Origin of the sequence: Halarcobacter mediterraneus (assembly GCF_004116625.1) — a bacterium.
Classification (GTDB): domain Bacteria; phylum Campylobacterota; class Campylobacteria; order Campylobacterales; family Arcobacteraceae; genus Halarcobacter; species Halarcobacter mediterraneus.
Genome location: NZ_NXIE01000008.1, coordinates 1 through 43380 on the forward strand (window position 1 = coordinate 1; position 43380 = coordinate 43380).

40 protein-coding genes and 8 tRNA genes are annotated in these 43380 nt (G+C 28.0%); 12 read left to right on the forward strand and 36 right to left on the reverse strand.

Annotated features, from left to right (window positions below):
• From CP965_RS13585 to CP965_RS13700, 24 genes are all read right to left on the reverse strand, one after another.
• Positions 1–113: phosphate acyltransferase (locus CP965_RS13585; RefSeq protein ID WP_267285286.1), on the reverse strand; the 113-nt coding region annotated here is incomplete at its 3' end.
• A gap of 240 nt (positions 114–353) precedes the next feature.
• Positions 354–1547 (reverse strand): acetate/propionate family kinase, encoded by a 1194-nt coding sequence (locus tag CP965_RS13590; RefSeq protein ID WP_129062661.1) that lies wholly within the window; start codon positions 1545–1547, stop codon positions 354–356.
• A gap of 63 nt (positions 1548–1610) precedes the next feature.
• The gene (locus tag CP965_RS13595; protein ID WP_129062662.1) at positions 1611–2231 is read right to left on the reverse strand and encodes a 3'-5' exonuclease; all 621 of its coding nucleotides are present in this window, start codon (positions 2229–2231) and stop codon (positions 1611–1613) included.
• Positions 2224–4068: a putative nucleotidyltransferase substrate binding domain-containing protein gene (locus CP965_RS13600; RefSeq protein WP_129062663.1), complete on the reverse strand. Its 1845-nt coding sequence runs from the start codon at positions 4066–4068 to the stop codon at positions 2224–2226. Before CP965_RS13600 ends, CP965_RS13595 begins: the two co-directional genes overlap by 8 nt.
• 95 nt (positions 4069–4163) lie before the next feature.
• Positions 4164–5813, reverse strand: a complete 1650-nt coding sequence (locus CP965_RS13605) for a cation acetate symporter (RefSeq protein ID WP_129062664.1) — start codon at positions 5811–5813, stop codon at positions 4164–4166.
• A complete protein-coding gene (locus CP965_RS13610; protein ID WP_129062665.1) occupies positions 5813–6130 on the reverse strand; it encodes a DUF485 domain-containing protein in 318 nt (105 codons plus the stop codon). Before CP965_RS13610 ends, CP965_RS13605 begins: the two co-directional genes overlap by 1 nt.
• Positions 6131–6432: 302 nt before the next feature.
• The gene (locus CP965_RS13615) at positions 6433–8082 is read right to left on the reverse strand and encodes a cation acetate symporter (RefSeq protein WP_129062666.1); all 1650 of its coding nucleotides are present in this window, start codon (positions 8080–8082) and stop codon (positions 6433–6435) included.
• Positions 8082–8396, reverse strand: a complete 315-nt coding sequence (locus tag CP965_RS13620) for a DUF485 domain-containing protein (protein WP_129062667.1) — start codon at positions 8394–8396, stop codon at positions 8082–8084. The genes CP965_RS13615 and CP965_RS13620 overlap by 1 nt, the downstream gene beginning before the upstream one ends.
• Before the next feature lie 257 nt (positions 8397–8653).
• Positions 8654–9286, reverse strand: a complete 633-nt coding sequence (locus CP965_RS13625) for a 3'-5' exonuclease (RefSeq protein WP_129062668.1) — start codon at positions 9284–9286, stop codon at positions 8654–8656.
• Entirely contained in the window at positions 9286–11103 is a 1818-nt protein-coding gene (locus CP965_RS13630) for a DUF294 nucleotidyltransferase-like domain-containing protein (RefSeq protein ID WP_129062669.1), read from the reverse strand. Before CP965_RS13630 ends, CP965_RS13625 begins: the two co-directional genes overlap by 1 nt.
• Positions 11104–11205: 102 nt before the next feature.
• Positions 11206–13083 carry a sodium:solute symporter family protein gene (locus CP965_RS13635; RefSeq protein ID WP_129062670.1) on the reverse strand — a complete coding sequence of 626 codons (1878 nt, stop codon included), beginning with the start codon at positions 13081–13083 and terminating at the stop codon, positions 11206–11208.
• 11 nt (positions 13084–13094) lie between these two features.
• The gene (locus CP965_RS13640; RefSeq protein WP_129062671.1) at positions 13095–13349 is read right to left on the reverse strand and encodes a DUF4212 domain-containing protein; all 255 of its coding nucleotides are present in this window, start codon (positions 13347–13349) and stop codon (positions 13095–13097) included.
• A 176-nt stretch (positions 13350–13525) separates the two neighbouring features.
• Positions 13526–14188 (reverse strand): response regulator transcription factor, encoded by a 663-nt coding sequence (locus CP965_RS13645; RefSeq protein ID WP_129062672.1) that lies wholly within the window; start codon positions 14186–14188, stop codon positions 13526–13528.
• A complete protein-coding gene (locus CP965_RS13650; protein ID WP_129062673.1) occupies positions 14169–15752 on the reverse strand; it encodes a sensor histidine kinase in 1584 nt (527 codons plus the stop codon). Before CP965_RS13650 ends, CP965_RS13645 begins: the two co-directional genes overlap by 20 nt.
• An 89-nt stretch (positions 15753–15841) precedes the next feature.
• A tRNA-Asp gene (locus CP965_RS13655) sits at positions 15842–15918 on the reverse strand.
• Between the two features lie 11 nt (positions 15919–15929).
• Positions 15930–16005 (reverse strand) — tRNA-Val (locus tag CP965_RS13660).
• 7 nt (positions 16006–16012) lie between these two features.
• A tRNA-Glu gene (locus tag CP965_RS13665) sits at positions 16013–16087 on the reverse strand.
• A gap of 17 nt (positions 16088–16104) precedes the next feature.
• Positions 16105–16180 (reverse strand) — tRNA-Lys (locus CP965_RS13670).
• 16 nt (positions 16181–16196) lie between these two features.
• Positions 16197–16273, reverse strand: a tRNA-Asp gene (locus CP965_RS13675).
• Between the two features lie 11 nt (positions 16274–16284).
• Positions 16285–16360 (reverse strand) — tRNA-Val (locus CP965_RS13680).
• Positions 16361–16367: 7 nt separating this feature from the next.
• Positions 16368–16442 (reverse strand) — tRNA-Glu (locus CP965_RS13685).
• Positions 16443–16459: 17 nt separating this feature from the next.
• Positions 16460–16535 (reverse strand) — tRNA-Lys (locus tag CP965_RS13690).
• 58 nt (positions 16536–16593) lie between these two features.
• Positions 16594–17085: a CinA family protein gene (locus CP965_RS13695; RefSeq protein ID WP_129062674.1), complete on the reverse strand. Its 492-nt coding sequence runs from the start codon at positions 17083–17085 to the stop codon at positions 16594–16596.
• Positions 17086–17143: 58 nt separating this feature from the next.
• On the reverse strand, positions 17144–18502 hold the full coding sequence (locus CP965_RS13700) for an FAD-dependent oxidoreductase (protein ID WP_129062675.1): 1359 nt from the start codon (positions 18500–18502) through the stop codon (positions 17144–17146).
• 385 nt (positions 18503–18887) lie between these two features.
• Here CP965_RS13700 and ileS point away from each other — a divergent pair, with 385 nt between their 5' ends.
• The 4 genes from ileS (at position 18888) to CP965_RS13720 (ending at position 23867) form a co-directional block, all read left to right on the forward strand.
• Positions 18888–21617, forward strand: coding sequence for an isoleucine--tRNA ligase (gene ileS, locus CP965_RS13705; RefSeq protein ID WP_129062676.1), 2730 nt, complete (start codon positions 18888–18890; stop codon positions 21615–21617).
• Between the two features lie 111 nt (positions 21618–21728).
• Positions 21729–22007 (forward strand): NifU family protein, encoded by a 279-nt coding sequence (locus CP965_RS13710; protein WP_129062677.1) that lies wholly within the window; start codon positions 21729–21731, stop codon positions 22005–22007.
• Complete coding sequence (locus CP965_RS13715) at positions 22007–22600, forward strand: hypothetical protein (RefSeq protein WP_129062678.1); 594 nt, start codon at positions 22007–22009, stop codon at positions 22598–22600. The genes CP965_RS13710 and CP965_RS13715 overlap by 1 nt, the downstream gene beginning before the upstream one ends.
• Positions 22581–23867 (forward strand): UDP-N-acetylmuramoyl-L-alanyl-D-glutamate--2,6-diaminopimelate ligase, encoded by a 1287-nt coding sequence (locus CP965_RS13720; protein WP_129062679.1) that lies wholly within the window; start codon positions 22581–22583, stop codon positions 23865–23867. The genes CP965_RS13715 and CP965_RS13720 overlap by 20 nt, the downstream gene beginning before the upstream one ends.
• 17 nt (positions 23868–23884) lie before the next feature.
• Here the strand turns inward: CP965_RS13720 and CP965_RS13725 are convergent, their stop codons facing one another.
• The 10 genes from CP965_RS13725 to CP965_RS13770 form a co-directional block, all read right to left on the reverse strand.
• A complete protein-coding gene (locus tag CP965_RS13725) occupies positions 23885–24385 on the reverse strand; it encodes a hypothetical protein (protein ID WP_129062680.1) in 501 nt (166 codons plus the stop codon).
• A complete protein-coding gene (locus tag CP965_RS13730; protein WP_129062681.1) occupies positions 24382–25956 on the reverse strand; it encodes a PepSY-associated TM helix domain-containing protein in 1575 nt (524 codons plus the stop codon). The genes CP965_RS13725 and CP965_RS13730 overlap by 4 nt, the downstream gene beginning before the upstream one ends.
• Before the next feature lie 12 nt (positions 25957–25968).
• On the reverse strand, positions 25969–26271 hold the full coding sequence (locus CP965_RS13735) for a hypothetical protein (RefSeq protein WP_129062682.1): 303 nt from the start codon (positions 26269–26271) through the stop codon (positions 25969–25971).
• 58 nt (positions 26272–26329) lie between these two features.
• A complete protein-coding gene (locus CP965_RS13740) occupies positions 26330–28414 on the reverse strand; it encodes a TonB-dependent siderophore receptor (protein WP_129062683.1) in 2085 nt (694 codons plus the stop codon).
• 112 nt (positions 28415–28526) lie between these two features.
• The gene (locus CP965_RS13745) at positions 28527–29495 is read right to left on the reverse strand and encodes a helix-turn-helix domain-containing protein (RefSeq protein ID WP_129062684.1); all 969 of its coding nucleotides are present in this window, start codon (positions 29493–29495) and stop codon (positions 28527–28529) included.
• Positions 29492–30307 carry a hypothetical protein gene (locus tag CP965_RS13750; protein WP_129062685.1) on the reverse strand — a complete coding sequence of 272 codons (816 nt, stop codon included), beginning with the start codon at positions 30305–30307 and terminating at the stop codon, positions 29492–29494. Before CP965_RS13750 ends, CP965_RS13745 begins: the two co-directional genes overlap by 4 nt.
• An 8-nt stretch (positions 30308–30315) precedes the next feature.
• Positions 30316–31230, reverse strand: a complete 915-nt coding sequence (locus CP965_RS13755) for a vWA domain-containing protein (RefSeq protein WP_129062686.1) — start codon at positions 31228–31230, stop codon at positions 30316–30318.
• The gene (locus tag CP965_RS13760) at positions 31223–31609 is read right to left on the reverse strand and encodes a hypothetical protein (protein WP_129062687.1); all 387 of its coding nucleotides are present in this window, start codon (positions 31607–31609) and stop codon (positions 31223–31225) included. The genes CP965_RS13755 and CP965_RS13760 overlap by 8 nt, the downstream gene beginning before the upstream one ends.
• A complete protein-coding gene (locus tag CP965_RS13765) occupies positions 31609–32442 on the reverse strand; it encodes a DUF58 domain-containing protein (protein ID WP_129062688.1) in 834 nt (277 codons plus the stop codon). Before CP965_RS13765 ends, CP965_RS13760 begins: the two co-directional genes overlap by 1 nt.
• Entirely contained in the window at positions 32442–33395 is a 954-nt protein-coding gene (locus CP965_RS13770) for an AAA family ATPase (RefSeq protein ID WP_129062689.1), read from the reverse strand. Before CP965_RS13770 ends, CP965_RS13765 begins: the two co-directional genes overlap by 1 nt.
• A gap of 154 nt (positions 33396–33549) precedes the next feature.
• Between CP965_RS13770 and CP965_RS13775 the strand changes: the two genes are divergently transcribed.
• The 6 genes from CP965_RS13775 (at position 33550) to gmk (ending at position 38386) form a co-directional block, all read left to right on the forward strand.
• Positions 33550–34209, forward strand: coding sequence for a TonB-dependent receptor (locus CP965_RS13775; RefSeq protein WP_129062690.1), 660 nt, complete (start codon positions 33550–33552; stop codon positions 34207–34209).
• A gap of 202 nt (positions 34210–34411) precedes the next feature.
• Positions 34412–35221, forward strand: coding sequence for a 30S ribosomal protein S2 (gene rpsB, locus CP965_RS13780; RefSeq protein WP_129062691.1), 810 nt, complete (start codon positions 34412–34414; stop codon positions 35219–35221).
• A 2-nt stretch (positions 35222–35223) separates the two neighbouring features.
• Positions 35224–36267, forward strand: coding sequence for a translation elongation factor Ts (gene tsf / locus CP965_RS13785; RefSeq protein WP_129062692.1), 1044 nt, complete (start codon positions 35224–35226; stop codon positions 36265–36267).
• A gap of 32 nt (positions 36268–36299) precedes the next feature.
• The gene (locus CP965_RS13790; protein ID WP_129062693.1) at positions 36300–36992 is read left to right on the forward strand and encodes an ABC transporter ATP-binding protein; all 693 of its coding nucleotides are present in this window, start codon (positions 36300–36302) and stop codon (positions 36990–36992) included.
• Between the two features lie 3 nt (positions 36993–36995).
• The gene (locus tag CP965_RS13795) at positions 36996–37769 is read left to right on the forward strand and encodes a hypothetical protein (RefSeq protein WP_129062694.1); all 774 of its coding nucleotides are present in this window, start codon (positions 36996–36998) and stop codon (positions 37767–37769) included.
• Positions 37769–38386 (forward strand): guanylate kinase, encoded by a 618-nt coding sequence (gmk, locus tag CP965_RS13800; protein ID WP_129062695.1) that lies wholly within the window; start codon positions 37769–37771, stop codon positions 38384–38386. The genes CP965_RS13795 and gmk overlap by 1 nt, the downstream gene beginning before the upstream one ends.
• A 9-nt stretch (positions 38387–38395) precedes the next feature.
• Here gmk and CP965_RS13805 read toward each other — a convergent pair whose 3' ends face one another.
• On the reverse strand, positions 38396–40018 hold the full coding sequence (locus CP965_RS13805) for an EAL domain-containing response regulator (RefSeq protein WP_129062696.1): 1623 nt from the start codon (positions 40016–40018) through the stop codon (positions 38396–38398).
• Between the two features lie 103 nt (positions 40019–40121).
• Here CP965_RS13805 and CP965_RS13810 point away from each other — a divergent pair, with 103 nt between their 5' ends.
• Both CP965_RS13810 and ccoS read left to right on the forward strand, forming a co-directional pair.
• Positions 40122–42563, forward strand: coding sequence for a heavy metal translocating P-type ATPase (locus CP965_RS13810; RefSeq protein ID WP_129062697.1), 2442 nt, complete (start codon positions 40122–40124; stop codon positions 42561–42563).
• A 10-nt stretch (positions 42564–42573) separates the two neighbouring features.
• Positions 42574–42801 (forward strand): cbb3-type cytochrome oxidase assembly protein CcoS, encoded by a 228-nt coding sequence (gene ccoS / locus CP965_RS13815; RefSeq protein WP_129062698.1) that lies wholly within the window; start codon positions 42574–42576, stop codon positions 42799–42801.
• A gap of 21 nt (positions 42802–42822) precedes the next feature.
• On the opposite strand, the gene CP965_RS13820 is transcribed toward ccoS, so the two are convergent.
• Complete coding sequence (locus tag CP965_RS13820; RefSeq protein WP_129062699.1) at positions 42823–43101, reverse strand: c-type cytochrome; 279 nt, start codon at positions 43099–43101, stop codon at positions 42823–42825.
• Positions 43102–43380 lie beyond the last annotated feature (279 nt).

Sequence of the window (43380 nt, forward strand, 5' to 3'; positions counted from 1 at the left end):
TCTTCAAGAACCTTTTGAGCAGCTTGTAAAACTCTTTCATCTTCAGATTCTGGAAGAACTATTGTTTTTAGTTCTTTCTTTGCATTTTCTTTTATGTTCTCTATTAAACCCATATATCCGTCCTTTCACTATATTTATATATTTTATTATACAAAGCGTAGCATAAAAGTAGCATTTATGTAAAAAAATGGCTCAAGTAATGTGTAAAATTAGTTCATTTGTATAAAATTAGTACATAATATTTACATAAATAAAGAAATGTTACTTTAATAAACATTTTTTAAGAAAAAAAATGAATATGAGATAAAATTAATTCTTTAATAAGGTAAAACTATTTTGTTAGTAAAAAAAGCTTAAGCTTTTTTTACTAAATTGTATGTATCTTTTGCAATTACATACTCTTCATTGGTTGGAATAACAAATATCTTAATTTTAGAAGAGTCTTTTTGTATTTCTCTATTTCCACTTTTTCTTTTTTTATTTTCCTTTTTATCTATTTCTAAACCTAGAAATTCTAAACCAGTACAAACTTTTTCTCTAATAACATCTGCATTTTCTCCAATACCAGCTGTAAAGCAAATAGCATCTGCCCCACCTAATTGTCCCATATAAGAGCAAATATACTTTTTAATTCTATTACACATCATTTCAATACAAATTTTTGCTCTATGGTCTCCATCTTCTGCTTCTTTTAGTACTTCTCTTAAATCAGAAGAAATACCAGAAACACCAAGAATCCCTGATTTTTTATTTAAGTAATCAACTATTTCATGGGAATTCATGCCTTTTCTATCCATTAAATAAGGGATTACACCTGCATCAATATCTCCACTTCTTGTTCCCATAACAAGTCCTTCAAGAGGAGTTAGACCCATTGTTGTATCAATAGATTTTCCATTTTTAACAGCACATATTGATGAACCATTACCTAGATGGCATACAATTACTTTTGATTCTTTTTTATTTAGCATATTAATTGCTTCATTTGAAACGTAATGATGACTTGTTCCATGGAATCCATATTTTCTTAAGTGGTGTTCTATATAATCTTCATGTGGAACAGCATATAAATAATTTTCTTCTGGCATTGTTTGATGAAAGGCCGTATCAAATACTGCAACATTAGGTTTATCTGCCATAAGTTCTTGACAAATTTTAATACCTAAAATATGTGCAGGGTTATGTAGTGGGGCTAGAGGTATTAGTTCTTCAATTTTTTGTAAAACATCTTTTGTAATTAATGTTGATTTTTTAAAATATTCTCCTCCATGAACTACTCTATGTCCAATAGCTGATATTTCATTAATATTTTCAATCACTTTAGTATCATCATGGGTTAAAATATTTAAGACAAACTCAATAGCTTCTTTATGCGTTGGCATAGGTTGTTCAATTTCTAATTTTCTGTGTTCTGCAATTTCATGCTTCATTACACCATCTATTCCAATTCTTTCACATAAACCTGAGGCTTTTACTTCGGCAGTTTTAGGATTAATAAGTTGATATTTTAATGATGAACTACCTGCATTTAAAACAAGAATTAACATTTTTTCTCCTTTTGGTTTAAAATGCAATTATACCAAAGAAGAATATAAATATTATGAAAGTATTTATTTTATTTTTACCTTAGCTTGATTTTTTAATTTTAAAAAGATCATAGCTGTCATTATTGCATCATTATAAGCATCATGTTTCCCAAAAGGTGGAATATCAAGCTCTTTCATGATAGTATCAAATCTTAAATCAATATTGCTTTGAGGAATCATTTCTATCTTATAATCATAATAAATAGCAGAAACTTCATAGGCTTTATTTGGTAATCTTATTCCCAATTTTGGTTTTAAATATTTATTTATCATTGCGATGTCAAATTCTAAATAATATCCTACAAGTTTTCTATTACCAATAAATTCTAAAAACTCTTCAATAACTATATTTATATCCTCTGCTTCTTCTAAATCACATTCTCTTATGTGATGAACTTTGATTGCTTCAATTTGTAATTTTGTTTTAGGTTTTATAAATCTAACAAATTTTTTGCTGGCTACGATAGTATTATTTTTTATTAAAACTGCTCCAATTGATATAATATCATCTTCTAAAGGATTTAATCCTGTTGTCTCACAATCAAAACAAACATACTCATTTTCTACTGCTTTATCAAATAAAAAAGCATATTTTTCATCTTTTAAGTTTTTTCTATTGAAATAGTTTTTTATTGAATTAAACATAATTTAACTTGTAATGGCTTTCTAAAATTTTCTTTAATTTATTAATAATTTTAAAACTATCTTTTAATAAATCTTTTTCCATTCTATTTAACTTATCTGGATCAATATAATTATCAATAGTTTGAGCTGAGTCCATTTTTTCAATATTAGATTTTAATTTTAATGAATTTAAATAATTAAAAGCTTCTGATAATTCTTGAGAGAACTCTTTTGTGAATATATTTTTATCTGTTAATTCTTTTATTCTTTTTAAAGTATTTACTCGCATTAATTTATATTCTAAGGATAAAGCTCTAACTCCTTGAACAACAATGAAAATACCACCTTTTTTTATATCTAATTCATGTTTATGCTCTTTATCTTTTGAATCAAAAACAAAACCATCAAAGAAACCAAGAGGAACATCAAAATCCATAATTATCTTTGCAAAATGCATATAAAAACTTTGAGAGTCTGCACAAACTTTAAATAAGTGTTGTTTTAGGTCATCAAGTAATTGTCTATTTCCAGATGCACAAAAAGCATCATAAAAAATAGCAAGGTTCATAAACTTTTCTTCACTTGGATGGGTAATCCAATCATAGATTAAGTCTTTAAATTCCTTTTGTGTTCTACACCAATAAGGATTCGAAAGCATAATATTACCTTCACATGGAGGAAATCCAAAGTCTACTAAAGTTTGAGTGTATTCTTTAGTAAAAGTTTCAAGCTTAGCTTTTTCAATTTTGCAGTTATCATCTAGAATTAAAGCATTATCTTGGTCTGTTTTTAAAATTTGTTCAGCTCTTCCTTCACTTCCCATTACAATTAATGTAGATTTTCCAATGAGTTCTTCTGGTGCTATCATATTAAATAGTTTATCCATGATTTTTCTATTTAATTGATTTATTAGTTTTGAAATAAATGCAACTTTTACACCTTTTGCATAGAGTGATTTTACAATCTTAAGTAAAGATTGACTTGCAATTTTTAATTCTTCCACATTTGTAGCTTTTGCAATTTCATTAGAAACAGAGAATGTATGTGTTGCAAAAAATGAAGATAAAGATATTTGATCTAAAACTCCTACAATATCATGGTTTGAATTTTTTACTATTAATCTTTTTAATCCATGTTTTGTCATTAGTAGTTGGGCATTAAATAAAAAATCATCTTCATTTACATATTTTAGACCTGAATTTGAAATTTTACCCACACTATCATCGAAACTCATTTTATTTAAAATTACTTTTTCTCTAAAGTCTGAATCTGTTACTATATGAAGATTTTTTTCTTTATCTTTTAATAATAATGTAGGAACTTTTTTTTCTTTTAATTGTTTTACTGCTTCATAAATAGAAGTTTCAAAAGGAAGAATTAAAGCTTTATGAACCCTTGCATCTTTAACTTTTGCAACCATTAGGTTTACTAATTCTTTATTTTTTTCATGGTTTATATTTCCATTTAATTTTTCAGAAATTGATTGAAAGAAAAAATTCTCAAGGGCAGGGTTCTCATGTAGAACTTGAATAAATATTTCTCTAGGTAAAGTATAACAAATAGTCTCTTCTGTAGTTACAAAACAATTTTTTGAAAAATTCTCAATTAAGGAAATAGAATCAAAAAATTCATGATTCGAATATAATGATAAGACTTCAGAGTCTTCATTTTTTTCTTGAACTATACCTTTAATAATAAAATATAAAAATCTAGGTTCTTGTGAGAAATTTTGAATTATCTCTTCTTTTTTTAAATATACAATATCTAAGTTTTCAGCAAAGTATTCAAGTTGTTTTTTTGTTAGGTTTTCAAAAGGATGAATAGCTTTTAAAAATTTTATTTGTTCTTGTGTGTCCATGTTAAATCTCTATTATTAATTTATTAATTATAAGAAAAAATTAATAAAAGAAAGTAACCAAAAAATCAAAGAGAATAACTCTTTGATTTTTAATATTAGTGATCAACTGCTCCAGCTGCACCAATACCTGTATTTGCTCTAATATTTTGAGCTCTATATAATTCTTTTTCTGCTTTTCCTCTATCACTTCCATCTGTTTTAGAGAAGAACCAAATAGCAATAAATGCAACTGTTACAGAGAATAGTGCAGGGTGTTTATAAGGGAATAAAGCTTCTTCATTTCCTAAAATTTGTACCCAAACAATTGGCCCAATAATTACAAGTGTTACAGCTGTAATTAATCCAATTAATCCACCTAAGAAAGCACCTCTTGTTGTTAGTCCTCTCCAATAAATAGATAAGAAAAGAATTGGGAAGTTTGCAGAAGCTGCAATACCAAATGCTAATCCAACCATATAAGCAATATTTTGTTGTTCAAAAGCAATTCCTAAGATAACACCAACAATACCTACAATGATAACTGTGATTCTTGAAATTTTAACAACTTGCTCATCAGTAGCATTAGGATTTATAACATTTGAGTATAAATCATGTGAAATAGCACTTGCCCCTGATAAAGTAAGTCCTGATACAACTGCTAAAATAGTAGCAAAAGCAACAGCTGAAATAAATCCTAAGAATGCATTTCCACCTAGCATATGAGATAAGTGAATTGAAGCCATATTATTTCCACCAAATAATTTGCCATCAGTAAAATATTGTGCTCCATCTGCAGTATTTAAAAATGCAATTGCTCCAAATCCTACAATTGTAATAATAACCCAAAAATATCCTACAAATCCTGTAGCATAAACAACAGATTTTCTAGCTTCTTTTGCATTACCAACTGTAAAGAATCTCATAAGAACGTGAGGTAAACCTGCTGTTCCTAGCATAAGAGCCATACCTAATGATATAGCAGAAATAGGGTCAGAAATAAATCCACCTGGAGATAAAATTGATTCTCCATCACTATGATTTTCAGTAGCTGCTACAGCTAATGATTCAAAGTTAAAATTAAATGTATATAAAACCATTATGGCCATAAAAGATACACCAGTTAATAATAAGCAAGCTTTAATAATTTGAACCCAAGTAGTTGCAAGCATTCCACCAAAAGTTACGTAAATAATCATCATAACTCCAACTAGAATTACAGCAAACTCATATTCCATTCCAAATAGTACTTGAATAAGTTTTCCTGCACCTACCATTTGAGCAATTAAATATAATACTACAACTGATAATGTTCCGAAAGCTGCAAGAGTTCTAATTTCTTTTTGACTTAATCTATAAGCAGCAATATCTGCAAAAGTAAATTTACCTAAATTTCTTAATTTCTCTGCCATAAAGAAAAGAATAATTGGCCATCCAACTAAAAATGAAACTGCATAGATAACCCCATCATAACCTTTAAGGTAAATAAGACCAGAAACTCCAAGGAAAGCAGCAGCAGACATGTAGTCACCTGCAATTGCTAGACCATTTTGAAAACCAGTGATTCCCCCACCAGCTGTATAAAAGTCACTAGCAGACTTTGTTTTCTTTGCTGCCCAATAAGTAAGAGCTAAAGTACCCATAATGAAAATAAAGAACATAATAATCGCTGGAATATTAAGTTCTCTTTTCGTTGCTTCAAAACTTGCATCACCTGCTGCAAATGCAGAAAGTGCAATAATAGAAATTAGTGCTAATATTCTCAACATTACATTAAATCCTTTACATCTTCTTTTATTTCATTAGTTATATCTTCAAACTCACCATTTGCTCTTTTCACATAAATAACTGTTGTGATAAAACTAATTACTAAAATTGCAAGTGCAATTGGAAATGCAATTGTTGTTAACATACCTTCACTTATTTTTGTAGCTAGTATTTCTTTGTTAAATGCAATAGTTAAAATATAGGCATAAAACATCACTAAAACAAAAATACCAAGTTTTATACTAAAACTATTTCTTTTTGAAATCAGTTCTTCGTATTTAGGATTATTTTCAATCCTTTCAACTAACTCGTCCTTCATCTTCTCCCCTTTGTATTACAAAATCTTATAGTTAAGATTTCTAGAATGACATTTGTTTTATCTTTGCTATAACAAAGTAGCATCAGCATAGCATTAAAAAAAACAACAAATTATTATACTTTGGCAAAAATTAATTTAAACAAAAAGTGTACAAAAAATGTCAAAAAAAATGATATTATGTAAAAAAGTAGCAATTAAAAGTTTTAAGAATAGTCCTATTTTTCGTTGTTTTAAGAGATTTTAATATAAAGAGAGATTTTAATCTCTCTTTATTGTATAATTATTGTACAAAGTGTACTTTTTTAGTGGTCTACTGCTCCATCTGCACCAAAACCAGTTTCTGCTCTTATATTTTGAGCTTCATAAGCTTTTTCTTCATCTTTTGCTCTTTGAGAATTATCAGTAATAGAAAAGAACCAAATAGCAACAAATGCAATAGTTACAGAAAATAGTGCAGGGTGTTTATATGGGAATAAAGCTTCTTCATTTCCTAAAATTTGTACCCAAACAATTGGTCCTACAATTACTAAAATAACTGCAGTAGCTAATCCTATAATTCCACCTATGAAAGCACCTCTAGTAGTTAACTTTCTCCAGTAAATTGATAAGAATAAAATTGGGAAGTTTGCTGATGCTGCAATAGCAAATGCTAAACCAACCATAAATGCAATATTTTGTTGTTCAAATGCAATCCCTAAAATAACACCAACAAATCCAATTATAATAACAGCAATTTTAGAAACTCTAATCTCTTGCTCTTCTGTAGCATTTGGATTAATAACAGATGCATAAAGGTCGTGTGAAATTGCAGATGCTCCTGCTAGTGTTAATCCAGCAACAACTGCTAAAATTGTAGCAAAGGCAACAGCTGAAATAAATCCTAAGAATACGTTACCACCAACAATGTGTGATAAGTGAATTGCCGCCATATTGTTCCCACCAAATAATTTTCCATCAACAAAGTATGCAGCACCTGCATCAGAGTTTAAGAATACAATAGCACCAAGACCAATAACAGCAATAACTAAATAGAAGTAACCAATAAATCCAGTTGCATAAACAACAGATTTTCTAGCTTCTTTTGCATTACCAACTGTAAAGAATCTCATTAATACGTGAGGAAGACCCGCCGTACCAAGCATTAATGCAAGTCCTAAAGAAATAGCAGAAATAGGGTCAGAAATAAATCCACCTGGCGCCATAATTGCTTGACCTTTTTCATGACTTTCTACTGCTTTTGTTGCTAAAGCTTCAAAAGAAAAACCAAAGTGACTTAATACCATAAATCCCATAAATGAAACACCAGATAAAAGTAATACAGCTTTAATAATTTGAACCCAAGTAGTTGCAAGCATTCCACCAAAAGTTACATAAATAATCATCATAACTCCAACAAGAATTACTGCATACTCATACTCTAATCCAAATAATACTTGAATTAATTTACCCGAACCAACCATTTGAGCAATTAAGTATAAAGTTACAACAGATAGTGAACCAAATGCAGCTAAAGTCCTAATCTCTTTTTGACCTAATCTAAATGCAGCAATATCTGTAAATGTAAATTTACCTAAGTTTCTTAATCTCTCTGCTAATAAGAATAAAATAACAGGCCAACCAACTAAGAATCCAACGGCATAAATAAGACCATCATATCCACTTAAATAAACAAGTCCTGAAATACCAAGGAATGAAGCAGCAGACATATAATCTCCCGCAATTGCCATACCATTTTGGAAACCAGTAATTCCTCCACCAGCTGTATAGAAGTCACTAGCCGACTTTGTTTTCTTTGCTGCCCAATAAGTGATACCTAGAGTACCACCAACAAAAATAAAAAACATAATAATTGCAGCAACATTAAGTTCTCTTTTCGATGCTTCAAAATTTGCATCGCCTGCTGCAAATAATGCAACAGAAAATAGTGTAATTAGTGCTAATATTCTTAACATTATAATTCATCCTTTACATCTTCTCTTACTTTTTCAATTAATTCTTCAAACTCACCATTTGCTCTTTTTACATAAATAAGTGTTGTAAAGAAACTAATTACAATAATTGCAGCTGCAATAGGAAATGCTATAGTCATTACACCATCTCCTGTTCTTATTCCTAATAGTGCTGGTTCAAATGCAATTGTTAAAATAAATGCATAAAATAATACAAGCACAAATATTCCAAGTTTAATGGCAAAACTTGTTCTTTTTTTTACTAATTCTTGATAATTAGGATTAGCTTTAATTTTAGATACTAATTGATCGTTCATTATCGTCCTTTCTTTAGATGATATTTCTAGTTTTCCTGTTAATTTCTAATTTAAATAACAAATGTTCTAGAAAATATTTGAATATTATACATGAGATATTTTTTTTATACAATTATTATTTGACTATTAAGTCAATTTTAAGGCTTTAAAGGCCCTTAGTAACGAATTGTTACAGGTAAAAGTAGCAATAAAATAGCATAATTTTTAATGCTATTTTATTGCTATGTTCAAGCTATTTTATTGCTACGTTTGTAGTTTTATCCAGTATAAAAAGTAGAGTTTGCAGGAGATAAATCCCTTAGTTTTAAAAAAATCATTGAAGTCATAAGTGCATCATTTAAAGCATCATGTTTCCCAAGTTCTGGAATATCTAAATTTTTCATTATTGTGTCAAACTTTAGATCAACAAATTCATAATCTGAACTTCTTTTTCTTGTTTTAAAATACATAGAAGAAACTTCTATTTGGTGATTAGGCAAAGATACTCCAATGTATTCTTTTGTATATTTAGAAATCATGGCAATATCAAATTTTATATAGTAGCCTACAATAGGTCTATTCCCTATAAAATCAAGCAAATTTAAAATAGCTTCTTTAGGTTCAATTGCTTTTTGTAAATCTATTGGTCTGATTTGGTGTATTTTAATTGATTCTTCTGTAATTTCTTTAGAGGGTTTTACAAAAATATTTAATGTCTTTCTCATTAATATCTTATTTTGTTTTATTCTAACGGCACCAATTGAGAGAATTTCATCTTTTTTGGGATTAAGTCCTGTAGTCTCACAATCTAAACAAACATATTCATCTTTTAAAGGGTTATCAAAAAGATATTCATATTTTTTATCTAGTAACTTTTTTCTTTGCCAAGAATTTATTAGTTTTTTAAACATTATGAAATCTTATCAATTTTAAATACATAAGTAATAAATTTTTTAAAATTATTAACAATTTTAAAACTGTCTTTTAATAAATCTCTTTCTATTTTCCCTAAACTATGGGTATCTATTTCATTATTTATTTTTTTAGAATCTTGTATTTTTTGTAAATGTGCTTTAAGTCTTAATGTATTTAATACATCAAATGCTTCTAAAAGTTCATTTGCCATTTCTGCTTCTAATATTTTCTTTTGTTGTAATATTTTTATTCTTTTTACTGTTGTTGTTTCTCTAATTCTTTCTCTTAGGCTTAGACTTCTAATTCCTTGAACAATAGGGAATACACCAGTTTTCTTTATATCAATATTATAAGTTTTTGTCATAAAATTTGCTACTGTACTTGGAGTGTCAAAAGTAAGTGTTGCTCTTGCAAAATATGCCATAAATACATCTTTATCATGAAGTTTATTAAATAAGTCATCTTTTAAATTGATTAATAATTCTTTATCCCCTGCCACTGCAAAAGAATCAAAAAATATTGCTAAATCCATGTAGTTTTGCATATCTGGTGCTTCAATCCATCTTGCTGTATCTTTTTTATAATCATTTACAGTTTTACACCAAAAAGGATTTGAAACCATAATATTACCTTCACAAGGAGGATAGCCAAAGTCAATTAATGTTTCTGTAATTTGTTGCATATAGGGTCTATATTGTTCTACATCAGTTCCATCTTTTACAACAAGTGCATTATCTTGGTCAGTTTTTATTATTTGCTCATTTCTTCCTTCACTTCCCATTACTATTAAGCAGGCATTATTTTGTAGTTCTTCAGGAACAACAAATTTATATATTTTTTTATAAACTTTTGTATTTAATTGACCAATTAAGTTTGAGATATGATGAACTTTTACACCTTTTGCATTTAATGTTTTAACTGTATCAACAAGTTCTCCACTGGCTTCTTTTAAATCTTTTAATGTTCTTGCATTTTTTATTTTTGAGTCAACTACATAAGTGTGGTTTGCAAAGTGAGATAATACATCAATTTGCTCTAATGTACCTTGGATCTCCCCTTCATTATTTACAACTCCTACTCTTTTGATATTTTTTTTAATTAATAGTGTTAGCGCTTCAAATAAATAGTCATCTAGGTTAACTGTTAATATAGGTGAAATAGCTATCTCCTCTACTGGAATAGATAAATCTCTGCCTTCTAATAAAACTTTAATTTTAAGTAATGAATCTGTAATGATTCCATATTTATGTGTGTCAAACTTTACAATTATTGTAGATGTTTCATATTGCATTGATTTATCAATTGCATCAATTAATTTGGTTCCTTTTTCTACTATACAAGGAGGGTGTAAAATAGTGTCTTCTACCTTTGCAATCATAAAAGAAGAAAGTTCAGAAGCATATTCTTTATCTTTTAGTGTTTGAAATTTATTTACTAAATTGTTTAGGAAAAAGTTTTTAAAGCCGTCATTATTTTCAATTAGTTCCAGAAAAATAGTTTTTTCTATTTCATAACAAATTAAATCTTCATATACTTTAAAAGAGTTATTTGTTTTTCCGTATATTAATGAGTTGGCATCAAAAGAGTCTTGATAGTGGTAGTCAACTAATATTTCATCTTCTTTATACTCATGAACGATACCTTTTATAATTACAAAAAAGTGATTAGGAATATTTTCAGGAGTAATTAAAACTTCATCTTTAGGATAATAAGCAATATCCATATGTCTAATACATTTATCCATTTGTTCTTCTGTTAAAAGTTCAAAAGGATGAATGTTTGATAAAAAAGATTTTTGATCACGAAGACTCATAAATTTTCCTTAGATAATATTCATTTATAATATAGAAATTATAGTATAAATGAATATTAAAAGAAAAGCCAACCCAAAAGGGTTGACTTTAGAACTTTTATTTTAGTGGTCGTGAGCCGCTCCAACATTATTTGGAAGTCTGATTGACTCAACTAACTCTTGAACTTCTTGAGGTGGTTCAGGAGTCATTCTAGATACAACAAATGCTACAATTAAGTGTAAAAGTGTACCTATTGTACCAATTCCTGTAGGAGCAATTCCTAAGAAATAATCTTCAGGTTTTCCACCTAGGAATACAAAGTAAATGATATATCCGAATGTGAAGAATAAACCAGTTAAAATACCAGCAATTGCACCTTCTTTATTCATTCTTTTATCAAATACACCAAGAATAATTGTTGGGAAGAATGCCGCTGCTGCTAAACCGAATGCAAAAGCAACAACTTGTGCAACAAATCCTGGAGGGTTAATTCCTAGATATCCAGCAACACATATTGCAACAACTGCTGAGATTCTTGCCCACATTAATTCTGTTTTTTCATTTAATTTAGATTTTCCAGTTTCTGGATCTCTAAATATTACTTGTCCCATAAGGTCATGTGAAATAGCTGAAGCAATTACAAGTAATAAACCTGCTGCTGTAGATAATGCTGCTGCAAGACCCCCTGCTGCGATGAATGCAATTACCCAATTTGGTAAGTTAGCAATCTCTGGGTTAGCAAGTACCATAATATCTCTATCAACATATAACTCATTTTCAATTTTACCTGTATTTTGACTTGGTATAGCATTAGTAGTAACTCTTTCTCCATGCTCACCAATTTTTTCACCATCAAATGCAGGTTTACCTTTAGGTCCTTCAAATGCTGCATCAGGAGCATATTGAATTTTTCCATCACCATTTCTATCTGCCCAAGCTAATAATCCACCTTGTTCCCAAGTAGTAAACCAAGAACCATTGTTTGGAGTACCATCAGCATGTTTTAATTCACCATTTACAAAGGCTTTATATTCAACATTTTGAACATTTTTAATTAAGTTTAATCTACCAATTGCAGCAACTGAAGAAGCAGTTGTATACATAATAGCAATGAATAATAATGCCCATCCAGCAGAAATTCTAGCATCTCTAACAGTTGGAACTGTAAAGAATCTAACAATAACGTGTGGAAGACCAGCAGTACCAAGCATTAAAGCTGTAGTTAACATAAACATATTCCATAAATTACCTGGTTCAGTATATGCTTTGAATCCTAAATCTGTAATGGCTGTATCAAGCGCATGCAGTAAATAGGTTCCTTCAGGAATCGTTTTTACTCCATCATGGAATTCAAATGTAGTTTGACCAAATAATGCTAATTGTGGTAAAAATGTATCAGTAACTTGTAATGATAAGAAAATTGCAGGAATTAAATATGCAAAAATCATAACAATATACTGTGCAACTTGTGTATACGTAATACCTTTCATCCCCCCAAGTACAGAGTAAATAAATACAATACCCATACCAATAAGAACACCTGTATTTACATCAACTTGTAAGAATCTTGAGAATACAATACCAACACCTCTCATTTGTCCTGCAACATATGTAAATGAAACGAAAATTACAGCAACAACAGCAACTGTTCTTGCAATATTTGAGTAATATCTATCCCCTACAAAATCAGGAACAGTAAATTTACCAAATTTTCTTAAATAAGGTGCTAGTAACATAGCAAGTAGAACATATCCACCTGTCCAACCCATTAAATAAGCACTTGCATCAGAACCTTTAAATGCAATAATACCTGCCATTGAAATAAATGAAGCAGCTGACATCCAGTCTGCAGCAGTTGCCATACCATTTGCTACAGGGTGAACACCACCACCAGCAACATAGAAATCTTTAGTAGAACCTGCTTTTGCCCAAAGTGCAATACCAATATAAATTGCAAATGAAATACCTACAAATAGGTAAATTAATGATTGTAATTCCATTTTAATATCTCCTATTCGTGTACATCATATTTTTCGTCAATTGCTGTCATTTTTGCAACATATACAAAAATTAAAATTACGAAAACATATATTGACCCTTGTTGGGCAAACCAGAATCCTAATTTAACACCACTAATTTCAATAGTATTAAGTTCATTTATGAATAAAATTCCACAACCGAAAGAAACGATAAACCAAACTACTAATAATTTAAGAATAGTAGAAATATTTTCTTTCCAATAAGCTTGAGCTTTTTCTGGACTCATATGTACTCCTTTTTAAGTTTTACAAAAAGAATAAATCTTTTTAGTAATTCAACATTGTAAGTATAATAACAGTTTGTAGCAAAAAGGTAGCAATTGAAAAAAAATTATAAAAAAATTTATATTTCGTAGGATTAACGTAGCAAAAAGGCTTTAGATAAGCCTTTTTTAGGTAGTTTCTAAACTGAATAAAATCTATCGATTTTGTAGCCTAAACCTCTAATATTTTTAATAAAATCCTCTTTTAGAGCTTTTTTAAGTCTTGATATTTCTGCTCTTATTGTAGGATTATCAATATTTTCCCCTCCCCAGATGTCAATTCTAAATCTTTCAAAGTCAACAATCATATTAATATTAAGGGCTAAAATATGGATAATATCCAATTGTTTTTTAGTTAAAGTTTGTGGTTCAGAGTTAAAATATAGAGTTTTTTCACTCTTAGAGTAAGAATAATTCTCTGAAAATCTTATATGAGAAGTGTTACTTTGGTCTTTTTTTAAGATTTGATTTATTTTTATTCCTAACTCTTCTAAATGAAAAGGTTTCTTTATATATTCTCTACAACCTAAATCATATGCTTTTGTAATATCTTCTATATCTAAAAGAGCAGATATATAAATTGTAGGAATATAGATTTTTTGATTATTCAATTCTTCTAATATTTGAAAACCATTCTTTTTAGGTACATTAATATCTAAGATTAATAAATCATAAGAAGAATCTACATGTTCAATTACTTCTTCACCATCAGTAAAACTTTCAACCATATGACCAATATCCTTTAAATATTCAGATATTGTATTATTTAACATTAGTTCATCTTCAAGTAGTAGTATTTTCATTTATTTTAAACCTATAAGTGAATTTTGTATATTTCTCATTGGAATCTAAATCAATTATAACTAAATTTTTATCACATATTTCTTTTACTATTCTAAGGCCCAGGCCAAAGCCACCCCTTGAATCATTTTCTCTATAAAAATCACTAAAAATCTTATTAGTGTCTTCGATTTTTTCTGAATTTGTTTTAACAGAGAATTTAATTATATCTTCATCTAAATATGAAAGTTTAATATAAATAGGTGATTTTGCTTTTGAATATTTAATTGAGTTTGATATATTGTTATCTACTATTCTTTGCAATTCTGTTTTATTGAATTTTATATATATATCTTCTTCTATATTACTTACAAAATATAAGTCATTTGCAATTGCAATACTATCAAAGAAGTTTAGTCTTTCAATTAAATAGGCTGAAAAGTTTATATACTCTTTAGGGTATTCAACTCTATCTTTTTTTATTAAATATGATAGGTCATCATAAATATATTGAATTATTTTTGTTCCACTTTCTATATTTGATATATATTTGTTATTTGGAGTATGCCTTTTTAATAGGTCTATATTTGTTCTTATAATGGCTAAAGGAGTATTTACTTCATGTACAGAATTTTTAAGAAATTTTTTTTGTGATTCAAGTAAATTACTTAGTTCTTTTGTTTGTTCATTTACTTTCTCTTCTAGATGGGTATTTAGTCCTTGTAGCATTTGATTTTTATCTTTTATACTATGCATTGCATCATATGCATAGTTTGCAATAACTTTAAACTCTCCAAATATTAATCTATTTTGACTTATTCTTGTATCTGATTTTTGGGTTTCCTTTAAGTATTTACCAATTTCTTTAACATCATTAACTATAAGAATAGTTGCATTTTTATAAATAAAGATAGAATATAAGACAAGCATAATTGTTAATGATAAAATTTGAAGGATATAGTTTGATATTTTTTCATCATGCTCTTTTCTTTTTGTTTTAATTACTTCATCTATTTCATCTAAGTAGATTCCTCTTCCTATTGTCCAATTCCAAGGCTTGTATGATAAAGCATAAGATATTTTAAGAGCTTCTTTTTTTAATTGGGGTTTATACCAAATATATTTGACAAAACCACCTTTGTCTTTTTTTGAAATATCAATTAGTTCTTTTATAACTTTTTTCCCACTGGGGTCTTTAAATTCATATAAATTTTTCCCTATATTCTCTTCAAGTATAGGATAATAAATAGATGTTCCTTCAAAATCATAGATGAAAGCATAGTCATTTAGATTTGTTTTGTCTCTCATTGTTTCTATTGCATGAAGTATATCTTTTTTTATTTTCTCTTCACTTTTTATATTTTTATAGGTAGTGTGATAATAATGAATGAATTTTAGTGTTCTTTTTATATCTGCTTGAATTAAATCTTTTTGTTTTGCATAATAGTTGTCTTTTATAATTTTTATTTTTTCATCAAAGTCATCAAAAGCATTGTTGATAATAATAAAAGTAAAAGAAGATGTTAAGAAAACAATAAAGATTATACTATAAAGAATTAAGTGGTATAAAGATTTTGCTCTAATCATTAAAATTTATCCTTTTTTAATAATAAAAGAGAATATCTGAAAAAATATAAATAATTGATAAAAAATGATTTGATAGATTTAAAAAAAAGTGGCGCGGTTGACGAGACTCGAACTCGCGACCTCCTGCGTGACAGGCAGGCATTCTAACCAACTAAACTACAACCGCACACTTTGAAATGGTGGTCGATAGTGGACTCGAACCACTGACATCTACCTTGTAAGGGTAGCGCTCTACCAACTGAGCTAATCGACCAAATGTATGGTGACCCCTAGGAGACTCGAACTCCTGTGACATGGATGAAAACCATGGATCCTAACCGCTAGATGAAGGGGCCATACAATATATAATAACTGGTGACCCGTGAAGGATTCGAACCTTCGGCCACCTCCTTAAAAGGGAGATGCTCTACCAGCTGAGCTAACGGGTCAATAAATAAATATAAATGGCGCGGTTGACGAGACTCGAACTCGCGACCTCCTGCGTGACAGGCAGGCATTCTAACCAACTAAACTACAACCGCACACTTTGAAATGGTGGTCGATAGTGGACTCGAACCACTGACATCTACCTTGTAAGGGTAGCGCTCTACCAACTGAGCTAATCGACCAAATGTATGGTGACCCCTAGGAGACTCGAACTCCTGTGACATGGATGAAAACCATGGATCCTAACCGCTAGATGAAGGGGCCATACAATATATAATAACTGGTGACCCGTGAAGGATTCGAACCTTCGGCCACCTCCTTAAAAGGGAGATGCTCTACCAGCTGAGCTAACGGGTCATATGCATTTTGAAAGTACTTCTTTTCAAAATGGAGTGGAATTATACTTACTTTTTTTTTATTTGTCAAGGGTTTTTTGCAAAAACTTTGAAATTTTTTCTAAACTTTTATTTGCCGCTTGATTTTGCACTTGATTTCTTGTACCTTTGAAGTTATAAATATGCACTTCTCTCTTGTCTTTTGAAGCAACTCCTATTACTACTGTACCAACAGGTTTAGAAGTTGTTCCACCATCAGGACCTGCAATTCCACTAACTGCTATTGCATAGTCTGCATTGAATTTTTTTAATACCCCAGCTAACATTTCATTAACAACTTCAATACTTACAGCTCCATATTTTGATAGAGTTTCTTCTTTAACATTCAATTCTTTAGATTTTATTTCATTTGAGTAGCTTACGATAGCTGCATTGAAAACTGATGAAGATCCTGCGATTTCTGTGATTTTAGAAGCTATAAGACCACCTGTACAACTTTCAGCTGTTGTAATAGTCTTTTTGTGGAGTTTAAGCAGGTTTTGCAGTTCCTGCATATCTTGTTGAGTAAACATTGTATTTATATACTATTATATATGTATATATTAAAGATAACTAATAGGAAAAATCCTATTAGTCTTCTTTTTCTGTTAATTCATCTAAGAATTTATCTTGATCAAATGTTAAATTAAGATAGTCTGCAACAATTTTAATATCTCTTTCTGCATTACCTAAACAAGATGTAGCACCTGGAGATGGAGTCATATTGAATAAGATTCCATCACCTGGATTAATAGAAGCTTCACCTAGCATAAGCTTTTGCTCTTTTTTATCAAGTACTTGTGGTCTAACTCCACCAAAGCCTTTTGCATACTCTATATCTTCTGTACTTAATGAAGGAACAATTTTTTGTGCATCTTTAACAAAAAGACCTTTATTGATTCCTGGAACTTCAAATAAGAAGTTTCTAAATACATAGTTTCTGATTTCTGAATCTTTTAATAAGTCCCAGAAGATTTTGATAGTATCTCCACCAATGTTCATAGTTTTTAAACATTCGAAGAAAGATTTACCACCTTTATATCTTTCAAGTACTGCAAGTGCTAATGCAGTTGGTCCAAATCTAGTTTTTCCATCACAAAGAATATCTGGGTCTCCATGAAGTGCAGCGAATGGAAGTTTTGGATTTTGTACCATATAAACTTTACCATTTAAGTAAGTATCATTAGTAATATAAAAAGATCCAGCCATAGAAAGTGAACCCATGTGTTTTCCATACCCCATTTTGTGTGCAAGGTGTAATGAATGAGCACCTGCATTTACAACTACGAAGTCAGCAGTATAAACTGAACCATTTGTTGTAGTAATTTTATATTTGTCACCTACTTTTTCAATTTCATCTACTCTAGCATTGAAATAAACGTCAGTTTCAACACCTTCTTGTTCTTGACCAGCTTTAACTAATTCCTTAGTCATCTCTCCAAAGTCAACAGTAGTATACTCACTTTGAGTTCCCATTGCTAAAATAGGCTCTGGTCTATCTTTTGTTCTTTCTTTATCTGCATATACTAATAAAGGTTCTTTTTCTCTTAATGCTTCTTTATCCCATAATTCTAAATAAGGGAATAATTCTTTAAATTCTTCATATCTGTTTTTAATAAATTCAACTTCTTTTTCGCCTACACCTAAAGCCATTTTTTGGTGAGCGAACATAATTTTATCTTGAAGCCCATATTGTAGACAGAACTTTTCAATCATTTTTGCAGTTCTTTTTGTGATTTTTGCTTTATCTAAAGTATAATTTGTTTCAATATCTCCTACGTGAATAGTTTGTGAGTTACTTGTCCCTTTAGAGTTTAATGTTGCTAAATCATCATATTTTTCTAAAATACATACACTTTTTGCATCTGTATATCTAGCGATTTCGTAGAAAAGTGCAGCACCTGAAATTCCACCACCTACAATTGCTACTTGATAATGTTTCGTATTCATTAATATATTCCTATCATAGTTTATTTTTGCAAAATATACTAACACAATTTTTTTTTACTTTATGTTAGTTTTTTTTGCAAAGCTTCTTTTCTTAAAGAAAATATGTTTAATAGTAACATTTTATTGATTTTTCTTCAATTTATTGTACGTTCAAAATATGTACATTTTATGTCTTATGAAATATTTTTTAAACAAAAAAAATAAAAATGTACTATTTTTGTCCAATTCTTTTAGTTCAAAAATTATAAAAATAAGTTATAAAAAATTACTAAGTTTTAATATATCTTTTCTTTAAAAAATTTAACTTAGTCAAAATTAAAAGTGCTTTAGATATAATCTGCGATTTATAGAAAGATGATACAAATTGAGTAATAAGGTATAAATTATGGATTATAAAGAGAGTTTACTTTTACCAAAAACGGCATTTCCTATGAGAGGTAATTTGCCACAAAATGAACCAAAAAGATATAAGCTTTGGGATGAATCTAAAGTTTATGAAAGAATGAAAGAAAATAGAAAAGGTGCACCTTCATTTACTTTGCATGATGGTCCTCCCTATGCAAATGGACATATTCATATTGGGCATGCATTAAATAAAATCTTAAAAGATCTAATTGTTAAATATCACTATTTTGACGGAAAGTCTGTAAGGTACGTTCCAGGATGGGACTGTCATGGTCTTCCAATTGAACAAAAAGTTGAAGAAAAAATTGGAAGTACAAAGAAAAAAGAACTTCCTAAATCAAAAATTAGAGAACTTTGTAGAGAACATGCTTCAAGATTTGTTGATATTCAAAGGGATGAGTTCAAGAAGCTTGGTGTAATAGGAGATTGGGATAATCCTTATTTAACTATGGATTTTAAATTTGAAGCAAATATTTATAGAGAACTTTGTGCAATTGCAAATCAAGGGCTATTAGTTCAAAGATCTAAGCCTGTTTATTGGTCATGGGCTGCACAAACTGCACTTGCTGAAGCTGAAGTTGAATATGAAGATAAAACATCTCCTTCTATATATGTTGCTTTCAAACATGAAAAATTAGATGCAAGTGTTATTATTTGGACAACTACACCTTGGACGCTTCCTGCAAATACAGGTATTTCTTTAAATGGTGAAGAAGAGTATGTTTTAACAAGTGATAAATTTATTGTTGCAAAAAAACTTTATAATTCATTAATTGAAGAAGAGGTTATCAAAGGTGATATTGTAGATTCTATAAATCCAAAAGACTTAGAAAACTCATCAGCAATTAATCCGTTAAATGGAAGAGAATCTAAAATTATTCTTGGTGAACATGTTGAAATGGATGCTGGTACAGGTGCAGTTCATACAGCTCCTGGACATGGAGAGGATGACTATAAAGTAGGACTTCAATATGGACTTGATGTTATTATGCCTGTTGATGCATATGGTAAATATGATGAAACAATTGTAAGAGAAAAATTATTTAAAGATACAGATAAATACCTAGGTCTTCATGTATTTAAAGCAAATGAACTAATTTTAGAAGAATTAGGTGAGTCTTTACTTAAACATACAGATATTAGACACTCTTATCCCCACTGTTGGAGAACTCATAAACCAATTATCTTTAGAGCAACAAAACAATGGTTTATTTCAATTGATGATGAGTATGGAGAGCAAAATAAAACTCTTAGACAAAATGCACTTGATATAGTTGAGAACCTTACTTTCTATCCAGAGTGGGGAAGAAATAGATTAAGATCAATGCTTGAGGGAAGACCTGATTGGTGTATCTCACGTCAGCGAGATTGGGGTGTACCTATTGCATTCTTTAGAAATAAGAAAACTGATGAAATCATTTTTGATGAAAAAGTTCTTAACTTTACAGCTATGATTTTTGAGCAAAAAGGTTGTGATGCTTGGTATGACTTACCAATTGAAGAATTATTATATCCAGGAAGTGGATTAAATCCAGAAGATTTAGAAAAAACAATGGATATTTTAGATGTATGGTTTGACTCAGGTTCTACTCAAAATGCTGTATTAAGAAGTAGAAATTATGATGCGGGAACATTTCCTGCTGATATGTATTTAGAAGGAAGTGATCAACATAGAGGATGGTTTCAGTCTTCACTTTTAACAACACTTGCATCAAGTGAAGTTGCACCTTATAAATCGATTTTAACACATGGATTCACTATGGATGAAAAAGGTGAAAAAATGTCTAAATCTAAAGGTAATGTTGTAGACCCTGCAAAAGTTATGAAACAGTATGGTTCTGAGATTTTAAGACTTTGGGTTGCAATGAGTGATTATCAAAATGACCAAAAAATTTCAGATAATATTTTAAAGCAAAATGCAGAACTTTATAGAAAAATTAGAAATACAGCAAGATTTTTACTTGCAAATATTAATGATTTAGATGAGATTATTAATGTTGAAGAAATGGGTATTTTAGATAAATGGATTTTAAATAAAGCAAAAAGAGTTTTTGATGAAATTGATAATGCTTTTAAAGAATATGAGTTTTCAAAAGGATTAAATAGATTGAATAACTTTTTAGTTGTTGATTTATCTGGAATTTATCTTGACGTTTGTAAAGATAGATTATATTGTGATGATAAAAATGATATTCATAGAAGAAGTTCTCAAAGTGCAATGGCTCTTATTGCTAAAAAGTTAATATCTACTCTTTCTTGTATTTTAACATATACTATGGATGAGTTATTAGAGTATGCACCTGAATTTATAAAAGGTAATGCAAAAGATATCTTTGATTTTGAAAAACAAGAATTACCAATAGTTGAAACTACTCTTAATGAAGAAATTTTATTAAAAGCTAAAGAAAAATTTAGTGAAGCAATAGATACACTTAAAAAAGATAAAGTTATTAAATCAACTTTAGAGTTACAACTTATAACAGATTCTAAAGATATTTTAGCTTTAGATCAAACAGAAGCAAGTGATTGGTTTTTAGTAAGTTCTGTTTCAGAAGGAACAACTTCAAATGAAGAGTTAGTTAATTTTGAGTTAGATAATGTAAAATTTATTATTGCAAAAGCAAATGCAGCAAAATGTCCTAGATGTTGGAAATATACATCTTCTGATGAGGAAACACTTTGTTCTAGATGTGAAAGTGTAATAAATTAATGTTTGAATCAGAGGTTACTTTAAATTTTATTTTTTTAACTATAGCAGTTATTTTTATTATTACTGCTATAGGTATAATTTATGTAAATATAAAAGCTAAAGGTAAGTAAAATGATACCCTTTTCTGATGAAGATTTAAAACCAGCAGTTAGTTCTATAATTGATACTAAAATAGCTCCTATGCTTGCAAAAGATGGTGGTGCAATAGAGTTATTAGATGTTATTGATAGTAAAATTTTTATTCAATTACAAGGAGCCTGTGTTGGTTGTAGTGCAAGCTCAAGTACTTTAAAGTTTATTGTTGAAAAAGAAATAAGAACTGCAATTCATCCAGAACTTCAAATAATAAATGTACCTCAAGGTATGGAAAATAATTTACAGGAGCTTTAATGATAAATGAGACACGGCTTTTAAATGAAGCTAATAAATATTTTTTAGATAAAAAATTTGACAAAGCTTTATTTATATATTCTCAACTCTCATCAAACTTTCCTAAAAATAGAGAATATCCAATATATGCACTTTTTTGTGATATTGCAAACGAAGATGAACAAAAAGCAATGTCTTTATATGATTATTTTTCTCTTGCAAAAGAAGAAAATTTAGAAGAAGCTATAAAATATGTAGAAGATCTAATCAATGCATATGATGGAGATATGGATAAGATGATGGAAATTCTAAAAGAGCTAAGTTCTTCTACTATTGACTCTTTAGATGCAATAAAATATGAAGATTTTAAAAGATTGATAGAATCGAGAGGTTCTTTTAGAATAGCTTTTGAAGATATTATGTTTTCAACAAAAGTAGCAATTGAGACAAAAGAAGATTTCTTTGATTTTGTTGATAAATTAATTGAAAATGATTTTAATAGTACAGCTTATTCATATTTAGATGGTTTTAATGAGTATTTTTCTTATGACTCAAAAATTGAAGAATTATATAAAAAACTAGAAGAGAAAAAAATTGCAACTAATCATAAATAATACAATATTTACAGATAATTCAAAGGAAGCTGTAAAGGGTACAGTTTTTGTTTTGTCAAAACAAAATGAAAAATTTAAAGATGATGCTATTTCAAATGGCTGTGAAAAAGTAATTAAAGCAATACAGCTTAAAGAATATTTTGATATGAGTTCTATTAAAATTATAGGTGTTACTGGAACAAATGGAAAAACAACAACAGCAGGAGCTATTTATTCTATTCTTTTAGACTTAGGTTATAAAGTAGCCTTGCAAGGTACGAGAGGTTTTTTTATAAATGATCAAAGAGTTGAAGAATATACTTTAACTACTCCTGTTCAACTTGGTAATTTTGCCCATATTCAAAAAGCTATAGAAAATGATTGTCAATTTTTTGTTATGGAGGTTAGTTCCCATGCAATTGAACAAAAAAGAATTGAAGGTTTGGATTTTGAACTTAAAATTCATACAAATATTACAAGAGATCATTTAGATTATCATAAAACAATTGAAGAATATATCAATGTAAAGAACTCTTTTTTTAATGATGAATCTAAAAAATTAATTAATAAAGATGATAAAGTAGTTAAATTTAATCCTAAAAATGCATTAACATATTCTTTGGAAAATCCTTCAACTTATAAAGTTAGTGCCTATTCATTTAAAAATGGAACAAATGTAATGTTCTCAAAAATTGAAGAAGTTCATTCTTATTCTTCATTATTAATGGGAATTTTCAATATTTATAATCTAACAGCAGCAATTGCAGCAGTTGATATGGTTACAAATAAAAGTCTAGATAAAATTTGTAAAGTAGTAGAAAACTTTGCAGGTGTTAGTGGTAGAATGGAAACTATTAGTGAAAATCCTTTTGTCATAGTTGATTTTGCTCATACCCCAGATGGGATGAAAGAAGTTTTTGAAAGCTTTAATCATAAAAATATCATTACTGTCTTTGGAGCAGGAGGAGATAGGGATAAAGAGAAAAGACCTTTAATGGGACAAATAGCAGCAAACTTTGCTAAAACTATTATTGTAACTTCTGATAACCCAAGATTTGAAGACCCAGATTTAATTATTGAAGATATTTGTAAAGGTATAAAAAATAAAGAGAATCTTTATATTGAAATAAATAGAAAAGAGGCTATTAAAAAAGGTATTGACTTAGCAAGAAAAGACAAAGATTCAGTACTTTTAATCTTAGGAAAAGGTGATGAACCTTACCAAATTATTTATGATCAAAAAATGCCTTTAAGTGATAAAGAAGAAGTTTTAAAATATCTTTCTTAAAGTAAGAGTAGGATTGGTTACCTACTTTTACTTTGAAGTTCTTTCATAAGTTTATTTGTATTTATTATACTAATTATAATTGTTGCAAAAAGAAGAATAAAAGCTATAAGTATTGAAATAGTTACAGCTTTACTTGATGATATTTGTGCATTTGCTCTACTTGGTCTTTCTTTCTTTTTTGTTTGTTCTTTTTTAGGTTTTATAAAACCTTCTTCTGGTTCTATCCCTTCTTTTGATACAGTATGTCCAGGTCCTCCATCAAGAATTACTTGATAAGGAATATTAGGAATATCAACTGTTAACTCACTACTATCTGAAAGTCTTTGTTCAAGAAGTATTTCTCCTGAGCTTAAAGCTTCAAGTTTAATTAACGCTCCTGCAGCACTTTCTCCTGTATTGAAACCTCCTACAATTGTCATTGTTCCATCTTCATTATCAATTAAATTTAATAATAATGAATGGGAATATAGTGATATAGGAAGTACTAGTATTAATAAAAGTTTATATATTTTTTTCATTTTAATTCCTTTTTATTTTTTGGCCAAAATACTTTAGCCTCTTTTCTTTCTTTTGGAAGTTTTTTTCCAATATAAATAAGTAATACACCAAATAAAAATAAGCATAAATTTACATTAAATATATTTATCATACCTTGTTGGATTAATTCAAATGGAGTAAAATTTGAATTTAGTGTATTTATAAAAACACTTAAAATAAAAATTACACCTGCACTAAAGAAAAACTCTTTTGAAGCTTGATATGAGTTTATTCTATAAAAAGACCAAAAAAGAGTAAAAAGCCATACATTATAAAATATTCCTTGCTGCCATAAGACTCTATCCTCTAAATTAAAAGGTAAACTCCATTGTAATAAGAATAGTACAGCAGTTGCTGGTAACACGCCTATCATACTTGCTAATGATAGTTTTCCTACCCAGTGATAAAAAGTGATTTTATTTTCATATTTTTTGGCTTTCTTCTCTAGCCATAACATTACACCAAAACCAATTGCAATTGCACAAAGTGTCATAAGTAAAGCTACAATAATTCTTGAAACAATATCTATACCAAATAAAAAATGTAGGAAAAATAATCCTTCTGCTACAAATACAGGCCAAATATTATCCATAACTTTTTTGTTTTTTATTAGGTCTCCTGTTACTGCACTTAGAGTTATTGTTGGTTTATTAAATATTCCTCCATTTAAAAAAGGTTTGTAAGGGTTATATCCTATTATTTCAACTCTTGCACTTTTGTCATTCCAATTAATTAGTTGCACTTGTTTTAAATCTAATTGAGGATTAATCTCTTTAGCTTTAGTTAATAAAACATTTAAAGGTAACATAACAGCTTTTTCATTTATCTTTTCTATAGGTTTACTTTGAGGGAAAAGAACAGTTCCTACAACTCCATCAATTGCTTTTGCTTCGCCTTTTGTAAGTATTTGAGACATTGGACCTGCACTTATTAATCCTACATTCATAACAGCACCACTAATAGTAATTAATAAAAAAGGTAAAAATGCCCAAGTAAAAATTTTTACATGGATTTTGGAAAATACTGCTTGTTGATTTTTACTTTTATTTTTAAATTTCATAATAGTTATTAGTATAAGACCTGTAATAATTAAAGATAAAGTTCCAACAGCAACGAACCCAAATATTAGTCGTCCTATGATTTTTAATGGTTGACCATAATGTAATTCATTTAAAAAGTCTGCTAAGTGAGATTGGGTTTTATCTTCATTAGCTATTTTTTCTTGGGTTTTTGGATTAAAAGCAACAGCCTTTGTAAATCTATGAGAAATACTTAAAGCAGGATCTCCCATATTTCCAGGAAGTGTAACTAAAATATTGTTTTTAGGAAAGTTTGGATCTTCTAAAACTTGATTAATCATTGGATTATAATCTATTTTAGTAATATCAACTTTTTCAATATATCTTGATGGTTTTTCCCATGTTTTTATATAGGGTAATAAAATTGCAAAAACACCAAAAAATATAGCAAGATACATAATTATAGAAAAACTAATTCCTGCTGCAATATGAAGTCTAAATAATCTTTGTTTAAATAATTTTGATTTTTCCATTTATTTAAACCTTTAATACCAAATAATTAATAATATTGAAAATACTATTGTTGGAATTACAACTTTTAGTAAAGCACTAAGTTTTGTATAAGATAAAGCTATCCAAGTAGAACAGGCAGCCCAAGCAAAAGTATTAAACATTATTGAAATAATAGCTGATTCTTTTATTTCAATAGGAATAAGTATGGCTATAACAGTCATTCCTAAATAAGCAACTAATAAACCTCCAAATATTGAGCAAATAGTTCTGAATAAGCCTATTTTTCTAGCTTTTTCTTCAGGAGTTATTAGGAAGTTATAAATTTGATTAAACATTAAAATCCTTTTATAAAATGTGATTTTTCAAAGAAAGAGATTCTTTCTTTGAAAATTATTAAAATCTATAGCTAAGGGTTGCCATAACTGTTCTAGGATTTCCTACGTAAACTCTTGTTCCTCTTGCATTACTAGACATAGCTCCATCAACATACTCTTCATCAGTAAGGTTTTGAATACTTAAATTAGCTCTCCAGTTTCCTTTTTTATATCCAAAAGTTGCATTATAAATAATCTCAGAATCAAATTTTATTGTATTTGCATCATCTGCATATCTACTTCCTAAATATCTAGCTCCACCACCAATATAAAAGTTTGGTAAACTAAATGAAGACAGGTAATATGTTGTAAATATATTTGCTGTATGTTTTGGTATATTTCTTAAATCTAAATCATTATTATCTTTGTTTTTTGTACTTGTATATCCATAAGAAGCTACAATAGACCAATTATCTGTAATTTGTCCAGAAAGATCAACTTCAAAACCTTTGCTCTCTTGTTCTCCACTAGCAATAGAAGCTTGACCTAAAGGATCATTAGGATCAGATAAAGCAATATTTACTTTTTCAATATTAAATAAGGCAGCAGTTAAACTAAAGTTGTCATCAAATAGTTTTTGTTTGATTCCAAGTTCATAACCTTTACCTTCTTCAGGGTCAAGAATATTGTCATCAATATCAGTAGCACTGTTAGGAGAGAAAGACTCAGAATAATTAGTATAAATTGAAGTTTGAGGTGTAATTTTATAAAGTAAACCAAAAGAAGGAGTTAAAGCATCACTTTTTTTACCATTTTGAGGTTTAGATTCACTATATCTTAATCCTGCATTTAAAATAAGATTTTCAGTTAAGTAGATATTATCTTGTAAAAATGCTCCCCATGATTTTACATATTGCTTTTCTCCTGACATATTCATTGCAGATGAATGATCAGATATACTTGTAAGTGTCTCATAATTTGGATTTGATAAGTTTATTGTATATGGATTGCTAGGATCATAATACATATCTAGTTTTGAATAAGCTTTATTATAATCAGTACCCAAACTAAGTTTGTTTTTTTTACCAAAAAGTTCAAACTCTTTATTTAAAGTATATTGTAAAGCATGTTCTGAAAACTCTTGTCTTTGGTAAGCATAAGCTCTTGTTACTATATTTGTATCAGAGTTATAAGACTGTGGCATATGTACATTACCATTGTCTCCTATATAGTCAATATATCTATATCTTAAATTTGAACTCCAAGAACTAAAAGTACTATCAAAATCAAACCCTATAATCTTTTGAGTCTTATTAAACTCTTCATCTGGATGTGAAATTGTGTTTTTTAATGGAATATTTAAGTTTCCATATTTATCTGTGTATGTTCCAAAAGCAGAAGGTGTTGTTTCATCAGTATATTCTGCAAGAATAGTAAAAGTATTATTATCATTTATATCATAAGAGATAGAAGGGGCTATAAATACTTTATCTGTATTTGTATTACTATTAGTCCATCCTTCATCATGTTTTAAAGTGGAAACTAATCTAAAATATAATGATTTATCTTCATTAAGACTTCCTCCTATATCTAGTTTTGGAGTATAAGCGTGATTTTCTGTTACTTCTAAAGCTATTTCAGAATGGAAATCTTTTTGAGGTTTTTTTCTAACAAGATTTACAAGTCCCCCGGGACTTGACTCTCCATATTGTAAAGAGTTTGCTCCTTTTAAAACTTCTACAGCTTCTAAATTATAAACTTCAGGATGTGCTATTTTATTAGTTACTTTCATTCCATCAAATAAGATAGGAACACTAGAAAACCCTCTCATCCCAATTTGAGTAGTTCTTCCATGACTATCACCTTGATAAGTTGTATTTGATGACATTTTTATAATATCTTCAATATTCTGAAACTGAGCATCTTGTATGAAATCTTCATTAAATACTTGAATTGCTTTTGCTGTATCTTCTATATCAATATTTGTTCTGTTTATTGATGGTTTTTCTTTACTTAAATAGTTTGATGATTCATTTCCTATAATTGTAATTGAATCAAGTTCTTTTACATCTTTTTTTTCAACTTCACTTGCAAGTAAAGCACTACTTGCTATTAATAATGTTGATAGGGTAAATGAAATATGTTTTGAAAAAAATTTTTTCATTTTCTTTGCTCCTTGTTTGTATAATAAAAAATAGAATAATATCAGTTATGATAGTAGTTATCAATAAATAAAAGTCAAGAAAGGGAAAAAAATATATAAAGAAGGGAAAATTTTAAATAAATTGTTTTTTATATTTGCTTGGAGAAATACCAAAATGATTTTGAAATAGTTTACTGAAATTTCCTGTATGTTTATAGCCTACTTTTAATGCTATTTCTTTAACACTTCCATCATTTTCTAATAATTGTTTTGCAATTTGTAAACGTTGTTTTTGAAGCATTTCATAGACGGTAATTCCAAAATATTCTTTAAAATCTTTTTTTAGATAACACTCATTTATAGCTGATCTATAAGCAATTTCTTTTATTGAAAGGTTTTTATTATATTCTTGAATGATTATCTCTTTGGCCCTTTCTAAAGAGGAAATTCTTGTTTTGTCATAATTCAAAAAGTTTGAAGTCCTTAAACTTTTTGATACTTTTTCAATTGTGTAATGAACTAATTCATTTGCTTTTGATTCTAAAAAGAAGTTTTTTGATAAATCTTTAAATGAATTATCTTCTTTAAAAGTATTTATAATTTCTATTTGATTTATATCAATCTCTCCATCTTGAAAGATACAATAGCCATTTTCTTTGACTTGTTTCATAAATTCATTTATATTTTTTATTGGATGGTTCAATTTTAAGAAAAGCTCTTCTTTTAAACCAATACTTAAAGTATTATATTGTTTATCTTTTTCTAAAAAAACATCTGCCGAAAATTTATTAGATAATACTCCTATTAAAAAACTATTATTTTTTAAAGAGAAAGTTTTTTTGTCTTCATATATAAAAGAAAGTTCTTCTCCTAGATTAAAGATAAAACTTGTTCCTGCAATATTACTTTCTTCTGTTAAAATAAGATTTTGTTTTGGAATGAAACTACGAACAAAAATAGCAAGACCGTTTCCTATATCATATTTTATAGCTATACCACTTCCAAAAGAATTATTAATTGTTCCAATAAAAACTATTCTAGAAAAAGGGTGTTCAATTTTTCTATCAAGTTCTATAAATTCTTTATAAGTGATTTTTTTCATTGTTTATTATTGTTAGGAGTATAAAAGCCTTTAATTATAACGCCTTTATTTGTTTTAGCAGAAGTAACATAGTAATTTGTCGGTGTTACAACTACATATTTATCCAAGTTTTTTCTGATAAATGAAGAAACTTCAATAACTCTTTGTCTTGAAATACCTCTTAGTAGATATTCTTGAACTCTTTTCTTTATTGCTTCATTTTGATTTTTTATGTCATTTTGTATTTTATTAAATAAAACATTATCATCATTTGCAACAACTGCAATTACTTCAACTCTAGTAAAGTCTGTATTCTTTTTTATGAAATTTGTAATTTTGTTTTTACATTCTTGACTTATAATAGAACTATCTGCTTTAAAATCATAGCATTTTAAAGAACGAGTTTTCTGGGTATAATAATATTTTCTAAAGTTTTTATTATCTAAATCAACAATTTTTGTTTCAACTTCTTTTACTATTTCTTGTTTTATTACCTCTATTTCTTTTGGTTTTATTATTTCTTTTACTATTACTTCAGGTTCTTGTTTTGTTTCTTTATAAACAATTTTTACTGAATTTTCATTATACATAATCAAATAAATAACTAAGGCAGCTAAAACAATGATGATAAAACATAAAGCATAGATTAAATAGTTTGTAAATCTTAAGTCATTTGTATTCTTTATTTTAATATCTTTAGGGTTTTTAATTTCAGAAGATTTAGTTTTTTTATTGTCGCTAGGAGATTCTTTTTTTAATTTTTTTTGTATCTCTTCTTGTGTTAATGTTTCTCTTAATGCTTCTTTTAGTTTTTCTGTTTTATCTGTTTGCAAAATTGACCTTATTCCTTATTTTTTAAATAAATTAAAATGATGAGTAGTATAATAGCTAAAAATAGTGGATAGAAAAATAAATAATTTTTTAAAGTAATTTTATTATTGTCTATTTTACTTTTTTCAAGTTTATCAATTTCTTGATAAATTGAGCTAAGTTCTTGTTTTGAATTTGCAAAAAAAGCTTTTCCTAAAGTTTCTTGAGCAATTTTATTTAGCATTATTTTATTTGAGTTTCCTATTCCTATAGTATAGACTTTTATTGAGTGTTTTTTTAACATTTTTATGGCAACTTGGAATGGAATGGTACTAGCATTATCAGCTCCATCACTTAATATAACCATCACTTTTGATTTTGCCTTTGAATTTTTTAAGATTTTACTTGCAGAAACTAAAGAGTCAATTAAAGCAGTTTTATCTCCTACTATTCCAATATCTAAATAATCAATGATTTCTAATTGGGCATTTTTATCAAAGCTCAATGGTGTTGCCATCATAACTGAAGTTCCAAAAACAATAACTGAAATATTATCATTTACTCTTTTAGGTATGAAATCTTTTACAATATCTTTTACTACTTTAAATCTTGTTTCTTCAGGTTTAAGTTGATTAAAGCCAAACTCTTTCATAGACCCACTTGTATCAAGACTTAATACAATATCTATTCCTTCATTTTTTATTATTTGTGTATTTAGATTTTTATATGGAGAAGCAAGTGCCAAAATAGAACAAATAATTACTAAATATTTTAAAAGAGAATGTATCATATTTATTTTTTCTTGACTTTTATTAAATATATTTAAGTGAGGAATTAAATATGTTGGAGTTTTTGCTTTACAGTATATTGAACATAAAATAAAAACAATAATTAGTAATAGTAAATATGGGTATTCAAACTGTATTGAAAAAAGATTATTAAACATCAATATTATCCATAAACCTTCCATATAAGATTTTTATTTCATCATCAAATTGTTCTACATTTTTTTTATATTTATATCTTTCTAAGGCTTCTAACAGTTCTTCCATAAGTTTTTTTTCTCTAAGTGATTGGGCAAGAAGTCTAGAGTACCTTGTAATTTTATAGGCACTTTGTTTTGTATTTGAAAAATCTATTTCTTTTAAATTTTTATAATACTCTTTCCTATAGTTTTTCTTTCTGTTTTTTATTAATTTATATACTAAATAAATAAATGCTAAGAAAAGTAAAGAAGCTAAAATCCATAATAACATATAAAGACAAATAGAAAAGTCTGGAATTTCAACTAAGCCTTTTATGTCATGTATTTTTAAATCTTGCATTATTTCATTAACCTTAAAAGTTTAGGTAAAGGATTTTCATGAGTATATATTTTCACAAATTTAATTGCACATTTTTGTAAATGCTCATAAAGTAGGTGGTCATTCTCTTTTACATTTTTTTTGTACTCTTTTATTAAATTATTATTTATATTCCCTTCAAAACTTAAGTTTGAAGAAGGATCAACTAAGTTTACATTTCCTAAAACAGTTGGTTCTTCTTCAAATTTATCTCTTACTATTATAATAATAATTTCATGTTTTTTATTTAATACTCTTAAATCTAAATTTTTAATTTCAAAAAAATCTCCTACTAAAAATAGGGTTGATTTTTTTTTGATTTTTAAAAACATTTCATCAATTATCTTTGGATAAAGTACTTTTTTATTTAATACTTTATAGTTATAAATTTCTTCACTCATTTTATGAATAGAAAAATCTCTTTTTGATTTTTTTGTGCATAATTGCAAAGATTCATTTGCTATAAAAGAAATAAAAGGATCACCTTGTTTTATACAAGAGAAGCCTAGTATAGCGCAGATTTCAGTGATTAACTCTTGCTTGAATTTTTTTGTTCCAAAATATACTGAACCATTTAAAATAGGTATTATTGCTATATTTAGTTCCCTTTGAGCATGAAATACTTTTACATAAGGTTTTTTTAGTTTTGCACTTATTACCCAATCGATATTTTTCACGTCATCTGGATATTCATACTCTTTTAACTCTAAAAAATCATAACCTTCTCCTTTTAATAAAGAAGAATTATTACCAATATTTTCAGAGAAAACACCTCTTTTGGTTTTTATTAATATTTTTTTTAAATTAATATTCATTAAGGTACTTGAATTACTTCCATGATTTTTTGAATTATTTCATCTGTTGTCTTTTGCATTGCTTCTGCTTCATAAGATAGAATAATTCTATGTCTTAATACATTTTTTATTATTAAAGCAATATCAAGTGGACTTACATAATCATTTCCTCTAATAAAGGCCATAGCTTTTACTGCTTTAAACATATCAATCGTAGCTCTTGGGCTTGCTCCAAATTGAATATAGTCTGCAATCTCTTCTAAGCCATACTCTTTTGGTTCTCTTGTAGCACAAATTATATCTACAATATATCTTTGCAATTCTTCATCAATATGAATACTCTCAACTTCTTTTCTTAAGTCTTCTAAGCTTTGTTTATTTATCACTTTATTAACATCTTCTTTTTTACTTGAAGTAACTTTTTTTGCTATTTGAAACTCTTCTTCTTTTGTGTTATATCCAACTACTATTTTAAACATAAATCTATCAAGTTGGGCTTCAGGAAGTGTATAAGCACCTTCTTGTTCTATAGGATTTTGTGTTGCAAGTACTAAAAAAGGAGAATCAACTTTAAAGCTATCTTCTGCAATAGTTACTTGTCTTTCTTGCATAACTTCAAGTAAAGCTGATTGAACTTTTGCAGGAGCTCTGTTTATTTCATCTGCAAGTAAAAGATTAGTAAATATAGGACCTTTTTTTATTTTAAATTCACTTGTTTTCATATCATAAATTTGTGCACCAATGATATCACTAGGAAGTAAATCGGGAGTAAATTGCACCCTTTTAAATTTTAAATCAATTACATCTGCAACTGTTTTTACAGTTGTGGTTTTTGCAAGTCCTGGTACACCTTCTAGAAGAATATGACCATTTGTTAATAGCCCTATTAAAATTGAATTGACCATATCTTCTTGACCAACAATTATTTTTGAAATCTCTGCTTTAATTTCTTCTATTATTTTATTATTTGTCATTTATTTATTCTTTGCTTATTTAGATTAAGTTCTTCGTATTTTATCAAAAGATATTTTCTATTAACTTAAGGAGAAGATACAATTATTTCAAGTAATATTTTTATTTTTCTCTTGAAAGTTTATTTCAAAATTTGACCCTCCTTTAGGTGAGACAATGATGCTTGTATATGGAGTTACTTCAAATGCAACTACACCAGAAGCACAAACAGGTCATAACTATGAAATAGATTTTGATTATAGCTTATTAGATATGTTAAATGCAGATAATGCAATATTTGGATTTACAGCATATAAATACAATGTAGACAACTATATGCATCCAACTAAAAACCTAACTTTAAATAACCAAAGTGATATGGATATTTGGGGAGTTGAGTCTGTATTTAGATATCAGAAAGATGAATTATCATTTAGTTTAAGTCATACTTATACAGATGGTGAAGTAAAAGATTTATCATCAGGAGATACATATGATCACTTTACTTCAAATATTCATATCTTTAAAACAGATATAGATTATCAACTAAATGATAGACTTTACTTTAACTATAATGCTGAATTTGTCCCTAGTAATAAAATACAAAATTCTTGGCAAACAGAAGAAGCAAATAGAGCAGGTTATGCAGTTCATAATATTTCAACTACATATTCTCCTGTAAGTTTATCAGGTGCAAAAATTCTTTTTGGAATAGACAATCTTTTTGATAAAAAATATCAAAGACATACTTCATTTGGTGCATATTGGGGAGATACTGATAGTGGTTCTTATGAAGTAGGAAGAAACTTCAAAGTTAAACTTTCTTACAAATTCTAAAATAAAAATAAAGTCAGTTTAAAGTCGAAAGAAAAATGAAATATTAATTAAAGCTTAATTAAAGTATTTTTAGCTAAAATCACGATTCTATTTTAAATAGAAAGTCACATGTGTCAATCCTGGTATGGGTTGTGACAAGTTGCAAACTTGCCATTAAGGGACACAGAGGCTAAACCCTAAAAAATTAAAACAAGGAAAAAACATGGTTACAATGAAAGACCTATTAGAATGTGGTGTACACTTCGGACACCAAACAAGAAGATGGAATCCAAAGATGAAAAAATACATTTTTGGTGTTAGAAAAAATATTTATATTATTGACTTACAAAAAACATTAAGATATTTCAGATATACATACAATGTAGTTAGAGATGCAGCAGCAGAAGGTCAAACAATGATTTTTGTTGGTACTAAAAAACAAGCTAGTCAAGCTGTTAAAGATGCGGCTATCAAATGTGGAATGCCTTATGTAAACCACAGATGGTTAGGTGGAATGTTAACTAACTACGGAACAATTAAAAAATCAATTAGAAAATTAGAAGTTATTAAAAAAATGAGAGAAGAAGGTCAATTAGATCTTTTAACTAAAAAAGAAGCTTTAATGCTTACAAGAAAAGAAGAGAAGTTAGAATTATACCTTGGTGGTATTAAAGAAATGAATAAACTTCCTGATTTAATGTTTGTATTAGATGCAGTAAAAGAAAAAATTGCTATTAAAGAAGCAAGAAGATTAGGAATCAAAGTAGTAGCACCATTAGATACTAACTGCGATCCAGATGTTGTTGATTATCCAATCCCTGGAAATGATGATGCAATTAGATCAATTCAACTATTTTGTAATGAAATGGCTGAAGCTATGAATGAAGGAAAAGCTGCATTAGCTGAAGAAGAAGGTACAGAAGTTGAAGAAGCACCAGTATCTGAAGATGAAGCTAAAGAAGTTGTTGCAGAAGCTGTAGCTGAGGGTGAAGCTGAAGCAGTTGAAACTGAAGAAAAAACAGAGGAAGCATAAAAATGGCAGGAGCGACTCCAAAACTGATTAAAGAGTTAAGAGAGAAATCTGGTGCAGGAATGCTTGATTGTAAAAAAGCATTAAATGAGTGTGATGGAAATATTGAAGAAGCACAAACTTGGTTAAGAGAACAAGGTCTTGCAAAGGCTGCTAAAAAATCAGGTAATGTAGCTGCAGAAGGTATTATTACTATTTTAGTTAATGATGATAATACTAAAGCTACTATGACAGAAGTTAACTCACAAACTGACTTTGTTGCTAAAAATGCACAATTTTTAGAGTTAACAAGTCAAATTACAACTCACGCTCAAGTTAATAACTTAAATGATGCAGAAGCATTAGCTTCTTCATCAATTGATGGACAAGAGTTTACAACTTTCTTAAATGAAAAAATCGCTGTAATTGGTGAAAACTTAGTTGCTAGAAAAGTTGTTAATGTTGAAGGTCCAGTAGTTAATGGTTATGTTCACTTAGGAAAAGTGGGTGTTGTTTTAGCTGCTAAATGTGATGATGCAGCAAAAGAAAAAACTGTTGATTTATTAAAAAAAGTTGCTATGCACGCAGCTTCAATGAAACCAACTGTTATTTCGTATGAAGATTTATCAGCTGAGTTTATTGAATCAGAAAATAAAGCAATTATTGCTGATATTGAAAAAGAAAATGAAGAGTTAGTAAGACTTGGAAAACCTCTTAAAAACATTCCTCAGTTTGTTTCTAAACAACAATTAACTGATGAAGCAGTTGAAGCTGCGAAAAGTGAAATGAAAGAAGAGTTAATTGCTCAAGGAAAACCTGAAAAAATTATTGACAACATCGTTGCTGGTAAAATTAACAGATGGATTGAAGATAACTCTGCTTTAGATAAAACACATGCATTATTATCTCAAACTTACGTTATGGATGATTCAATGACTGTTGAAGAAGCTATTAAAGCTGTTGATGCATCAATTGAAATTGTTGAGTATGTAAGATTCGAGCTTGGTGAAGGTATTGAGAAAAAAGAAGAAGATTTCGCTGCTGAAGTAGCTGCTCAAATGGGTAATTAAAAGAAATCCTACATAAAAATGAAGTCATAGTAATGAGTGAATCCCTAGAAGAACAATCACTCATTACTAATGATAAATCTAATATTTTGCTAGAAGCTAAAAATATCTCTCATAGTTTTGACTATAAACTTTTTGAAAACATTAATCTAGAAATAAAATCAAAAGAGTCAATTTCAATCATAGGTATGAGTGGTAGTGGGAAATCTACTTTTTTAAATATCTTATCTTCCTTACTAAATCCAAAATCTGGAGAAATTCTTTATAATAGTAAAAATTTATATACTTTAAAGAAAAAAGATCTTTTAAATATAAGAAGAGAAGATTTTGGTATAATATTTCAAGCACATTATTTGTTTCGTGGTTTTTCTGCAAGTGATAATTTAAATATTGCTACTTTATTAAGTGGAGAAAATATAGATAAAGATCTTTTAATAAAACTTAATATAGATTTTGTATTAAATCAAAGTGTTGGAGAGTTAAGTGGAGGTCAACAGCAAAGATTATCTATTGCTAGGGTTTTAACTAAAAAACCTAAAATTATATTTGCAGATGAACCAACTGGGAATTTAGATAAAGATACAGCAAAAATTGTTATGGATACTTTATTTGATTATATACATAATAATAATGCTGCACTTGTATTAGTTACCCATGAAGAAGATTTAGCTAAACAGTGTAATCACACTTATAAATTGGAAAATTTACAATTAAAGGAGTTAAAATAAAGAATGGATATAGTATTAATTACAAAAACTCCTATAATAGAAAAGATTTTTACTTTAGTATGTAAAAAATTAGATTTAAATTTAAATCTAAAAAACAATACCTCTTTTTCAGAAGAATTTGTTGATATTATTATTGTTGATGAAGAGTTTGTTAATGATGATTTTAATAATTTAAAAAAGCATACTAAAAAATTAGCTGCAATAACTAGTGAAGAACTACCTTTTGAGAAATCTAGAGATTTTATTATAAATAGACCATTTTTACCTACAGATTTAGAAGTATTGCTAAAAGAGCAAATTGAATATATAAAAGAAGATAATACCACTAAAGAAGATGTAAGAAATAGTTTTAATGAAGAAGAAGTTATTTCAAACTATGTCGAATCACTTGCTGATGATGTAGCTTATGATATTGAAGAAGATAATGATGAATCTATTGTAAGTGTTGCTTCTTTGAACATTGGTGGGGTATTAGATAATAATGAACTTCATAAAATAAGTGATATTTTACATGATGAAAATATTGAAAATGAAGTTACTGTCACTGAAAATGATTGGAAAGATATAAATGAAATTATAGATGATGCATTAAATGAAGTTAGTGATTATGAATTTGACTTCAATGAAAATAGTGATGAACCTATAAAAGTATTACTAAATAACTATAATATAGAAGAATTAAAACCCTTTTTACAGAAATTTAATCAAAATGTTATTGATAGATTATCTAATGGGGAAGAAATAGATGTAAGATTAAGCTTGAAGGTTAATAATTAATGGAAAAAAAAGGTGCTATTTTAATATTATCAGGACCAAGTGGTTGTGGAAAATCAACATTACTAAAAAAAGTTTATGAATATATAAATGATTATACCTTTTCAATATCAACAACAACAAGAGAACCTAGAGCTGGTGAACAGCATGGAGTTGATTACTTTTTTGTATCAAGAAGTGAATTTGAAGAAGATATTAAAAATGGACAGTTTTTAGAATGGGCTGAAGTTCATGGAAATTATTATGGAACTTCTTTAAAACCTATAAAAAAAGCTTTAGCTGAAGGAAAACTTGTTATCTTTGATATTGATGTTCAGGGACATGAAATAGTAAGAAAAAAGTTAGATAAAGTTGTAACTTCAGTATTTATTACAACTCCTACTTTAAATGAATTAGAAAACAGATTAAACAATAGAAATACAGATACAAAAGATGTAATTGAAAAAAGAATTGAAAATGCTAAATATGAAATTAAGTCTTTTCAAAAGTATGATTATTTTATAGAAAATGATAATTTAGAAGAAGCAAGTATGCAATTACTTTCAATTGCAAATATTGCTAGAATAAAAGCTACGCTTTTTGAAAAAGAAAAATTAATTAAAGAGTGGTTAGAAGACTAACCTTTCTTTTTAATCAATTTCATCATAACTTAAAGGTGCATTGAAGTAATAACCTTGGCAGTAGTCAACACCAATTTCTTTTATTTGATTATATATTTCTTCACTTGATACAAATTCTGCAACAGTAGAAAAACCAAATTTTTTAGCAAATTCATCAATAGTTCTTACAATAATTTTTTGATTTTTTGAAGAGTCAATATTTTTAATTAAAGAACCATCTATTTTTACAAAAGAGATATTTAAATTAACCAACATATTAAAGTTTGAATACCCAGCTCCAAAATCATCCACTCCTACTTTACAGCCATAGTTACCAACTCTTTCAATAAATTTAAATACTTCGGAAAAATCAGATATTTCTTCTGATTCTAGGATTTCAAATTCAAGTAAATTTGCAAACTCTTTATGTTTTTCAATTGTAGAATAAATATAAGACATTGTATTTTCACTAGCAATATCTTCAAAAGAGATATTAACAGCAACTCTTTTATTCTTTTTAGTAATTAAATTGAAAGCTTCATTAATCATTATTTTTATAATATTGGGATAAAGTTTGGCTTTTTTGGCTATATCTAAAAATTTAAAAGGACTAACAACTGTTCCATCTTCTTCTATATATCTAATAAGGGCTTCATACTTATAGACTTCTTTTGTTTGCGTATTTACAATTGGTTGGAAATAACCTTTAAAGTTGTCATTTTTTACACCTGTTTTAATCTTTTTAATCCATTTTATATTTTCTTCAAATGATTCTTGAATATTGAAAGAATCATCATAGATTAAAATTGGTTCAAACTTCTTTCTGGCATAAGAAATTACTCTTTGAACATATTTATAAGCATTAGCATTAGCACTTTTTGCAATTCCTATTGTAATATTTAAATCAATTTCATGTTCATCAATATAAACAGGCATTTGTTCTATATAAATCTCAAATTTTTTACATAAGTCATAAAATTCTTGAACATCTTTTTCATAATCATTGGCAATAATTAGAAACTTATCTGCTTCTATTCTATAGAGTTTAAAGTCATCATTAGAAAAGTATTTTCTTAAAGCATCAGAAAACTCTAAAAGAACTTTATCTCCATTACTTTCTCCAAAAAGATCATTAATTGTCGAAAATTTATCAATATTAATCATTGCCATTAGACCTTGATTATTGTCTTCTAAATCTTTTTTAAGTCTATTTCTATTTGGTAGATGAGTTAAATTATCAACATATAAGTCTTTAAGTTCATGGTAAAGTAAAGATTGACTCATTAATTGCAAAAGTTTTTTCATATCAATAGGTTTTAAGACATATTTATCTACACCTATGTCAATAGCTTCTAATAAATATTCAGTATTTGAAAAAGCAGTAGCAACAATGATTGGAATATTTGGATTTATTTTTTTTATTTCACGAATCATTTCCAGCCCATTCATAATAGGCATATTTACATCAGTAATTATTATATCAATTTCTGATTCATTTTTTTTAAATAGTTCTAAACCTTCGGCTCCATTTTCTGCAACTAGTTGTTTTTTAGTAAAGCCTTTTAGAATATTAAGGGTGATTTCTCTTAAAGCAGCTTCATCCTCAGCATAGAGAATTGTTATATTTTTTAATATTGAGACATTTGATATCATTAAGACTTACTCCATAAATATTACGATATAATAGTATACAATTATTTAAATGAATATTATATTTATTTGTAACTAAATAATAAAAACTACTTTAGGAAAATTAGTGTCAAAAGTAAAATGTGACCACTGTCATTTAGAGTTTGATGAAAGTGTGATGATAAAAGAAAATGACTTGAATTTTTGCTGTAAGGGCTGTCAAGGTGTTTATCACCTTTTAAAAGATGATGGTTTAGATTCTTTTTATGATAAGCTTGGAAATAAGACAATTTCTCCCCCTCTTGAAATAGATGATGATGTAGATAGATTTGATAGCAAAAGTTTTGAAGAAATGTTTATTTCTACTACAGATGATGGCTTTAAACAAATTGATTTAATTATTGAAGGTATTCATTGTGCTGCTTGTGTTTGGTTAAATGAACGAATCCTTTATGACACAGAAGGAATAGTTAGTGCAGATATAAATTTTACAAATAATAAAGCAAAAATTATTTGGGATGAAGATGTAATTAAACTATCAGAAATCATAAAAAGAATTAGAAGTATTGGTTACAATGCTTATGCTTATGATTCAAGTAGTGCAGATAAAGAAGCAGCAAAAGCAAAAAGAGATTATTTTATTCGTATGATGGTTGCAGTTTTTGCAAGTGTGAATATTATGATGTTGGGAGTTGCAAAGTATACAGGCTTTTTCACTGGAATGGATGATGAAATAAAGTCTTATGTACATCTTGGTGAGTTTATTTTTGCTACTCCTGTAGTTTTTTATTCTGGTTGGATATTTTTTAGAGGTGCTTATTACGGTTTACGAAATCGTATATTAAATATGGACTTTTTAGTAAGTTCAGGAGTTGTTTTTACTTATATATATTCATTATTTATTCTTTTTGGAGCAAAAGGTGAGAGTTATTTTGATTCCGCTGCAATGATTATAACCTTTGTTTTAGTTGGTAAGTATTTAGAGGTAATTGGTAAAAAAAGTGCAGTTGACACCTTAGATAAGATAAAAGGAACATTACCTCTAGAAGCAACAATTATTGAAAATGGGATTAAAAAATCTTTACCTTTAAATAGTATTAAAGTAGGACATATAATTGAGTTAAGGGCAGGGGAAAAAGTTTGTATTGATGGTATTATTACCAATGGTGAAGGAAGCTTTGATGAATCTAGTTTAACAGGAGAATCAATACCTGTTTATAAGAAACAAGGACAAAAAGTTTTTAGTGGAACAATAAATAGTGATAGTGTTATTAGGTATGAGGTAACTAAAACCTATAAAGATTCTACACTTAACTCTATAGTAACACTTTTGGAGGATTCTTTACGTTCTAAACCTAAAATAGAGTACAAAGCTAATGAAATCTCAAAAAGTTTTAGTATTACAATTCTTTCTTTATCTTTACTTACTTTTATAGTTTGGTATTTCTTTGGTCTTGATTTAGGTTTTGATTATGATGGAACTAATCACTTTGAAAAGTCTTTTATTGTTGCAATTTCGGTTATTGTAATTGCTTGTCCATGTGCTTTGGCTTTAGCAACTCCTATTGCTAGTTTAATTGGTATTTCTGAACTTGCTAAAAATGGTTTACTTTTTAAAGAAGCAAAATATATTGAATCAATGGCAAAAGCCGATACTTTAGTTTTAGATAAAACAGGAACTATTACTAAAGGGGAATTAAAAGTAGTAAAAGCAAGAATTTTAGATGATAATATCCATAAATTGAATTTATTATACTCTTTAATTGATACTTCAAACCACCCAGTTTCTAAATCGGTAAAAAAATATTTACAAAAAGAATATGATTTAATATCAAAAGATTTATCATCAATAAAAAATATTGAAGCTAAAGGAATAAAAGCTAATTATAAAAATGTTGAAGGAAAAGTCTTTCAACTATTAGGTGGTAATATTGATTTATTAAAAGAAAATGGAATAAACTATAAATTTGATTCTTCAAATACTGTATACTTATTTGCAATAAATAAAAGAGTAATTGCAACTTTTGAATTAATTGATGAAATAAAAGAAAATGCAAAAGAGTTAATATCTGATGCAAATAAGAATGCAATTAAAGTTATAATGCTTACAGGGGATAATAAAAAAGTTGCTTCAAGAGTTGCTTCAAAGGTTGGTATAAAAGAGTTTGTTGCAGGAATAAATCCAATTGAAAAAGCTAAATATATTGAGAATTTAAAAAAAGAAGGAAAAACTGTAATTATGGCAGGTGATGGTATAAATGATTCAATAGCTTTAGCTAAGTCTGATGTGGCAATAGCAATGGGAAATTCTTCAGATATTACTATTTCTGTTTCAGATATTGTATTATTAAATAACTCTTTAGAAAGTTTACAAAAAGCATTTTCTATTTCAAGAAGAACATATAAATTTATAAAGCAAAATTTATTATTATCTTTGGTTTATAATGCAATAACAATACCATTGGCAATGTTAGGTTATGTTATTCCTTTAGTTGCTGCTTTATCTATGAGTTTAAGTTCTTTACTTGTAGTAGCAAACTCAATGCGAATTAAACAAAAAGATAAATAGGATAAGAAAAATGATGAATGATATTTTGTTAATGATGTTAATAGTAGGGGTAGTTGTATCTTTTATAATATTAGCTTTTTTTATTTGGGGTGCAAAAAGTGGTCAGTTTGATGATAGTAAAAAAATGATGGGTGGCTTGCTTTTTGATAGCACTGAAGATTTAAATGATGCGGTTAAAAAAGAAGAGAAGGTAAAAAAAGCAAAAGAAAATAAAAAAAGTGAACCATCAAAAAAATAGTTCACTTTTTATAAATTTAGATTAAAATGCTGCGATTTGTTTAGCTAAATCTTGAATGTCAGCGTCTGAAAGTCTCGCTGTTTGACCTTTCATAACACCTTTCATTGCTCCACCATAAGAACCATCTTTATATCCTTTTAATGCAGCAACAGTTTTTTCAACTGGCCAACCAGCAATTACATGAGATTTACCTAAAGCTTTTTTTTCAGCTTTTGCACCGTGACATGCTGCACATGGTGCCCAATTAGCTGCCATTAATGAACCAGCAACAATCATTGTTCCTAAAACAATTTTTTTCATTTGTTCTCCTTAATATAATAAGACGTAAATTTTAGCAATTTATTCTTTTATTAAACTTATAAGAAAGCCCTAAAATAGGGCTTTCTAGATATGATAATCATTATTGATAAATATAAGATAATAAAGTTACTTTTATATTATTTTTTAGGTTGTTTCATTTTTAATTAAGAAAAGATCAAAAAGCTTATAAAGATCAGAAGTGTTAATAGGTTTACTTAAGTAACCATCCATACCTAAACTTAAGAATTTTTCTTTATCACCTTTTACTGCATTAGCAGT

Excerpts from the sequence above, each read along its gene's own strand:
- CP965_RS13590 (WP_129062661.1), bottom strand. The coding sequence starts at position 1,547 with ATGTTAATTCTTGTTTTAAATGCAGGTAGTTCATCATTAAAATATCAA.
- CP965_RS13595 (WP_129062662.1), bottom strand. The coding sequence starts at position 2,231 with ATGTTTAATTCAATAAAAAACTATTTCAATAGAAAAAACTTAAAAGAT.
- CP965_RS13600 (WP_129062663.1), bottom strand. The coding sequence starts at position 4,068 with ATGGACACACAAGAACAAATAAAATTTTTAAAAGCTATTCATCCTTTT.
- CP965_RS13605 (WP_129062664.1), bottom strand. The coding sequence starts at position 5,813 with ATGTTGAGAATATTAGCACTAATTTCTATTATTGCACTTTCTGCATTT.
- CP965_RS13610 (WP_129062665.1), bottom strand. The coding sequence starts at position 6,130 with ATGAAGGACGAGTTAGTTGAAAGGATTGAAAATAATCCTAAATACGAA.
- CP965_RS13615 (WP_129062666.1), bottom strand. The coding sequence starts at position 8,082 with ATGTTAAGAATATTAGCACTAATTACACTATTTTCTGTTGCATTATTT.
- CP965_RS13620 (WP_129062667.1), bottom strand. The coding sequence starts at position 8,396 with ATGAACGATCAATTAGTATCTAAAATTAAAGCTAATCCTAATTATCAA.
- CP965_RS13625 (WP_129062668.1), bottom strand. The coding sequence starts at position 9,286 with ATGTTTAAAAAACTAATAAATTCTTGGCAAAGAAAAAAGTTACTAGAT.
- CP965_RS13630 (WP_129062669.1), bottom strand. The coding sequence starts at position 11,103 with ATGAGTCTTCGTGATCAAAAATCTTTTTTATCAAACATTCATCCTTTT.
- CP965_RS13635 (WP_129062670.1), bottom strand. The coding sequence starts at position 13,083 with ATGGAATTACAATCATTAATTTACCTATTTGTAGGTATTTCATTTGCA.
- CP965_RS13640 (WP_129062671.1), bottom strand. The coding sequence starts at position 13,349 with ATGAGTCCAGAAAAAGCTCAAGCTTATTGGAAAGAAAATATTTCTACT.
- CP965_RS13645 (WP_129062672.1), bottom strand. The coding sequence starts at position 14,188 with ATGAAAATACTACTACTTGAAGATGAACTAATGTTAAATAATACAATA.
- CP965_RS13650 (WP_129062673.1), bottom strand. The coding sequence starts at position 15,752 with ATGATTAGAGCAAAATCTTTATACCACTTAATTCTTTATAGTATAATC.
- CP965_RS13695 (WP_129062674.1), bottom strand. The coding sequence starts at position 17,085 with ATGTTTACTCAACAAGATATGCAGGAACTGCAAAACCTGCTTAAACTC.
- CP965_RS13700 (WP_129062675.1), bottom strand. The coding sequence starts at position 18,502 with ATGAATACGAAACATTATCAAGTAGCAATTGTAGGTGGTGGAATTTCA.
- ileS (WP_129062676.1), top strand. The coding sequence starts at position 18,888 with ATGGATTATAAAGAGAGTTTACTTTTACCAAAAACGGCATTTCCTATG.
- CP965_RS13710 (WP_129062677.1), top strand. The coding sequence starts at position 21,729 with ATGATACCCTTTTCTGATGAAGATTTAAAACCAGCAGTTAGTTCTATA.
- CP965_RS13715 (WP_129062678.1), top strand. The coding sequence starts at position 22,007 with ATGATAAATGAGACACGGCTTTTAAATGAAGCTAATAAATATTTTTTA.
- CP965_RS13725 (WP_129062680.1), bottom strand. The coding sequence starts at position 24,385 with ATGAAAAAAATATATAAACTTTTATTAATACTAGTACTTCCTATATCA.
- CP965_RS13730 (WP_129062681.1), bottom strand. The coding sequence starts at position 25,956 with ATGGAAAAATCAAAATTATTTAAACAAAGATTATTTAGACTTCATATT.
- CP965_RS13735 (WP_129062682.1), bottom strand. The coding sequence starts at position 26,271 with ATGTTTAATCAAATTTATAACTTCCTAATAACTCCTGAAGAAAAAGCT.
- CP965_RS13740 (WP_129062683.1), bottom strand. The coding sequence starts at position 28,414 with ATGAAAAAATTTTTTTCAAAACATATTTCATTTACCCTATCAACATTA.
- CP965_RS13745 (WP_129062684.1), bottom strand. The coding sequence starts at position 29,495 with ATGAAAAAAATCACTTATAAAGAATTTATAGAACTTGATAGAAAAATT.
- CP965_RS13755 (WP_129062686.1), bottom strand. The coding sequence starts at position 31,230 with ATGTTTAATAATCTTTTTTCAATACAGTTTGAATACCCATATTTACTA.
- CP965_RS13760 (WP_129062687.1), bottom strand. The coding sequence starts at position 31,609 with ATGCAAGATTTAAAAATACATGACATAAAAGGCTTAGTTGAAATTCCA.
- CP965_RS13765 (WP_129062688.1), bottom strand. The coding sequence starts at position 32,442 with ATGAATATTAATTTAAAAAAAATATTAATAAAAACCAAAAGAGGTGTT.
- CP965_RS13770 (WP_129062689.1), bottom strand. The coding sequence starts at position 33,395 with ATGACAAATAATAAAATAATAGAAGAAATTAAAGCAGAGATTTCAAAA.
- CP965_RS13775 (WP_129062690.1), top strand. The coding sequence starts at position 33,550 with ATGATGCTTGTATATGGAGTTACTTCAAATGCAACTACACCAGAAGCA.
- rpsB (WP_129062691.1), top strand. The coding sequence starts at position 34,412 with ATGGTTACAATGAAAGACCTATTAGAATGTGGTGTACACTTCGGACAC.
- tsf (WP_129062692.1), top strand. The coding sequence starts at position 35,224 with ATGGCAGGAGCGACTCCAAAACTGATTAAAGAGTTAAGAGAGAAATCT.
- CP965_RS13790 (WP_129062693.1), top strand. The coding sequence starts at position 36,300 with ATGAGTGAATCCCTAGAAGAACAATCACTCATTACTAATGATAAATCT.
- CP965_RS13795 (WP_129062694.1), top strand. The coding sequence starts at position 36,996 with ATGGATATAGTATTAATTACAAAAACTCCTATAATAGAAAAGATTTTT.
- gmk (WP_129062695.1), top strand. The coding sequence starts at position 37,769 with ATGGAAAAAAAAGGTGCTATTTTAATATTATCAGGACCAAGTGGTTGT.
- CP965_RS13805 (WP_129062696.1), bottom strand. The coding sequence starts at position 40,018 with ATGATATCAAATGTCTCAATATTAAAAAATATAACAATTCTCTATGCT.
- ccoS (WP_129062698.1), top strand. The coding sequence starts at position 42,574 with ATGATGAATGATATTTTGTTAATGATGTTAATAGTAGGGGTAGTTGTA.
- CP965_RS13820 (WP_129062699.1), bottom strand. The coding sequence starts at position 43,101 with ATGAAAAAAATTGTTTTAGGAACAATGATTGTTGCTGGTTCATTAATG.